Annotated in this window: 48 protein-coding genes (2 of these 48 cut by a window edge); 21 read left to right on the forward strand and 27 right to left on the reverse strand. The window is 73.0% G+C overall.

Annotated features, from left to right (window positions below; all coding sequences use genetic code 11):
* Positions 1 to 596: the 3' portion of a septation protein SepH gene (sepH, locus tag ACSMHG_RS00850; protein ID WP_435741433.1), read on the forward strand. 418 nt of this gene lie to the left of the window's left edge; 596 of the gene's 1,014 nt are visible here — the last part of the coding sequence; its start codon lies off the left edge, out of view; the stop codon is at positions 594 to 596.
* Positions 597 to 616: 20 nt separating this feature from the next.
* Entirely contained in the window at positions 617 to 2,605 is a 1,989-nt protein-coding gene (locus tag ACSMHG_RS00855) for an SDR family oxidoreductase (protein ID WP_435741434.1), read from the forward strand.
* Here the strand turns inward: ACSMHG_RS00855 and ACSMHG_RS00860 are convergent.
* A complete protein-coding gene (locus ACSMHG_RS00860; protein ID WP_435741435.1) occupies positions 2,586 to 3,446 on the reverse strand; it encodes a sulfurtransferase in 861 nt (286 codons plus the stop codon). The two genes, ACSMHG_RS00855 and ACSMHG_RS00860, sit on opposite strands and share 20 nt — an antisense overlap.
* 50 nt (positions 3,447 to 3,496) lie before the next feature.
* Between ACSMHG_RS00860 and ACSMHG_RS00865 the strand changes: the two genes are divergently transcribed.
* Positions 3,497 to 4,150, forward strand: coding sequence for a thymidine kinase (locus tag ACSMHG_RS00865; RefSeq protein WP_435741436.1), 654 nt, complete (start codon positions 3,497 to 3,499; stop codon positions 4,148 to 4,150).
* Between the two features lie 13 nt (positions 4,151 to 4,163).
* Here ACSMHG_RS00865 and ACSMHG_RS00870 read toward each other — a convergent pair whose 3' ends face one another.
* The 3 genes from ACSMHG_RS00870 to ACSMHG_RS00880 are packed head-to-tail and all read right to left on the reverse strand — an operon-like array spanning position 4,164 to position 8,644.
* On the reverse strand, positions 4,164 to 5,294 hold the full coding sequence (locus ACSMHG_RS00870) for an alkaline phosphatase family protein (protein ID WP_435741437.1): 1,131 nt from the start codon (positions 5,292 to 5,294) through the stop codon (positions 4,164 to 4,166).
* Between the two features lie 5 nt (positions 5,295 to 5,299).
* Positions 5,300 to 5,887: a DUF5998 family protein gene (locus tag ACSMHG_RS00875; RefSeq protein ID WP_435741438.1), complete on the reverse strand. Its 588-nt coding sequence runs from the start codon at positions 5,885 to 5,887 to the stop codon at positions 5,300 to 5,302.
* 60 nt (positions 5,888 to 5,947) lie between these two features.
* Positions 5,948 to 8,644, reverse strand: coding sequence for a bifunctional acetate--CoA ligase family protein/GNAT family N-acetyltransferase (locus ACSMHG_RS00880; RefSeq protein ID WP_435741440.1), 2,697 nt, complete (start codon positions 8,642 to 8,644; stop codon positions 5,948 to 5,950).
* Positions 8,645 to 8,717: 73 nt separating this feature from the next.
* On the opposite strand from ACSMHG_RS00880, the gene ACSMHG_RS00885 reads away from it, so the two are divergent.
* The 4 genes from ACSMHG_RS00885 to ACSMHG_RS00900 are packed head-to-tail and all read left to right on the forward strand — an operon-like array spanning position 8,718 to position 14,276.
* Positions 8,718 to 11,246: a DNA gyrase/topoisomerase IV subunit A gene (locus tag ACSMHG_RS00885; RefSeq protein WP_435741441.1), complete on the forward strand. Its 2,529-nt coding sequence runs from the start codon at positions 8,718 to 8,720 to the stop codon at positions 11,244 to 11,246.
* A 4-nt stretch (positions 11,247 to 11,250) separates the two neighbouring features.
* Positions 11,251 to 11,946, forward strand: a complete 696-nt coding sequence (locus tag ACSMHG_RS00890; RefSeq protein ID WP_435741443.1) for an LppX_LprAFG lipoprotein — start codon at positions 11,251 to 11,253, stop codon at positions 11,944 to 11,946.
* A 19-nt stretch (positions 11,947 to 11,965) separates the two neighbouring features.
* Positions 11,966 to 13,738, forward strand: coding sequence for an MFS transporter (locus tag ACSMHG_RS00895; RefSeq protein ID WP_435741444.1), 1,773 nt, complete (start codon positions 11,966 to 11,968; stop codon positions 13,736 to 13,738).
* A gap of 22 nt (positions 13,739 to 13,760) precedes the next feature.
* On the forward strand, positions 13,761 to 14,276 hold the full coding sequence (locus ACSMHG_RS00900; protein ID WP_435741445.1) for a beta-class carbonic anhydrase: 516 nt from the start codon (positions 13,761 to 13,763) through the stop codon (positions 14,274 to 14,276).
* Between the two features lie 912 nt (positions 14,277 to 15,188).
* Here the strand turns inward: ACSMHG_RS00900 and ACSMHG_RS00905 are convergent.
* A complete protein-coding gene (locus ACSMHG_RS00905; RefSeq protein WP_435741446.1) occupies positions 15,189 to 15,434 on the reverse strand; it encodes a hypothetical protein in 246 nt (81 codons plus the stop codon).
* An 81-nt stretch (positions 15,435 to 15,515) separates the two neighbouring features.
* On the reverse strand, positions 15,516 to 17,579 hold the full coding sequence (locus ACSMHG_RS00910; RefSeq protein ID WP_494338339.1) for a DNA gyrase/topoisomerase IV subunit B: 2,064 nt from the start codon (positions 17,577 to 17,579) through the stop codon (positions 15,516 to 15,518).
* 391 nt (positions 17,580 to 17,970) lie between these two features.
* On the opposite strand from ACSMHG_RS00910, the gene ACSMHG_RS00915 reads away from it, so the two are divergent.
* The gene (locus tag ACSMHG_RS00915; RefSeq protein WP_435741447.1) at positions 17,971 to 18,198 is read left to right on the forward strand and encodes a DUF7455 domain-containing protein; all 228 of its coding nucleotides are present in this window, start codon (positions 17,971 to 17,973) and stop codon (positions 18,196 to 18,198) included.
* Between the two features lie 104 nt (positions 18,199 to 18,302).
* Positions 18,303 to 18,779: a DUF456 domain-containing protein gene (locus ACSMHG_RS00920; RefSeq protein ID WP_435741448.1), complete on the forward strand. Its 477-nt coding sequence runs from the start codon at positions 18,303 to 18,305 to the stop codon at positions 18,777 to 18,779.
* Positions 18,780 to 18,789: 10 nt separating this feature from the next.
* Here the strand turns inward: ACSMHG_RS00920 and ACSMHG_RS00925 are convergent, their stop codons facing one another.
* The 4 genes from ACSMHG_RS00925 to ACSMHG_RS00940 all read right to left on the reverse strand — a co-directional run bounded on the left by ACSMHG_RS00925 (position 18,790) and on the right by ACSMHG_RS00940 (position 21,744).
* Positions 18,790 to 20,247: an RNA polymerase sigma factor gene (locus ACSMHG_RS00925; RefSeq protein WP_435741449.1), complete on the reverse strand. Its 1,458-nt coding sequence runs from the start codon at positions 20,245 to 20,247 to the stop codon at positions 18,790 to 18,792.
* A 534-nt stretch (positions 20,248 to 20,781) separates the two neighbouring features.
* Positions 20,782 to 20,985 (reverse strand): helix-turn-helix domain-containing protein, encoded by a 204-nt coding sequence (locus ACSMHG_RS00930; RefSeq protein WP_435741451.1) that lies wholly within the window; start codon positions 20,983 to 20,985, stop codon positions 20,782 to 20,784.
* An 85-nt stretch (positions 20,986 to 21,070) separates the two neighbouring features.
* Positions 21,071 to 21,460 carry a VOC family protein gene (locus ACSMHG_RS00935; protein WP_435741452.1) on the reverse strand — a complete coding sequence of 130 codons (390 nt, stop codon included), beginning with the start codon at positions 21,458 to 21,460 and terminating at the stop codon, positions 21,071 to 21,073.
* Positions 21,461 to 21,462: 2 nt separating this feature from the next.
* On the reverse strand, positions 21,463 to 21,744 hold the full coding sequence (locus ACSMHG_RS00940; RefSeq protein ID WP_435741453.1) for an ArsR/SmtB family transcription factor: 282 nt from the start codon (positions 21,742 to 21,744) through the stop codon (positions 21,463 to 21,465).
* A gap of 162 nt (positions 21,745 to 21,906) precedes the next feature.
* Here ACSMHG_RS00940 and ACSMHG_RS00945 point away from each other — a divergent pair, with 162 nt between their 5' ends.
* Positions 21,907 to 22,743, forward strand: a complete 837-nt coding sequence (locus tag ACSMHG_RS00945) for a hypothetical protein (RefSeq protein ID WP_435741454.1) — start codon at positions 21,907 to 21,909, stop codon at positions 22,741 to 22,743.
* Between the two features lie 434 nt (positions 22,744 to 23,177).
* Here ACSMHG_RS00945 and ACSMHG_RS00950 read toward each other — a convergent pair whose 3' ends face one another.
* Entirely contained in the window at positions 23,178 to 23,753 is a 576-nt protein-coding gene (locus tag ACSMHG_RS00950; RefSeq protein ID WP_435741455.1) for an HhH-GPD-type base excision DNA repair protein, read from the reverse strand.
* Positions 23,754 to 23,823: 70 nt separating this feature from the next.
* Entirely contained in the window at positions 23,824 to 24,225 is a 402-nt protein-coding gene (locus ACSMHG_RS00955; RefSeq protein ID WP_435741456.1) for a universal stress protein, read from the reverse strand.
* Between the two features lie 124 nt (positions 24,226 to 24,349).
* On the opposite strand from ACSMHG_RS00955, the gene ACSMHG_RS00960 reads away from it, so the two are divergent.
* Positions 24,350 to 24,790 carry a hypothetical protein gene (locus tag ACSMHG_RS00960; protein ID WP_435741458.1) on the forward strand — a complete coding sequence of 147 codons (441 nt, stop codon included), beginning with the start codon at positions 24,350 to 24,352 and terminating at the stop codon, positions 24,788 to 24,790.
* A gap of 33 nt (positions 24,791 to 24,823) precedes the next feature.
* On the opposite strand, the gene ACSMHG_RS00965 is transcribed toward ACSMHG_RS00960, so the two are convergent.
* The 3 genes from ACSMHG_RS00965 to ACSMHG_RS00975 are packed head-to-tail and all read right to left on the reverse strand — an operon-like array spanning position 24,824 to position 28,543.
* Complete coding sequence (locus ACSMHG_RS00965; protein ID WP_435741459.1) at positions 24,824 to 26,287, reverse strand: glutamate-cysteine ligase family protein; 1,464 nt, start codon at positions 26,285 to 26,287, stop codon at positions 24,824 to 24,826.
* A 29-nt stretch (positions 26,288 to 26,316) separates the two neighbouring features.
* Complete coding sequence (locus ACSMHG_RS00970; RefSeq protein ID WP_435741460.1) at positions 26,317 to 27,507, reverse strand: carboxylate-amine ligase; 1,191 nt, start codon at positions 27,505 to 27,507, stop codon at positions 26,317 to 26,319.
* A gap of 52 nt (positions 27,508 to 27,559) precedes the next feature.
* The gene (locus tag ACSMHG_RS00975) at positions 27,560 to 28,543 is read right to left on the reverse strand and encodes a DUF4192 domain-containing protein (RefSeq protein WP_435741461.1); all 984 of its coding nucleotides are present in this window, start codon (positions 28,541 to 28,543) and stop codon (positions 27,560 to 27,562) included.
* A gap of 153 nt (positions 28,544 to 28,696) precedes the next feature.
* On the opposite strand from ACSMHG_RS00975, the gene ACSMHG_RS00980 reads away from it, so the two are divergent.
* Positions 28,697 to 30,007, forward strand: coding sequence for a DNA polymerase IV (locus ACSMHG_RS00980; RefSeq protein ID WP_435741462.1), 1,311 nt, complete (start codon positions 28,697 to 28,699; stop codon positions 30,005 to 30,007).
* Here the strand turns inward: ACSMHG_RS00980 and ACSMHG_RS00985 are convergent.
* The 3 genes from ACSMHG_RS00985 to ACSMHG_RS00995 are packed head-to-tail and all read right to left on the reverse strand — an operon-like array spanning position 29,973 to position 32,103.
* Positions 29,973 to 30,818 carry a 5-oxoprolinase subunit C family protein gene (locus ACSMHG_RS00985; RefSeq protein ID WP_435741463.1) on the reverse strand — a complete coding sequence of 282 codons (846 nt, stop codon included), beginning with the start codon at positions 30,816 to 30,818 and terminating at the stop codon, positions 29,973 to 29,975. The two genes, ACSMHG_RS00980 and ACSMHG_RS00985, sit on opposite strands and share 35 nt — an antisense overlap.
* Positions 30,815 to 31,405 carry a 5-oxoprolinase subunit B family protein gene (locus tag ACSMHG_RS00990; RefSeq protein WP_435741541.1) on the reverse strand — a complete coding sequence of 197 codons (591 nt, stop codon included), beginning with the start codon at positions 31,403 to 31,405 and terminating at the stop codon, positions 30,815 to 30,817. Before ACSMHG_RS00990 ends, ACSMHG_RS00985 begins: the two co-directional genes overlap by 4 nt.
* Before the next feature lie 14 nt (positions 31,406 to 31,419).
* Positions 31,420 to 32,103, reverse strand: coding sequence for a LamB/YcsF family protein (locus tag ACSMHG_RS00995; RefSeq protein ID WP_435741464.1), 684 nt, complete (start codon positions 32,101 to 32,103; stop codon positions 31,420 to 31,422).
* A gap of 24 nt (positions 32,104 to 32,127) precedes the next feature.
* Here ACSMHG_RS00995 and ACSMHG_RS01000 point away from each other — a divergent pair, with 24 nt between their 5' ends.
* Together ACSMHG_RS01000 and ACSMHG_RS01005 are read left to right on the forward strand one after the other, a co-directional pair.
* Positions 32,128 to 34,338 carry a S9 family peptidase gene (locus ACSMHG_RS01000; protein WP_435741465.1) on the forward strand — a complete coding sequence of 737 codons (2,211 nt, stop codon included), beginning with the start codon at positions 32,128 to 32,130 and terminating at the stop codon, positions 34,336 to 34,338.
* Positions 34,339 to 34,560: 222 nt separating this feature from the next.
* Positions 34,561 to 35,517 carry a sigma-70 family RNA polymerase sigma factor gene (locus ACSMHG_RS01005; RefSeq protein WP_435741466.1) on the forward strand — a complete coding sequence of 319 codons (957 nt, stop codon included), beginning with the start codon at positions 34,561 to 34,563 and terminating at the stop codon, positions 35,515 to 35,517.
* A 39-nt stretch (positions 35,518 to 35,556) separates the two neighbouring features.
* On the opposite strand, the gene ACSMHG_RS01010 is transcribed toward ACSMHG_RS01005, so the two are convergent.
* The 3 genes from ACSMHG_RS01010 to ACSMHG_RS01020 all read right to left on the reverse strand — a co-directional run bounded on the left by ACSMHG_RS01010 (position 35,557) and on the right by ACSMHG_RS01020 (position 38,950).
* Complete coding sequence (locus ACSMHG_RS01010; RefSeq protein WP_435741467.1) at positions 35,557 to 36,861, reverse strand: glycoside hydrolase family 3 N-terminal domain-containing protein; 1,305 nt, start codon at positions 36,859 to 36,861, stop codon at positions 35,557 to 35,559.
* On the reverse strand, positions 36,861 to 37,451 hold the full coding sequence (coaE, locus tag ACSMHG_RS01015; RefSeq protein WP_435741468.1) for a dephospho-CoA kinase: 591 nt from the start codon (positions 37,449 to 37,451) through the stop codon (positions 36,861 to 36,863). The genes ACSMHG_RS01010 and coaE overlap by 1 nt, the downstream gene beginning before the upstream one ends.
* A 554-nt stretch (positions 37,452 to 38,005) precedes the next feature.
* Entirely contained in the window at positions 38,006 to 38,950 is a 945-nt protein-coding gene (locus tag ACSMHG_RS01020; protein ID WP_435741469.1) for a GlxA family transcriptional regulator, read from the reverse strand.
* A gap of 93 nt (positions 38,951 to 39,043) precedes the next feature.
* Between ACSMHG_RS01020 and ACSMHG_RS01025 the strand changes: the two genes are divergently transcribed.
* Entirely contained in the window at positions 39,044 to 39,193 is a 150-nt protein-coding gene (locus tag ACSMHG_RS01025; protein ID WP_435741471.1) for a hypothetical protein, read from the forward strand.
* Positions 39,194 to 39,375: 182 nt separating this feature from the next.
* Here ACSMHG_RS01025 and rpsA read toward each other — a convergent pair whose 3' ends face one another.
* Positions 39,376 to 40,869 (reverse strand): 30S ribosomal protein S1, encoded by a 1,494-nt coding sequence (gene rpsA, locus ACSMHG_RS01030; RefSeq protein ID WP_435741472.1) that lies wholly within the window; start codon positions 40,867 to 40,869, stop codon positions 39,376 to 39,378.
* Positions 40,870 to 41,215: 346 nt separating this feature from the next.
* Between rpsA and ACSMHG_RS01035 the strand changes: the two genes are divergently transcribed.
* The 3 genes from ACSMHG_RS01035 to ACSMHG_RS01045 all read left to right on the forward strand — a co-directional run bounded on the left by ACSMHG_RS01035 (position 41,216) and on the right by ACSMHG_RS01045 (position 45,820).
* Positions 41,216 to 44,110, forward strand: a complete 2,895-nt coding sequence (locus ACSMHG_RS01035) for a hypothetical protein (protein WP_435741473.1) — start codon at positions 41,216 to 41,218, stop codon at positions 44,108 to 44,110.
* Between the two features lie 118 nt (positions 44,111 to 44,228).
* Positions 44,229 to 44,978, forward strand: coding sequence for a hypothetical protein (locus ACSMHG_RS01040; protein ID WP_435741474.1), 750 nt, complete (start codon positions 44,229 to 44,231; stop codon positions 44,976 to 44,978).
* Positions 44,975 to 45,820 carry a class I SAM-dependent methyltransferase gene (locus ACSMHG_RS01045; RefSeq protein ID WP_435741475.1) on the forward strand — a complete coding sequence of 282 codons (846 nt, stop codon included), beginning with the start codon at positions 44,975 to 44,977 and terminating at the stop codon, positions 45,818 to 45,820. Before ACSMHG_RS01040 ends, ACSMHG_RS01045 begins: the two co-directional genes overlap by 4 nt.
* Positions 45,821 to 45,854: 34 nt before the next feature.
* Here the strand turns inward: ACSMHG_RS01045 and pgfA are convergent, their stop codons facing one another.
* Positions 45,855 to 46,757 carry a cell envelope lipid trafficking protein PgfA gene (gene pgfA / locus ACSMHG_RS01050; RefSeq protein WP_435741476.1) on the reverse strand — a complete coding sequence of 301 codons (903 nt, stop codon included), beginning with the start codon at positions 46,755 to 46,757 and terminating at the stop codon, positions 45,855 to 45,857.
* Positions 46,758 to 46,857: 100 nt separating this feature from the next.
* Between pgfA and ACSMHG_RS01055 the strand changes: the two genes are divergently transcribed.
* Together ACSMHG_RS01055 and ACSMHG_RS01060 are read left to right on the forward strand one after the other, a co-directional pair.
* Positions 46,858 to 48,681 (forward strand): hypothetical protein, encoded by a 1,824-nt coding sequence (locus ACSMHG_RS01055; RefSeq protein ID WP_435741477.1) that lies wholly within the window; start codon positions 46,858 to 46,860, stop codon positions 48,679 to 48,681.
* Positions 48,678 to 49,919 carry an acyltransferase family protein gene (locus ACSMHG_RS01060; protein ID WP_435741478.1) on the forward strand — a complete coding sequence of 414 codons (1,242 nt, stop codon included), beginning with the start codon at positions 48,678 to 48,680 and terminating at the stop codon, positions 49,917 to 49,919. The genes ACSMHG_RS01055 and ACSMHG_RS01060 overlap by 4 nt, the downstream gene beginning before the upstream one ends.
* Here the strand turns inward: ACSMHG_RS01060 and ACSMHG_RS01065 are convergent.
* Both ACSMHG_RS01065 and ACSMHG_RS01070 read right to left on the reverse strand, forming a co-directional pair.
* A complete protein-coding gene (locus ACSMHG_RS01065) occupies positions 49,814 to 53,941 on the reverse strand; it encodes an alpha-(1->3)-arabinofuranosyltransferase domain-containing protein (protein ID WP_435741479.1) in 4,128 nt (1,375 codons plus the stop codon). The two genes, ACSMHG_RS01060 and ACSMHG_RS01065, sit on opposite strands and share 106 nt — an antisense overlap.
* Before the next feature lie 62 nt (positions 53,942 to 54,003).
* Positions 54,004 to 54,684: a class I SAM-dependent methyltransferase gene (locus tag ACSMHG_RS01070; RefSeq protein WP_435741480.1), complete on the reverse strand. Its 681-nt coding sequence runs from the start codon at positions 54,682 to 54,684 to the stop codon at positions 54,004 to 54,006.
* 124 nt (positions 54,685 to 54,808) lie between these two features.
* Here ACSMHG_RS01070 and ACSMHG_RS01075 point away from each other — a divergent pair, with 124 nt between their 5' ends.
* Positions 54,809 to 56,044, forward strand: a complete 1,236-nt coding sequence (locus ACSMHG_RS01075) for a glycosyltransferase family 4 protein (protein ID WP_435741481.1) — start codon at positions 54,809 to 54,811, stop codon at positions 56,042 to 56,044.
* A gap of 14 nt (positions 56,045 to 56,058) precedes the next feature.
* Here ACSMHG_RS01075 and ACSMHG_RS01080 read toward each other — a convergent pair whose 3' ends face one another.
* A complete protein-coding gene (locus ACSMHG_RS01080) occupies positions 56,059 to 56,214 on the reverse strand; it encodes a hypothetical protein (RefSeq protein ID WP_435741482.1) in 156 nt (51 codons plus the stop codon).
* A gap of 76 nt (positions 56,215 to 56,290) precedes the next feature.
* Positions 56,291 to 57,098 carry the end of an MmpA family trehalose lipid delivery protein gene (locus ACSMHG_RS01085; protein ID WP_435741483.1) on the reverse strand. It continues 887 nt past the right edge of the window, so the window shows 808 of its 1,695 coding nt (coding positions 888-1,695); the start codon falls outside the window, past its right edge; it ends in the stop codon at positions 56,291 to 56,293.

The raw sequence follows: 57,098 nt of genomic DNA on the forward strand, positions 1-57,098 counted from the left end.
CGCTCAACGTCGTCCCCGACGTCGTCGAGTGGGACTCCTGGCGGCGCGAGGACGGCCGGTGGACGCTCGTCGCCGACTACGAGACCCGTGAGCGGCAGGGCCGGGCGGAGCTGGCCTTCGACGTGCCCGGCAACTTCGTGGTGCCCGAGAACGACGACGCCCGGTGGCTGGTCGGCGAGCCGCTCGCCGAGGCGGTCGACATCGCGCCGACGTCCGAGCCCGCTGCCCAGGCCCGTGACGACCTGCGCCAGGCGCGCGAGCGCCGGAGGACGACGGTCGACCCCGTCGACCAGGAGCTGCCGTACGACCAGCCCGCGGACGAGCTCGGCGTCGATGCCATCCAACTGGTGCGCGACCGCTCGGCCGAGCCCGAGCCCGGGCCCCACCACGAGGTCGAGGTCGAGGTCGACCCGGAGGCACCGACGGCCGAGCAGCCCGCCGTGCCGGCGGGAGACGAGCCCGCGCCCGACGACGCGGTCCAGCCGCAGCCGGCCGCCGAGGAGCCGCCGGCCCGCCGGCCGGTGCGCAAGAGCCGGGGCCGCGCCTCGGTGCCGAGCTGGGACGAGATCATGTTCGGCGGCGGCAAGCCGGACTGAGGGCGCAGTAGCCTCCGGTCATGTACTTCGTGACCGGGGCCACAGGCTTCATCGGACGGCGACTCGTCGAGGAGCTGCTGGACCACCGCGAGGACGAGGTGCACGTCCTCTGCCGGGCCGGGTCGCTGCCCCGGCTCGAGGTGCTCCAGCGCCGGTGGGGCTCGGACCGCGTGGTCCCCGTCGTGGGCGACCTGACCGAGCCCGGGCTCGGTGTCGACGCCGCGTGGGTCGAGGAGCACGCCGGCGACGTCGAGCACTTCTTCCACCTCGCCGCGGTCTACGACATGACCGCCGACGACGCCGCGAACCAGGCGATGAACGTCGACGGCACCCGCCACGCGCTGGAGCTCGCCTCGGCCGTCGGCGCCGGCTGCTTCCACCACGTCTCCTCGGTGGCGGTCGCCGGCGACTTCCGGGGCCGCTTCGACGAGACGATGTTCGCCGAGGGCCAGGGGCTCCCCTCGCCGTACCACCGGACGAAGTTCGAGTCCGAGCGGATCGTGCGCACCGAGGCCGCCGTCCCCTGGCGGGTCTACCGGCCCGCCATCGTCGTCGGCGACTCCGCGACCGGGGAGATGGACAAGGTCGACGGGCCGTACTACTTCTTCCCGCTCCTCAAGGCGCTGCGGGACCGCCTGCCCGCGTGGCTGCCGATGGTCGGCGTCGACCTCGGCGCCACGAACCTGGTGCCGGTCGACTACGTCGCCTCGGCGATGGACCACCTGGCCCACCTGCCCGGTCACGACGGCGAGACGTTCCACCTGGTCGACCCGGACCCGCAGCCGGTGGTCGAGGCGGTCAACGTGCTCTGCACCGCTGCCGGGGCGCCGCGCTTCACCACCGCCCTCGACGGCGCCGGCCTGCTGCCGCGGATGCTCAGGCCGGCGTCCCTGCTCTCGGGGATCGTCGGCAACGCCGGCGTGCAGCGGGTGATCGACCCGGTCACGAGCAGGCTCGGCATCCCGGCCGAGGTGCTGGCCCACACGTCGTTCCCCGCCGTCTTCGACTCCCGCCGGACCGAGGGGGCCCTCGCCGGCTCCGGCATCGGTGTGCCGGACCTCGAGGGGTACGCCGAGCGGCTGTGGACCTACTGGGAGGAGCACCTCGACACCTCCACCGGAGCGGACACCCGCACCCGCGCCGCCCTCGAGGGCAGGCACGTCGTGATCACCGGCGCCTCCTCGGGCATCGGGCGGGTGACCGCCCTCAAGGTCGCCCAGGCCGGTGGCGTGCCTGTCCTCGTCGCGCGCGGCAGGGAGAAGCTCGAGGAGACCAGGGACCTCATCGAGCTGCACGGCGGGACCGCCCACGTCCGGCCGTGCGACCTGTCGGACCTCGAGGCGATCGACGCCCTCTGCGCCGACCTCGTCGCGACGCTGCCGTCGGTCGACCACGTCGTCAACAACGCGGGGAGGTCGATCCGGCGCTCGCTGAAGCTCTCCCACGACCGCTTCCACGACTTCGAGCGCACGATGCAGCTCAACTACTTCGGAGCCGTCCGCCTGGTCATGGGCCTGGTCCCCGCCATGCGCGAGCAGCGCCGCGGCCACGTGGTCAACGTCAGCTCCATCGGCGTGCAGACCAACCCGCCGCGGTTCTCCGCCTACGTCGCCTCGAAGTCGGCGCTCGACTCGTGGAGCAACGTGGTCTCCAGCGAGCTGGTGGGCGACGGCGTCACCTTCACCAACATCCACATGCCGCTCGTGCGGACGCCGATGATCGCCCCGACCAAGCTCTACGACAAGTTTCCCACCATCTCACCGGCCCAGGCCGCGGACCTCGTCGTCCGGGCGATGGTCGAGAAGCCCCACGAGATCAACACCCTGCTCGGCAACGCCGGCGCGGTCGCGCACACCCTGGCACCGCGGCTCTCGTTCCGCGTCCTGAACCTGGCCTACCAGGTGTTCCCGGACTCCGCGGCCGCCCAGGGCGACGCCGCGGCCGGTGCCGCGCGGCGGGAGTCCGAGCAGCTGCTGCTGGCCCGCGTGCTCAAGGGCGTGCACTGGTAGGGCCGATCTCCACCGGCCGGGACCGGTCCGCCACCCACTCGCTCCAGCTCCCCGGCCACAGGGCCGCCGACACCCCGGCGACCTCGAGGGCGAGCACGTCGTGCGCGGCGGTCACCCCCGACCCGCAGTACGCCGCGACCTCGACGTCCTCGCGCACCCCGGCGGCCGCGTAGAGCGCCCGCAGCGTCGCCGCGTCCCGGAACCGGCCGTCGGCACCCAGGTTCGTGCTGGTCGGCACGTTGACCGCGCCGGGCACGTGGCCGGCCACCGGGTCGATCGGCTCGACCTCGCCCCGGAACCGCTCGGGAGCACGGGCGTCGACGAGCACCCCGCGGCCCGCGACCGCAGCCACCTCGTCCACCTCCACGACCGGCATGGCGCCGGGCGTCGCGGTGAAGTCGCCGGGCGCCGGCTGCTCCTCCCCCGTCGCCACCGCACCGCCGGCGGCGAGCCAGGCCGGCCAGGCCCCGTCGAGCACCCGCACGTCCCGGTGGCCGTGGTGGCGCAGCAGCCACCACGCCCGCGCCGCGGCGTGGCCGGCCCAGTCGTCGTACACGACCACCGGCCGCCCGGCGGAGACGCCGACGGCGCGCATGGCGTCCTGGAACGCCTCGGGAGCCGGCAGCGGGTGGCGGCCCCGCTCGCCGGGCGGCCCGGCCAGGGCGGAGTCCAGGTCGACGTACGCCGCGCCTGGCACGTGGCCGCGCCGGTGCTCCTCCCGGCCCGGCGGCCCGCCCGTGCGGTAGCGGACGTCGAGCACGGTCACCTCGCCGGGCCGCCCGTCCAGCAGGCGGCGCAGCTCCTCGGCGCTGATCAGCGGTCCGGTCATGGCTCCGGTCATGGGCACCATCCTGCCGCGCGCGCACGACCGGCGCATGGGAGGATCCGCCGGTGGCGGAACTGCACTTCTTCACCGGGACGATGGACTCCGGCAAGTCGACCCTCGCGCTCCAGACCAACCACAACCACGCCGCCCGGGGCCGCGCCGGCCGGATCTTCACCGCGCACGACCGGGCGGGCCAGGCGCTGATCTCCAGCCGTCTCGGCCTCACCCACGAGGCGATCGAGGTCGGCGCGGACTTCGACTTCTGGCGCTACGTCGTGGACTCGCTGACCCACGGCGGCCGGATCGACTACCTGGTCTGCGACGAGGCGCAGTTCTACACCCGGGAGCAGGTCGACCAGCTCGCCAAGGTCGTCGACGAGCTCCAGGTCGACGTCTTCGCGTTCGGCATCCTCACCGACTTCCGCACCGCCCTGTTCCCCGGCTCCCAACGGCTCGTCGAGCTGGCCGACCGGATGAACGTCCTGCAGGTCGAGGCCCTGTGCTGGTGCGGCAAGCGCGCCACCCACAACGCGCGCACCGAGAACGGCGCCATGGTGGTCGAGGGCGACGTGATCGTGGTCGGGGACGTCGACGACGCCGGTGCGGCGCCGACCGACGTGGCCTACGAGGTGCTGTGCCGCCAGCACCACCGGCGCCGGCTCACCGCCGCCCGGGCCAAGGCGGTCTCGCTCGCCCCGGAGCCGCTGCCGTTCGGCTGAGCCTCCGGACGGCTCAGTCGACGAGGACGGGGATGAGCATCTCGTCGGCGGTCAGCGACCCGTGCAGCCCCACGAGGGTCTTCTCGTAGGGGAAGTCGGTGGTGGAGAAGACGGCGTGGTCGCCCGTCGAGGCGACGAGCACGTCGCCGAGCCGGGGCAGCACCGCCGCGTCGACCGGGCCGAACCAGCCCCGCCGCACGGCCTGCTCGCGGGTCAGCACCTCGGCCCGGTCGCCCAGCACCGCCGACCAGGCGGCCGCGACGTCCTCGACAGCCCCGGCGTGGCAGTACAGGTGGCGGAAGCGGGCCTCGCCACCGAGCAGGACGACCCCGTCGCGCAGCTCGGCGTGGTCGTCGACGTCGAGCCGGTGCTCGGGCGGGCAGTCGACCATGCCGTGGTCGGCGACCACGACCAGCCGTACGTCGCCGGGTAGCGCCTCGCGCAGCTGCTCGGCCTCGGAGTCGATGCTGGAGAGCTGCTGCAGCCACTGGCTGGACGCGACGCCGTACCGGTGGCCGGTCCAGTCGAGGTCACCGTCGTAGAGGTAGGTCAGCGAGGGCCGCTCCACCGACGCGGCGACGGCCGCGGCGATCCGCTCGCCGACCTTGTCGGCCGCGACGTAGTCGGCGCCGCGCGAGCCGGCCAGCGTCAGACCGCTCGACGCGAACTCCCGCTTGTTGACCACCGTGACGGTCACGCCCGACCCGCGGAGCCGGGCGAAGGCGGTCGGGTGCGGCTGCCACTCGACCGGGTCGACGTCCTTGGGCCAGAGCAGGGCGTTGAGCAACCGGTCGGTCCCCGGCATCCGCGAGGTGAAGCCGACCAGGCCGTGCACGCCCGGCGCGAGGCCGGTGCCGAGGGAGGTCAGGCTGGTGGCGGTCGTCGACGGGACGCCGGCCGTCAGCGGTGCCCGACCCAGCAGCGAGGAGAGGTACGGCGCGGCGTGCGCGTGGCGCTCCAGCACCCGCAGGCCGAGGCCGTCGACCAGGAACACGACGTACGACGACGCCGGGGGCAGCTCCAGCCCGGTCGGCGCCGGGCCCAGCCCCACGCCGAGCGCCTGCGCGACCGCGGGCACGACGTCGGAGAGCGCCCGCTCGCCGTACGCCGGCTCGAGGAAGCCGCTCGCCGGCTCGCCGCCCACGCCGGTCAGCCTCCGTGGGTCGCGGCGGAGAGGGACTCCGCGAAGGAGAGCAGCCCGGCGACCGCATCGGCGCCGTCGGCGGCCGCCGAGACCCTCAGCGAGAAGTCGTCGGAGGAGAGCACGCCGGTGTAGCCGTGGTCGGCCTCGCAGCTGGCGTCGGAGCAGCCCGCCGGCTCCAGGTCGATCCGCGCGACGCCGCCCCACCCGATCGTCATCACGACCTCCGCCGGCCGCGAGGGGCCCGAGGTCGGGTTGGCGATGTTGCGGGTGACGACCACCGACTTCACCGCCGAGAGGCTCACCGCCTCGGTCGAGGTCGAGGTGTAGGGCTCGGGGAGCAGGTCGTCGCCCGGGTGCTCGTCGGTGTGGGCGAGCACCAGCCGGGACGGGGTGAGCACCACGACGCTCAGGTGCCGCCGGACCTCGTCGCGCTCGAAGGTGGGCTCGTGGTGGACGAAGAAGGAGACGACCTCCTCGCCCGCGACCGCGGACGCCACCCCGTCGGCCACGACCTCGGGGTAGTAGCCCGTGCGGTCGATGGCCCGGCGGAGCTCGGTGGCCCGGTCACGGTCGTCGGTCGTGCGGCTGCGCATGGGCCGAAGTGTGTCACGGGCGACGCCCCGGCCCGCGCGCCGGGAGAGCCGGCGGCGCACTCAGCTCGGCAGGGTGTCGCCCGGCAGGGACGGCAGCCGCCGCACGAACCAGTCCGAGCGGGGGTCGGTGACCGGCTCCACCCGCGCGGACGCGGTCAGCACCGTCGCGCCGTGCGCTCCCGCGAGCACGAGGGAGAGCTCCAGCGAGCGCACCTGCGGCAGGTCGTTCTGCAGCCGCGAGACCCGCAGGATCAGGCGTTCCACCTCCGCGACGTCGACCACCTCGCTGCCGCGGTAGCCGAAGAGCATCGGCGCGGCCTTGATCTCGCGGACCATCGCCGCGGCGTCGCGCTCGTTGAGCGGCGGGATCCGGAACGAGCGGTCGGCGAGGAGCTCGTTGATCGGCCCCGAGATGCCGAAGGAGACCACCGGCCCGAACAGCGGGTCCTCGATCGAGCGGATGGTGATCGGGACGCCGGGCTGGGCGACCTTCTGGACGACGAACCCAGCGTTGGCCGGGTCGGTGACGATGGCGCTCAGCGTCTCCCACGCGTCGGCCATCTCGGCCTCGTCGTCGATGTTGCGCCAGACGTGGGCCAGGTCCGGGCGCTCCCGGAGGTGGTCGGCGGTGGCCTTGAGGACCACGTTCCAGCCGAGCTCGGCGCCGACGCGCTGGGCGCTGGCCAGGTCCGCGACCGGCCGGGAGCTCCACAGCTCGATCCCGTAGCAGGCGAGCAGCTCGCGCAGCGTGTCCTGGCTGAGGTCGACGCCCCCGGGGTGGTCGATGAGCGCCCGGTTGACCACCGCCCGGGCGGTGCCGGGGTCGAGCTCGTCGCCGACCCGCGGCGGGGAGTCGGGAGTGCGCAGCCACACGGCGTACTCCACGACGCGGGCGAGCGCGCGGACGGCGTACTCCACGGCGGGGTACGACGGCACCGAGCCGCGGCCGGCGGTGGAGCCGGCGACGTCGGGCACCCGCAGCAGCTCCGGGACGCCCTCGGCGCCGAGGAACGACGACACCAGCGGCTTGTCGGACTGCTCCCCCACCGCGGCGAGCACGTTGGCGACGTCCTCCCCGGAGACGTTGAGGGGCGGGATGTAGACGGCGACGACCGAGTCGACGTCCGGGTCGTCGATCGCGGCGTCGAGGGCGTCCTCGAAGTCCTCCGCGGTCGCGTCCGCGCCGAGCGCGACGGACTTGTTGACCACCAGGCCGACCTCGGCGGCGGCGTCGGCCGCGAGCAGCCCGAGGGCGTCGGAGTTGCCGACGATGGCCACCCGGCGCCCCCGCGGCAGCGGCTGGTGCGCGAGCAGCTGGGCGACGTCGAACATCTCCTCCAGGGTGTTCACCTGGATCACCCCCGCCTGGCGGAACATCGCGTCGACGGCCTGCGGCGGCGCGGCGATGCGGCGCACGGTGTGGCCCATCGGCACGCCCTGGGTCGTCCGGCCCGAGCGGACCGCGATGATCGGCTTGCGCAGCGAGACCCGGCGCGCGATGCGGGAGAACTTGCGCGGGTTGCCGATGCTCTCGAGGTAGAGCAGGACCACCTCGGTCGAGTCGTCCTCCTCCCAGTACTGCAGGAGGTCGTTGCCAGAGACGTCGGCGCGGTTGCCCGCGCTCACGAACGTCGACAGGCCCAGGCCGCGGTTCTGCACCTTCTCCAGGATCGCGGAGCCGAGCGCGCCGGACTGGCAGAAGAAGCCGGCCCGGCCGCGGGGCGGCATCACCGACGACAGCGAGGCGTTGATCGAGACCGACGGGTCGGTGTTGATGATGCCCAGGCAGTTGGGTCCGATCAGGCGCAGGCCGTAGGAGCGGGAGAGCCCGACCAGCCGGCGCTGGCGCTGGCGGCCCTCCTCACCGGTCTCGGCGAAGCCCGAGGAGATCACCACCAGGCCGTGCACGCCCTTGGCTGCGCAGTCGAGGACCACGTCCTGCACCGCGTCGGCCGGCACCGCCACGATCGCCACGTCGACGTCGTCGGGGATGTCCTGCACGGTCTTGTACGCCGGCATGCCGGACACCGCGGCGGCGGTCGGGTTCACGACGTAGACCCGGCCGGTGAAGTCGCCGGTCACGAGGTGGCGCACGAGTGCCTGGCCGATGGTGTCCTGCCGGCGCGAGGCGCCGATGACGGCGACCGAGCGCGGGTTGAAGAACTTCTCGATCGACGCGGCCTCGGCCTTGTGCTCGCGGCCCTGCATCAGCCCGATCGCGGTGTCGGTGGGCGTGATCGGGAACTCGAGCATGAGGACGCCGTCCTCGTACTCGCTCGCCACGTGGTAGCCGGCGTCTCGGAAGGTCTGGATCATCCGGGTGTTGTCCGGCAGCACCTCGGCGACGAACCGGTCGACCCCCCGCTCGCGGCCCGCCTGGGCGAGGTGCTCCAGCAGCACCTGGGCGATGCCCCGGCCCTGGTGCTGGTCCTCGACGAGGAACGCGACCTCCGCCTCCCCCGGCCGCACCACGTCGTAGCGGCCCACCGCGATCATCAGCCCGCTGAGGGTGAGGACGAACGCCACCCGGTTGACGTGGTCCACCTCGGTGAACCGCTTGACGTCCCGCTCGGAGAGCCGTGGCATCGGCGAGAAGAACCGGTAGTACTTCGACTGGTCGGAGACCCGGGCGTAGAACTCGACCAGGAGCGCCGCGTCGGCCGGCCCGATCGGGCGGATGTGGGCGGTCCGGCCGTCCTTCAGGAGGACGTCGGCCTCCCAGTGCCGGGGGGCGGTCGGGGCGTCCTGCGCGGTCACGGCTCCACGCTACCGGCCGGGCCGTCGGCGTGCCCCCGGTGGATCGGGTCGGTCCGCCGGGGAGAATGGCCCCATGGCACGCCGTACTCCCGCTCCGCCCCCCGAGGACTTCGAGGAGCACATCCTCGACACCGACATCAAGCAGGAGATGGAGTCGTCGTTCCTGGAGTACGCCTACTCGGTCATCTACTCCCGGGCCCTGCCGGACGCCCGTGACGGGTTGAAGCCGGTGCAGCGCCGGATCCTCTACACGATGGACGAGATGGGGCTGCGCCCCGACCGCGGCCACGTCAAGAGCGCGCGCGTCGTGGGTGACGTGATGGGCAAGCTCCACCCGCACGGCGACGGAGCGATCTACGACGCCATGGTGCGGATGGCCCAGCCCTGGTCGATGCGGCTGCCGTTCATCGACGGGCACGGCAACTTCGGCTCGCCCGACGACTCGCCCGCGGCCATGCGGTACACCGAGGCGCGGATGGCGCCCGCCGCGGTGGCGATGACGGCCTCGATCGACGAGGACACCGTCGACTTCCGGCCCAACTACGACAGCCGGGAGATGGAGCCGTCGGTGCTTCCCGCCGCGATCCCCAACCTGGTGGTCAACGGCACCACCGGCATCGCGGTCGGCATGGCCACCAACTGCGCGCCCCACAACCTGGTCGAGGTGGTCCAGGCCCTGCGGCACCTCATCAAGCACCCGTCGGCCGGGGTCGACGACCTGATGCGCTTCATCCCGGGGCCGGACCTGCCCACCGGCGGCAAGATCGTCGGCCTCGACGGCATCCGCGACGCCTACGAGACCGGTCGCGGCACCTTCCGGATGCGCGCGAGCGCCCGCGTGGAGAGCGTGACCGCCCGCCGCAAGGGCATCGTCGTGACCGAGCTGCCCTACGGCGTCGGGACGGAGAAGGTCGTCGAGCGGATCAAGACCCTGGTGCAGGCCAAGAAGCTGCAGGGCATCTCCGACATCAAGGACCTCACCGACCGCGAGCACGGCCTGCGGCTGGTCATCGAGGTCAAGAACGGCTTCGTCCCGGAGGCCCTGCTCGAGCAGCTCTACCGCCTCACGCCGATGGAGGACACCTTCGGCATCAACAACGTCGCTCTCGTGGAGGGCCAGCCCCGGACCCTGGGGCTCAAGGAGATGCTCGAGGTCTTCCTGGCGCACCGGTACGACGTGGTCCGCCGCCGCACGACGTTCCGCCGGGGCAAGGCCGCCGACCGACTGCACCTCGTGGAGGGCCTGCTGATCGCGATCCTCGACATCGACGAGGTCATCCAGCTGATCCGCTCCAGCGACAACGCCGAGCAGGCACGGACCCGGCTGATCGACGTCTTCGAGCTGAGCGAGGCCCAGGCCAGCTACATCCTGGAGATGCAGCTGCGCCGGCTGACCCGGTTCTCGAAGATCGAGCTGGAGAAGGAGGCCGACGAGCTGCGCCGGACGATCGAGGAGCTCGACGCGATCCTCGCCGACGAGTCGCTGCTGCGCACCGTGGTCTCCGACGAGCTCGCCGAGGTGGCCAAGACCTACGGCACCCCACGCCGCACCGTGCTGCTGGAGTCTGCCGGCGCGCCGGTGGCCACGACCGTGTCGCTCGAGGTCGCCGACGACCCGTGCCTGGTCTACCTGTCCTCCAGCGGGCTGCTCGCCCGCACCGCCACCGCCGAGGCGCCGGGCCGGGGCGGCGACCGGACCAACCACGACGTGGTCGTCTCGGCGGTCCCGGCCACCGCGCGCGGCGAGGTGGGCGGCCTGACGAGCACCGGCCGGCTGGTCCGGATCGGCGTCCTCGAGCTCCCGCAGCTGCCCGGCACCGCCAACGACCCGCACCTCGCCGGCGGCCTGCCGGTCAGCGAGATCCTCGCGCTCGAGGCCGGGGAGCGCCTGCTGGGCCTGTGCACGCTGGCGACCGACGGCCCCGGCCTCGCGCTCGGCACCCGGCTCGGCGTGGTCAAGCGGGTCAACCCCGAGGTGCTCGGCCGCGACGACTGGGAGGTCATCCGGCTCGCCGAGGGCGACGAGGTCGTCGGGGCGGTCGAGCTGGCCACGGGTGACGAGGAGCTGTGCTTCATCACCACCGACGCCCAGCTGCTGCACTTCGGCGCCGACGGCGTCCGGCCCCAGGGCCGCTCGGGCGGCGGCATCGCGGGCGTCCGGCTCGCGGCCGGCGCCACGGTGCTGTGGTTCGGCGCCGTCGACGCCGACGCCGCGGACGGCTCGGTGGTGGTGACGTCGTCCGGCTCCTCCACCGCCCTGCCGGGCACCGAGCCCGGCGCGGTGAAGGTCACGCCCTTCAGCGAGTACCCGCCCAAGGGGCGCGCGACCGGCGGCGTGCGCTGCCACCGCTTCCTCAAGGGCGAGGACGCGCTGGTCTTCGCCTGGGCGGGCACGGCGCCCGCCCGTGCCGCCGCCGACAGCGGCGCACCCGTCGAGCTCCCACCCGCCACCGGACGCCGCGACGGGTCCGGCCTGCCCGGCACCCAGCCCATCGCCGCCTGTGCCGGGCCGGTCGCCGCCCGCGTCGGACTCACCGACCCCACGACCGGCGCCGCGAGCGACACGGCGAGCGACACGGCAACCGGACCTGTGGAAGGCTGACGACATGCTGCGCCGCGCCCTCGCACCGCTCCTCCTCCCGCTGCTCCTGGTCGCCGGCTGCTCCGGCGACGACGCCGATCCGGGAGCAGAGGACCGGAGCCCCGAGGAGCTCCTCACGGAGGCGGCGACGACGCTCGACGAGACGAGCGGGGTCTTCATCTCCCTCGCGACCGACGACCTCCCCGACGGGGTCACCGGCATCGTCGACGCCGCCGGCGTCGCGACCCGGGCCCCGGCGTTCGAGGGGTCGATCACGGTGAACCTCCTCGGCCAGCAGGTCGAGGTCCCGGTCGTCGCGGTGGACGACACGGTCTACGCCCAGGTGCCGCTCACGCCCGGGTGGCAGGAGATCGAGCCTGGCGAGTACGGCGCACCGGACCCCGCCGACCTGGTGGACCCGGAGACCGGCTTCTCCTCGCTCCTCGGCGCGACGACCGACGTCGAGGAGGGCGAGACCGTGCGCGGCGGGGAGAACAACGAGGAGGTCCTCACCGAGGTCACCGGGACGGTCCCCGACACCGCCGTCAAGAACGTCATCCCGAGCGCCTCGGGCGACTTCGACGCGACCTACACGGTCACCTCCGACGGCGAGCTGCGCTCGGCGGAGCTCACCGGCACCTTCTACGCCGACTCGCCGTCGATGACCTACACCATCGACTTCGACCAGTACGGCACCGAGCAGGAGATCACCGCGCCGTGACCCGCGCCCTGAGCCGCCCGTGACCCGCTCGCCGCGCCTGCTCCTGGCGCTGGCGTCGGTCGCGGTGGCCTTCGCGGCCGCCGACACCTACGTCGTCGTGCTGGCGCTGCCGGACATGATGGCCGGCGCCGGCATCTCGGTCGAGCAGCTCCAACGCGCGGCCCCGATCATCTCGGGGTTCCTCCTGGGCTACGTCGCGATGCTGCCGCTCATCGGCCGGATCGCCGACCTGCGCGGCCGCACCCCGGTGCTCGTCGCCGCGCTGGTCGTCTTCGCCCTCGGCTCGCTCATCACCGCCGCGGCGTACGACCTGCCGAGCATGGTGACCGGCCGCTTCCTGCAGGGCGTCGGCGGCGGCGGCCTGGTGCCCGCGACCTTGGCGCTCGTGGCCGACCTCTACCCGACCGAGCGCCGGGGCGTCCCGCTGGGGATCGTCTCCGCCGTCCAGGAGCTCGGCAGCGTGGTGGGTCCGCTGCTCGGCGCCGTGGTGCTCGCCGTCGCCGACTGGCGGGCGATCTTCCTGCTCAACCTCGCCGTCGGCCTCGTCCTCGCCGCAGCGATCCGTCTCGCCTCGCTCGAACCACCGTCGATGGCCGAGCCGCTCCGGCCCAGGCTCGCCCGCCGCCGGGTCCCGGACCTGCTCGGCGCCGCCCTCGCGGTGCTGGCCCTGGTCGCCGGCGGACTCGTGTTCCTGCGCCCCAGCCAGCTGCTGCGCGACCTCACCTGGGGCCAGCTCTTCATCCCCTACGCCGGCGACGGCCGCTGGCTCACGCCGGTGGGGCTGGTCGCCATCGGGGCCGCGGCGCTCTTCGTGCTCCGCTGCGCGACGGCCCGCCGCCCGCTCGTGGACCTCCGCGGCTGGTGGCGCAGCAGCCGGGACGCCGACCTCGTCGGCGCGCTCCTGCTCGCCGTGGCGCTCGGCGGCGTGATCCTGGCCTTCGCGACCGCCGACCCCAAGGTGCAGGTCTTCTCCGACCAGGGGCTGTGGTACCTCCTGGGCGCGGCCGTGGCCACCGTCGCGTTCGTCGTCCACGTACGCCGCAGCCCGGCGCCGCTGCTGCCGGCCGGCGCCCTGCGCCGGATGCCCGCCTGGGGCGCGGTGCTGGTCAGCTTCTTCGTCGGCGCCGCGCTGATCGCCGCCCTCATCGACATCCCGCTCTTCGCCCGCACGACGGTCCACCGCGACTCCCAGCTGATGGCGGCCCTGGTGCTGCTGCGGTTCCTCGTCGCCCTGCCGATCGGCGCGGTCGTGGGCGGCTGGCTCACCCGCCGGGTCAGCTCCGGGCTGATCACCGCCGGCGGCATGCTGCTGGCCGCCCTGGGCTTCGCCCTCATGACCCAGTGGGGCGTCGACAGCCTCGAACAGCTCTCCGCAGACCTCACGCTGGTCGTGTGCGGCTTCGGCTTCGGCCTCGCGCTGGCACCGGTCAACGCAGCCGTGCTCGCGAGCACCGAGCCGGCGGTCCACGGGGTGGCCAGCGCGATGGTGGTGGTGTCCCGGATGGTCGGGATGCTCGTCGGCATCTCCGCGCTCACCGCGATCGGCCTGCGGCGCTACTACGCCGGCCTGGAGGAGAACCCGCTGCCCACCGCCCGGGAGGTCTGTGGCGACCGCACCCGCTGCCCGGCGTACTCCGACCTCATCGCCGCCGCCGGCATCCCCCAGGAGCACGCCGTCTTCGCGGGGGCCGCGGTCTGCGCGGTGATCGCGGCAGGGCTGGCGCTGCTGCTGTTCCGGGGTGCGCCCACCAAGGCCGTCTCGCCGACGGAGGCCCTGCGCAGCGTGGGTTGAGCGCTCCGCTAGGTTCCGGTCCATGGCTGACCACGACGACTCCCAGGGAGACTTCGGCGACCTCCTGGCCGCCAACGAGCGCTTCGCGCAGGACTTCGACCTCGCCGGCTTCGACGGCGTCGCCCATGCCGGCGTCGCCATCGTGACCTGCATGGACTCCAGGATCGACCCGCTCGGCATGCTCGGCCTCAAGCCGGGCGACGCCAAGATCTTCCGCAACCCCGGCGGCCGCGTCACGCCGCAGGCGCTCGAGGCCCTCGTCCTGGGCGCGCACCTGCTCAACGTCGACCGGATCCTGGTCGTCCCGCACACCCGCTGCGCGGTGGCGTCCAACACCGAGGAGCAGCTGCGCGAGCGCGTGGCGGCCTCGGCGGGTCAGGACGCGACGTGGCAGACCTTCCACGTCGTCGCCGACCAGCAGGCCGCCCTCGCCGAGGACGTGCACAAGGTCACCTCGCACCCGCTGATCCCCGAGACCGTCAAGGTCGGCGGGTTCCTCTACGACGTCGACTCCGGACGCCTCACCCAGCTCGTCTGAGGCGGGGCGGTCGCCGCGTCCGCCTCCCCGCTGGGCCACCCGAATCGTTCAGTTGCGCGGTTGTGGTGGCGACACGCCGTGTTACCGGTGCCAAGGGCCACCCCGATCGTTCAATCGAACGAGCGTCGTGGCGGTGACGGCCGTCGACGTACCGGTCGCGGACAGACTCGGACCACGGTCCGGCTTGCCCATCTGTCATCCGATGGAACCAAATCGCACCTGCGCCCCTCTAACCCATGTGAGCACGTTGAGGGCCGTCAGACGGTGAACCATGACAGCGACTTCGATGAGCACGTTGCCGCCCGCTGGGTCCCTCTGGTTCGCGCCGCCTACCCGCTGGGGGCGTCCCACCGCCGGGGCCGAGGACGTCGTGCAGCAGCATCGACGCGGCTCGGCCCCCTCCGGGTGCCGCTCCTGGCGTTCGACGATGATGATCCTGCCTGGGCGGCAGGGATGAGCGACGTGGTTGAGGACCGACGGGTCAACGAGGCGATGATGTCGTTCCCCGCGGGCCCCGCCCCCACGGCGGCACTCTTGGCCCGGCGCCAGCATCGAGCGCGGCGCATCTGGAGCGCAACCGGCGTGACGCTGGTCGCTGCGGCCGCGTGGCCCCTCTGGCTCACAGCCGGCGGGGACTCCGAGACCGGACAGGATCCTGCAACAGCGAACGGGTCTCCTGCACCCGTCCGGATCGGCGAGCTCAGGTGCCCTGACGGCGTGTCGACCATCAGACGGATACCGGAGCACTTCACGGAGCCTCCGGCGCATGCCACGGCGGTGTCTCTGGCAGCGACATATCCCGCGGCAGGAGAGACTGCCCGGGCCCTCGAGGCGAGCAGCGCAGAAGCGACCTACGCGATCCTCCGAGAGGACGGAACCACACGGGCGCTGGTGGAGCTCGAGTTCCATCTCTCATGGAACAGCTGGGTCGAGAAAGGTTCTCAATGGTGTTCGGGAGAAACGCTCGACACGCCCTGGGGTGGGAAGTGAACTGACCAGCTGGTCTGAGACGCCGCGCGGCCCCGACGTCCGCTCGAGCCGGCGCTGCGCGTCGACGTACCCGTCGCGGACGGCGAACCGGACGACGGTGTAGAGCACGCTCAGCGCGACGATCGTGGCGACAGCCGCGCCGGCGACGGTGCCCAGCTGCTCAGGCATCCAGCGCCTTGTCCTCTGCTGAGGACGCGTTCTCCAAGACCACGAGAGCCGACCCGATCTCGCGGTAGGGGTCGGCCCGGTTCATGCGTCGATGTCCTCGAGGGAGAGCTGGCCTCCGTTGGCCACGATGAACTCCTTGCGGGGCGCGACCTCCGAGCCCATCAGCAGCTCGAAGATCCGCGAGGCGGCGTCGGCGTCGTCGACGGTGATCCGGCGCAGCGTGCGGTGGCGCGGGTCCATCGTGGTCTCGGCCAGCTGGTCGGCGTCCATCTCGCCCAGGCCCTTGTAGCGCTGGACCGGGTCCTTCCACTTCACGTTCTTCTTCTTCAGCTCCGCGAGCTTCCGCTGCAGCTCGTCGTCGGAGTAGGTGTAGACGTACTTCTCCTGCCCCTTGCGCGGGTTGGAGATCTCGATCCGGTGCAGCGGCGGCACCGCGGAGAAGACCCGGCCCTCGCGGATCAGGTCCGGCATGTACTTGAAGAAGAGCGTGGCCAGCAGGCACCGGATGTGCGCGCCGTCGGAGTCCGCGTCGGCCATGAAGATGATCCGGCCGTAGCGCGCGGCGTCGAGGTCGAAGGTCCGGCCCGAGCCGGCGCCGACGACCTGGATGATCGAGGCGCACTCGGTGTTCTTCAACATGTCCCCGACCGACGCCTTCTGGACGTTGAGGATCTTCCCGCGGATGGGCAGCAGCGCCTGGAACTCCGAGTTCCGCGCCAGCTTCGCCGTGCCGAGGGCCGAGTCACCCTCCACGATGAAGAGCTCGGTGCGCTCGTTGTCCGCGGCCCGGCAGTCGGCGAGCTTCGAGGGCAGGGCAGAGGACTCCAGCGCGTTCTTCCGGCGCTGGGTCTCCTTGTGCTGGCGGGCCGCGATGCGCGTCTTGGAGGCGCCGACGACCTTCTCCATGACGAGCTTGGCCTGGGCCTTCTCGTCGCGCTTGGTGGAGGTCAGGAACCTCTTCAGCTCCGCGGCGACCACCCGGCGTACGACGGTGCGCGCGGCGGGCGTGCCGAGGATCTCCTTGGTCTGCCCCTCGAACTGCGGCTCGGCCAACCGGACGGTGACGACCGCCGTCATGCCCTCGAGCACGTCCTCCTTGACGACGTCGGCGTCGTTGACCTTCAGCGCCTTGGTCGCACGCATGACGTCGTTGAAGGTCTTGGTGAGCGCCTGCTCGAACCCGCTGACGTGGGTGCCGCCCTTGGGCGTGGCGATCACGTTGACGAACGAGCGCACCTCGGTGTCGTAGCCGGTCCCCCACCGGACCGCGATGTCGACGGTCAGCTCGCGCTCGACCTCCTGCGGGGTCATGTGCCCCTTGTCGTCGAGCAGCGGCACCGTCTCGGTGAAGGTGTCCGCCCCCTGGAGCCGCAGCACGCTCGTGACCGGCTCGTCGGAGGCGAGGAAGTCGGCGAACTCGGCGATGCCGCCGTCGTGGCGGAAGCTCTCCTCGACCGGCTCGTCGCCCCGCAGGTCGCGGATCGCCAGCTCAAGCCCGGGGACGATGAACGAGGTCTGCCGCGCACGAGTGACCAGCTCGTCGTAGACGAAGCCGGCGTCCTTGGTGAAGATCTGGCGGTCCGGCCAGAACCGGATCCGGGTGCCGCTACGGCCCTTGGCGACGCGGCCGCCCTTGCGCGTCAGCCCGGAGCGCGGCTCGAAGTCGGCGTCCGGGGCCTCGCTCGCGAAGACCCCGGGCACGCCCCGGCGGAACGAGAGCCCTTGGGCCGCGGGCGCGCGCTCGACGTCGATGTCCATGCGCGTGGACAGCGCGTTGACGACCGAGAGGCCGACGCCGTGGAGGCCGCCGGTGGCGACGTAGGACCCGCCGCCGAACTTCCCGCCGGCGTGCAGCTTGGTGGCCACGACCTCGACTCCGGGGAGCCCGGTCTTGGGCTCCTTGTCCGTCGGGATCCCGCGGCCGTCGTCGTGCACCTCCGCGGAGCCGTCGGGGTGCAGGACCACCTCGACCCGACGGGCGTGGCCACCGAGCGCCTCGTCGACGCCGTTGTCGATGATCTCCCACAGGCAGTGCATGAGGCCACGGGTGTCGGTCGAGCCGATGTACATCCCGGGTCGCTTGCGGACCGCCTCGAGGCCCTCGAGGACCAGGAGATGAGCGGCGTTGTAGGTGTTGTCGGCGATGGTGGGGCTCCTGCGCGGCGGTGTGGACCAGACGTCCCGACGGGGCCGGGTCGCACCGCCGAATCTACCCGCGACGGACCGCGGTCCCGCGCAGGCACGCCCCTGACGGCGCCTGCGCCCACGGACGACGACCTCACGATGCGGGAACGATCCACCGACACCCCGCCGATTCACGACCGTTCCAACCAGGCAGGCGTCACACTTGGGAGGACCAGTCGTTACCCAGATGGGTGAACGTGCGACGGGACCGCCGGTCCAGAGCATGGAAACCCCGTGAACGGGCAACACTGTCCGTGATGGGATCGACGTGTCAGGCACCACGCGGGTACGGGAATCCTGAAGCCGGTACCTACGTTGAGCAGGACACCGAGACAGAAGAAATGAGGCCGATGTGACCACTGCCGTTGCCCCCAGCGCCCCGCTGACCGCCGCGGACCGCTGTGACCGCTGCGGAGCCCAGGCCTACCTCCGTGTGGAGCTCCAGACGGGTGGAGAACTGCTGTTCTGCGCCCACCACGCACGCGAGCACGGCGAGAAGCTCAAGGAGATCGCGGCGAACGTCGTCGACGAGACCCACAAGCTCTCCGGCACCTCCGCGATCGCCACCGACGAGTCCTGACCACCCCTTGACTTACTGACACCGACACCACACACCCGTCGCCGACGGCCCCGGACGCCTGTCCGGGGCCGTCGGCCATTTCGGCACGTGGCAGGGTCCTCACCGTGAGCCTGCTGGAGGTCCTGGTCGGGGTGGCGATCGTCGTCGGCATCATCGGCGTGGTCGTGCCGCTGCTGCCGGGCACGGCCCTCGTCGGTGGCGCCGTGCTCGTCTGGGCCTTCGACGTGGGCACCGCGAGGTCGTGGACGGTGCTCGCCCTCGTCGTGGCCGTGCTCGCCCTCGGCACGGTGGTCAAGTACGCCGTCCCCGGTCGGCGCCTGCAGAACGCCGGGATCCCCGCGAGCACCACGTGGGCCGGAGCGGGCCTGGGGGTGATCGGGTTCTTCGTCGTACCCGTGGTGGGGCTGTTCCTCGGCTTCGTGCTCGGCGTCTACCTGGCCGAGCACCGACGGGTCGGCGCAGCGGCCGCCTGGCCCTCGAGCCGGCATGCCCTGCGGGCGGTCGGGCTGAGCATCCTGATCGAGCTGGTCGCGGTGCTGCTCGCCGCCGGCCTCTGGCTGGCGGGCGTGGCGGCCACCTGAGCCGGCTCGCTCAGTCCAGGTAGTCGCGCAGGACCTGCGAGCGCGACGGGTGCCGCAGCTTCGACATCGTCTTCGACTCGATCTGCCGGATCCGCTCGCGCGTGACGCCGTAGACCTTGCCGATCTCGTCCAGGGTCTTGGGCTGGCCGTCGGTGAGCCCGAACCGCATGCTCACCACGCCCGCCTCGCGCTCCGAGAGCGTGTCCAGGACGGCGTGCAGCTGCTCCTGCAGCAGGGTGAACGACACCGCGTCGGCGGGCACGATCGCCTCGGAGTCCTCGATGAGGTCACCGAACTCGCTGTCGCCGTCCTCGCCGAGGGGCGTGTGGAGCGAGATGGGCTCGCGGCCGTACTTCTGGACCTCGATGACCTTCTCGGGGGTCATGTCGAGCTCCTTGGCCAGCTCCTCCGGCGTGGGCTCGCGGCCCAGGTCCTGGAGCATCTGGCGCTGGACGCGGGCGAGCTTGTTGATGACCTCGACCATGTGCACCGGGATGCGGATGGTGCGCGCCTGGTCGGCCATCGCGCGGGTGATCGCCTGGCGGATCCACCACGTGGCGTACGTCGAGAACTTGTAGCCCTTGGTGTAGTCGAACTTCTCGACCGCACGGATCAGGCCCAGGTTGCCCTCCTGGATGAGGTCCAGGAAGAGCATGCCGCGACCGGTGTAGCGCTTGGCCAGCGAGACGACGAGGCGCAGGTTGGCCTCGAGGAGGTGGTTCTTGGCGCGGCGGCCGTCCTCGGCGATCCACTCCAGCTCCTCCTGGAGCTTGGGCGTGATCTTCCCGCCCTTGGCCAGCTTCTCCTCCGAGAAGAGGCCCGCCTCGATCCGCTTGGCGAGCTCGACCTCCATCTCGGCGTTGAGGAGGGGCACCTTGCCGATCTGCTTCAGGTAGTCCTTGACCGGGTCCGCGGTGGCGCCGGCGACCATGACCTGCTGGGCCGGCTCGTCGGTGTCGTCGGCCGAGGAGACCACGAAGGTCGAGGTGGCCGTGGCCTCCTCCTCGTCGGCCTTGATCGTGGGGTCCTGCGCGACGTCCTTCTCGAACTGCTCGTCCGGCAGGTCCGGGAGGATCTTCTTGCCGTCGGGGCCGAGCGTGGGAGCCGCGGCGGCCGGGTCGTCGGCGGCGGGCGCCTCCGCGGCGGCCTTCTTCGCCGGCGCCTTCTTGGCGGCCGCCTTCTTCGCGGGCGCCTTCTTGGCCGTCTTCGCGGTGGTGGTCTTGCGGGCCGTCGTCGCCGCCACAGCACGCGCGGCGCCGGTGCTGACATCGACGGAGATCCCGAGCGAGCTCAGGTGGGCGAGCAGCGACTTGAGGTGCCGCGGCTCGACGGCCGCGTCCTCACTCGCCTGACGGACGTCGTCCGGGCTCAGGCTGCCCGACGGCTTACCCCGCTCGATGAGGGCCGTGACGGCTGGGTGCGAGAGCACCTCGGCAGGGATCTTGCGCGCGGTCGAGGACACGTACACCTCTCGTCGAACTGGCTGTGGAGCAATGTCGGGCCGACTCTGGGGCGCGGCAAGGCCCGCACACGTCAAGAGCCGCGGGTTCATTCTGCCACGGCGCCCCTGAGCACGTCGCATCCGTGCCCGGCGGCGGGTCGGGGGTCTAGCCCGATGCCCGCGCTGCGGCCTTCTGCGCCTTCGTGGCCTTCGTGTGGGCCCGTGCGTTGGCGAACGGGAACTGTCGGAGCCCTCCCCCGATCTACCTGGGGAAACGCTGATCCGACCGGTTGAGCGCGTTGAACGTCCGCGACCGTCTTGCGGACTGTCCGCGGACCAGAGCCGACCCTTCTCACGGGCCCAGCGGTCGATGTCTGCATCGCACCACACAGATCATCGCCACCCACATCGTCTCCACCGCACCGAGCGGAGACGCCCATGCTTCCCGGCAAGCGCCCCGCTTGGCCCCAAGGGAACGAGGGCAGGCATACCCGGTCAGACCGAAGGCAGCGCGCGCTACTGGGAGAACAGACGGGGATGAAAGGAGCGCCCCCGCATCGGTCAGCCTCGCGCCGAGGACCCGGTCGGCAGCGACCGGATCCACTCGTCCAGGTCGACCGCGCGGAAGATCGGCTTGTCGCCGACGTAGTGCGCAGTCAGCTCGGAGGACTTCACCGCCGCGTCGAGCGTGGTGACGCCGAGCCCGCATGCCTCGGCCGCCCGAGTGCGGTCCGCCGCGATGAAGGGAAACGACGGGCCAGTCATCATTCGTCCGGCAACCGGCACGCGATGCTCACCCCCGTGAGAGTTGCCAAGGATCGGAGTCCGGCTCAGTAATTGCAGCAGCCCCTCAACCGGTGCCGCTCTGGATCTGGACGAGGTTGCCGCACGTGTCGTCGAGCACCGCGGTGGTGACCGGCCCCATCTCGGTGGGCTCTTGCGTGAACCGCACACCGAGACCGCGCAGTCGTCCGAACTCGGCCGCAACGTCATCGACGACGAAAGCCGTGAAGGGGATGCCATCGGCCACGAGAGCGTCTTTGAACGGTTTGGCGGCTGGATGTCCGTCGGGTTCGAGCACCAGCTCGGTGCCCTCTAGATCCTGCGGTGACACCACGGTGATCCACCGGGCCTCACTCATCGGTATGTCGTGCTTGAGCGTGAAGCCGAGGGTGTCGGTGTAGAACCGCAGGGCCTTGTCCTGGTCGTCGACGAGCATGCTTGCGTAGGTGATCCTCATGTTCACTCCTCACTCGCAGGCTTGAGCCACCGCTCGCCGATCTCGGCCAGCGGGGTGGTGCTGATGTAGTGGAACTTGTAACGACCCTCGCGGCGGGTTTCGATCAGTCCCGCAGCCTCCAGCACGTCGAGGTGCTGCGACGTCGCCTGCCGGGACGAGCCGATCCCGTGGTTGGTGGTCAGGCGCCCGCAGAGCTCGAAGAGGGTCTGACCGTCGCGCGTACTGAGCTCATCGAGGATCGTGCGCCGGGTGGGATCCGCCAACGCCTTGTAAACGTCTCCCATGGGTCACCAAACTAGGCAAGTTGTCACTTGCATGTCAACGATCGCGCAGCGGGTGGTTTAAAGTCCGCCACGTCGTCGAGTGACCGCTGTGAAAACCCGGTGGAGCCTGAAGGTCGACCGTGGCGAGAGGCCAAGCTGCTTGTTCGACCTGCGGTCCTCGCGGTGCTCGTGGCGGATGGTCGCCTCAACGCGCTCCAGTCGTCGGCTTGCGCCGACGAGGTCGCGCACCTCGCGAGCGCGCTCGGCGCCGAACGCGGCGGCGACTGCGGCGGCGCCTGCGTTGCTCGCCACCGACATGCGAATGTTGAACGTGCATTCGTACTGGGCGAGCTGGGCGCGCGGGAGAGCTTCAGCGAACGCGGCGAGGGTTTTGAACCGTGTTCGGGCGGGGAGGTGGGCAACGTCAACGTAAATTGGAACTCACTCTCGGGACCCACCATGCTGATTCGCCGAAGCGCCGTCGCGCTCGTTCTGGCAGCGCTCGTCGCCGCCCTGCTGGCAATCCCGGCCGGCGCAACGACCTCGTACCGTGATGCCTCGCCAGCCGCTGCGAAGGAGGAGGTCGATGACGTTTCCACTCGATGCGTCATGGCGGACGGCCGCCCCTGCCCAACCGCCAAGAAACTGCGGAAGCTGTTCAAAGCCGGAAAGCTCGGCAGGACCGTCAAGAAGGCCGGGTTCCCCAAGGCCACTAAAAGGATGATCCTCGCCAAAGCGAGAAAGAAGGGCTACACCGGCAAGCAGTCAGGAAGCACCGCGAGGGTCAGCGCCGATGGTTGGTGGGACGGTTTCATCAACGCGCTCGACTGCGTAGCGCCCGGCGCGGAGGCCTCGTGCAAGAGAGACTTGTCGAAGGTCAAGGCACTGAAGGAGCCGACGCGGGTGGCGCTTGCCTGCGGTGGGACAGCAGTCATTGCGTTCTACTCTGGCGGGGCCGCGACTGCGGTCGGCTCCGCAGGACTGGGTTGCTTCTGGCTCAGGGCGCTCGACGTATGGTGACGTTGATGGAAGCTCGCCGCCGACTCGGACCAGTGGCGAGCGGCGTGCTCGTCACCGCCGTTGTGTTTCTGTTCCCTCTTCTGGTGAGCGCCGTCTTCGGCGAGCTCGACCGCTTCAAACCAGCTGGCGCATTGGCCGTTGCGGTTGCCTCAGGCGCCGCCGCAGCCGGGGGGACGTACTGGGCGGAGCGCCGCCGGTCGCGTTGAGCTGGCGAGCCCGCTTCGCTGGCTTCAGGCCCTCCCGATGACCCGGTGACGGCTTCGTCGCACCGCTGACAACGCTGGCCTGAGGTGACGCCAACCTGCCGGCCGCAGGCGGCGCCGCGGTATCCCTGGTGACCACCGACGTCGGCGTTGCGTTCACTTCTGCTCGCCCGGGCTGCAGCTGATCTTGGCGCTGTAGTCGCATCCGTGCCCGGCGGTGGGTTCGGGGGTCTAGCCCGATGCCCGCGCAGCGGCCTTCTCGGCCTTCGCCGCCTTCTTGAAGTCGCGGACCTTCTGCAGCGAGTCGGCGTCGACGACGTCGGCGACGGAGCGGTGCCCGGGCTTGCTGTAGTCGCCGACCGCGGCCTCCCAGCCGTCCGGGCGCACGTCGAGCTGCTTGGCCAGCAGGGCCACGAAGATCTGCGCCTTCTGCTTGCCGAAGCCCGGCAGCGCCTGGACCCGCCGGAGCAGCTCCTTGCCCGTCTGCGCCTCGGTCCACAGACGCGAGGCGTCGCCGCCGCACTCCTCCTCGACCAGGGCCGCCAGCGCCTGCAGCCGGGCGGCCATGGAGCCGGGGAACCGGTGGATGGCGGGCGGAGTGGCGCACAGCGCGGCGAACTGCTCCGGGTCCGCTGCTGCGATCCGCGCCGGCTCGAGGGTCCCGAACCGGTCGAGCACCTTCGCCGGCCCACGGAACGCGTGCTCCATCGGGTACTGCTGGTCGAGCATCATCCCCGCCAAGAGGGCGAACGGTGACTCGTCGAGCACCTTGTCCGCAGCCGGATCACCGGTGATGTTGAGACCCATGAAGCCCATCCTGCCGCAGCCGGGGTGGCTCGGTCTCGCCCCCGTCGGTCGGCGGGGTCGGTCGGCCGGCTCAGTCGGCCTTGACGGCCAGCACCGGGCAGGGGGCGTCGAGGAGCAGGCGCTGGGCGTTGCTGCCGAGGACCAGCTTGCCCACCGGCGAGCGCCGGCGGAGCCCGATGACGATCAGGTCCGCGGCGATCTCCTCGGCGACACCGACCACGTCCTCGGCGGGTGCGAGCCCGCGGACCAGCTGACGCACCTCGTACGACACGCCCGTGCCCGCCAGGCGGGTCTCCACCGCCGCGAGATCGGCATCGGCCTTGTCGGCGGCGGAACGGTCGTAGCCCTGCCCGCCACGGTGCGAGCTGACGATCACCAGGGTGCTGTCCCGCAGCCGGGCCTCGTCGATGGCCCGCGCCAGCGCGGCTTCGCCCTCGGGCGTCGGCACGTAGCCCACCACCACGGTTCCCATGCTGCTTCCTCGCTCCCTGTCGCTCCGTCTGCCCTGCTTCGCTCTGCACGCTAGCCGATGGCTCGTCAGCGGCTCCTGTGGAGGAGCGGGAACCGGTCGGCGCCGCCCGCGAGAGGGTGGCGGCATGCACGCCGCCGGACCGGGGCTCACCGAGCCCCTCCCCCGCGAGCTCGCCCGCCTGCTGCGGCGGGCGGTGCTCGAGCACGCGCTCGCCGAGCGGCGACGGGTGCACCCACCGGTGCTGCACGTGGGCGTGCCCGGTGGCCCCGAACGGCTCCTCGCCGTGCGGCCCGAGGACCGCACCGACCACGGGCTTCGCACCGACGTGGTCGCCGCCCTGCTCGCCGCCGTACGGCGTGCCGAGCCCGCCCGAGCGCCGCTGGTGTGGCTCACCCGGCCCGGCCCCCTGGACCTCCAGGACGTCGACGTGCAGTGGGCCGCCGCTGCGCGCGCGGCCTTCGCCGAGGCGGGGGTGCCGCTGGTGCTCGTCGTGGCGAACCGGAAGGGGTGGCGGGATCCGTTGACCGGCACGGAACGCACGTGGCAGCGGCTGCGGCGCCGGTGAGCACCGGGTGGCCACCCGCGGCACGCCGGAAGGTCAGTCCCAGGTGTGGACCGGCTCGTTGGTGTGCATCCGCTCGCGGTACTCCAGCAAGGTGGCGCGCAGGGCGTCCCACCGGTCCTCGTCGCCGCGGTCGTGCATGCGACGCGCGAACCACTCGGCACCGTTGACGTGCTGCAGGCACCGCTGCTCGATGATCCCGAGCAACCGGTCGGACTCCTCCGCCGCCACGCCCCACTCCTCGAGCCCGGCCCGCGCCATCGGCAGCAGCCGGCGCAGGACGAGCTCGGTCGCCCGGACCTCGCCGACGCCCGGCCAGTAGACCTGGGCATCGATGCCGTGCCGGGCCGCCGCGTGGAAGTTCTCCTCCGCCGCGCTGAACGACATCTGCGACCACAGCGGCCGTTCGCTCTCCGCGAGGTGGCGCACCAGCCCGAAGTAGAACGCGGCGTTGGCCATCGTGTCGGCGACCGTGGGCCCGGCCGCGAGGACGCGGTTCTCCACCCGCAGGTGCGGCACTCCCCCGGCGATGTCGTAGACCGGGCGGTTCCAGCGGTAGACCGTGCCGTTGTGCAGCCGGAGCTCGGCGAGGTTCGGGGTCCCGCCGCCCTCGAGGACCGCGAGCGGGTCCTCCTCGTCGGTCACCGGGAGCAGCGCGGGGAAGTACCGGACGTTCTCCTCGAACAAGTCGAAGACGGAGGTGATCCACCGCTCGCCGAACCAGACCCGCGGCCGCACGCCCTGGACCTTGAGCTCCTCGCTGCGGGTGTCGGTGGCCTGCTCGAACAGGGGGATCCGGGTCTCCCGCCACAGCTCCTTGCCCAGGAGGTAGGGCGAGTTGGCGCCCAGGGCCAGCTGGACCCCCGAGATGGCCTGGGAGGCGTTCCAGTACGCGGCGAACTGGGCGGGCGAGGTCTGCACGTGGAGCTGGGTGCTGGTGCAGGCCGCCTCGGGGACAATCGAGTCCGCCGTGGTCCGGAGCTGGTCGCGGCCCGCGATGTCGATGGTGATGGCCTCGCCCCGGGCGGCGAGGATCTGCTCGCTGAGCAGGCGGTACCGGGGGTTCGGGCTCAGGCTGGCGTCGTCGAGGTGGCCGTCGACGAGGGTCGGCAGGATGCCGATCATCACCATGTGCGCCCCGACCGCCGCCGACCTCTCCTCGGCGTCGTTGAGGCTGCGGCGCAGGTTGCGCTCGAAGGTGGCGAGCCCGTCCCCGTGCAGGTGCGCCGGGGGGATGTTGATCTCGACGTTGAACTGGCCCAGCTCGGTTTGGAAGTCCGGGTCGGCGATCGCCTCGAGTGCCTCGGCGTTGCGCAGCGCCGGGTCACCGTGCTCGTCGACGAGGTTGAGCTCGACCTCGAGACCCGTCATCGGGTCGTCGGTGTCGAACCGGGCGTCGCGGAGCATGCGGGCGAAGACGTCCAGGCACCGCCGGACCTTCTCCCGGTACTCCGTCCGGTCTCCCCGCGAGAACTCCTGGGCCTCGACCTCTTCACCCATGCCGGACTCCTTCCCTGCTCACGACGCCCTCATGCTCCATCGGGGCGCACCGCGCTCCAGACACCCTCGCTCCGGGCGACCAGGTCGTCGACCACAGCCCGGACTGCGTCGTCGACCGATGACCGGCCGTCGGGCGCTCCACAGGCGCGTTCGAAGGCGGCGCGCTGGCGCGTCGCTCCCCCGGACCGGAGCACCCGGGGGACGCCGTCGGTCACGAGGTCGACGTCCCCGGCCTGCTCCAGCCACGGTCGGGTCAGCTCGACCAGGCCGCCCAGGACCTCGGCTGCCGGTCGGAGCTCAGGCGCCCGCGGGTCGACGAGCCGCTCGGTCAGTCCGTAGCGCGCCGCTCGCCACTTGGCGGCTCGCAGCAGCTCCGCGCGGGGGCGGTCCACCGGCGCACCGGCCCGGTGTCGCTCGGCCGCCCAGGACACCAGCCCCCGGACGAGGGCGGCGACGAGGACGGCGTCGGCCGGGTCGGTGCAGACGTCGAAGACCCGCACCTCGACCGTCGGCTGTCCCGTGGAGAGGCGGGCGTCGAAGTACAGCATCCCCTCGTCCCGGGCAGCGCCCGTCGCCACGAGGTCGCGGCAGGCGCGCTCGTAGCCCTCCGGCGAGCCGAACTCCTCGGTCACCCCGGCGCTCGGCCAGCGGCCCCAGACCTCGCTGCGCCAGGAGGCGTAGCCCGTGTCGCGGCCACCGGCGAACGGAGAGTTCGCCGTGGCCGCGAGGAGGACCGGCAGCCACGGCCCGATCCGGTCGAGGACGCCCACGCCCTCCTCGGCCGAGTCGATGCCCACGTGCACGTGCATGCCGCAGGTGCCTCCGGAGCGGGCGATGTCGCCGTACACGTCGAGCATCGCGCGGTAGCGCTCGTCCGGGCTCACCCGGGGCGCCAGGTCGCCGTAGGGGACGACCCCGCAGGCGACGGCCGCGACGCCGGCGGCCCGCGCCGCCTCACCGGCCGTGCGACGCGCGGCGCGCAGCTGGTCGTGGGCGTCGGCCAGGTCGGTCACGGGGTCGGTGCGGGTCTCCAGCTGGTGGCGGAAGAGCTCCTGGTCGAGATCGTCGGCGGCGGTGGTCGGCTCGTCCTCGGTGCCCCGCCGGTCCTGGTGCGCCTTGAGGGCGGCCTGCGAGCGCGGGGACGTCGTGCGGCTCTCGGAGTCGACGAGGAGCAGCTCCTCCTCGATGCCGACCGTCCGGACGTTCCCCGTCGTGACCATGGCGGCGCGGTACCCACGTACGTCGGCGGGCACCGACACCCCCGGGGGTGACTCATGCCGCACCGTCCCCGTCCCACACCGACGGCGGGACGGCGTGGGTCAGGGCGTGGGCGAGGTAGCCGGCGAGCCGGTAGCCCGGCGCCGCTTCCTCGCAGCGATCGAGGGCGCACCACGCGAGCGCGCCGTGGCCGGCGAGCCAGGCCGCGAACGCCAGCAGGGCGGCCGGCGCCGCCAGCAGGGGCGGCGGGCACCGCCGGACCACGTCGGTCCAGAACCGCACGTGCCGGTCGGCTTCCCCCCGGCTCATCGTCTCCCATGCCGCGTCCCGCACCGGCACGTCGAGCATCCCCACCAGGAGCCGCGCGACCTCCTCCTCACTCGGCACCGTGCCGGCAGCGACGTGGCGGCGGACGGTCTCGCGGGCCCAGCGGAGCTCGTCCTCGGAGGCCGGCTCGCCCCCGGGGAGGACCCCGAGGGCCTCGACGGTCGCCGCGACTGCCGTCGGGTCCTCCGCCAGGGTGGCGCGCAGCTCCTCGCGCGACCCGTGGGTGACCCGACCCTCGAGCACCGCCTGGGCGGCGAACGGGTGCGCCGAGACGTCGTAGGGGACGCCGTGGCCCGGCACGCCGTGGCGCGGACCGGTCGCGACGTACCACCGCCCGTCGTGGGCCCGGAGCGTGTCCACCACGTCGATGCCTGCCGCGGTGAACGCCCGCACCGTCGCCCGGGCGACCTGGGCGGCGAGCTGGGCGTCCTCGGTGTAGAGCACCAGGACCGCCCGGCGCACGGCATGGCGCCGGCAGGGCGCGAGGAGCGTCGCGGCGAGTGCGTCGACCTCGGCGTCGAGGGACGGCGCACCGCGCCGGGGCAGGTCCACCCGCGCGTGGAAGGGCGGGCTGGCACCGGTCGTGACCAGCACGACGGAGTCCGCGGGCCGGAACCCGAGCACGACCGGGACGGCGGCGAGCAGGTCCTCGGGGGTGCGGGCGGTGAACGTGGTGGCGGCCGGACGAGGGGCCGGGGGCGAGGTGGTCATGGGGTGACGCTCCCCCCGGTCGCCGACCCGTCCGGGCCTTCCGAGCGGGGCCTGTGGAGGACCCCTTCGGCTCGGCGGGCTGTGGAGGAACGCCGGCCCGTCGGCGCCCGGGGGTAGGTTCCGGTCCGTGGGCGGCGGCGAGGAGGACCTGGCGTGCGTGCCCACGCATCGGTGATGCACCTCGACCTCGACGCCTTCTTCGCCGCGGTCGAGCAGCGCGACAAGCCGTCGCTGCGCGGCAAGCCGGTCGTCGTGGGCGGGGTCGGTGGTCGTGGGGTGGTCGCCACGGCCTCCTACGAGGCCCGTCGGTACGGCGTCCGCTCGGCCATGTCGACCCGCGAGGCCCGCTCCCGTTGCCCGCACGCCGCGTTCCTCAGCGGTCGCTTCCACGCCTACCGCGACGCCTCCCACGCCGTGATGTCCCTCCTGCGCTCGGTCTCGCCGCTCGTCGAGCCGCTGTCGCTGGACGAGGCCTTCGTCGACCTCGCCTGCGCCGGCCTGGCCGACCTGGAGGTCCCGACCGTCAGCGCGTTCGCCGAGGAGCTGCGCGGCCGGGTCAGCGAGGCGACCGGGGGGCTGACCGCCTCGGTCGGGATCGGGACGAGCAAGTTCATCGCGAAGGTCGCCAGCGACCTGGACAAGCCCGACGGCCTGGTGGTGGTGCCGCCCGGAACCGAGCGGGAGCTGCTGCGACCCATGCACGTGAGCGTCATCCCCGGCGTCGGTCCGGCGACGGCCGAGCGGCTGCGGCGGGCGGGGATCCACACCGTGGCCGACCTGGAGGCGGTCGGCCTCGACGAGCTGGTCCGGCTCGTGGGCAGGTCCCACGGCTCCGGCCTCTACCGGCTCGCCCGCGCGGACGACGACCGACCGGTGGTCGCGGAGCGCGAGGCGAAGTCGGTCAGTGTCGAGGGCACCTACGACACCGACCTCACCGACCGGAGGCTCATGGAGGGCCTGCTGACCCGGCAGGCGAAGGAGGTCGCCGCCCGGCTCGGCAAGCACGGGCTCTCGGGGCGGACGGTGTCGATCAAGGTCCGGCTCCACGACTTCACGACCCTGAGCCGCTCCAGCACGCTGCCCTCCCCCACCGACAGCCCCGCCACCGTCGGGCGGGTGGCGCGGGCGCTCCTCGCCGACCTGGACACCTCCGGCGGCGTCCGCCTGCTCGGCGTCGGCGTCTCCGGGCTGGCCGACTGGGTGCAGGAGGACCTCTTCGGCGAGACCGCTGAGGAGGACGAGGAGGTGCCGGAGGTCGAGGTGCCGTCCCACTCCCGGCGCACCTGGGCGCCCGGCATGGACGTCGTCCACACCGAGCTGGGCCGCGGCTGGGTGTGGGGGTCGGGGAGGGGCGTCGTGACGGTCCGGTTCGAGACCGCCGAGACGCCGGCCGGTCCGGTGCGCTCCTACGCCGCCGACGACCCCGCCCTCAGCGCCTGGCTGCCACCCCCCGCTCCCGAGTAGCGGCGGTGAAGCACACCGCGTCGCCGGGCCGCAGCTGCGCGCACCGCCACAGGTCCGCAGGCTCCACCACGGCGACGACCGGGTAGCCGCCCGTCGGCGGGTGGTCGGCGAGGAAGACGACCGGCTGCCCGCTCGGCGGCACCTGGACCGCCCCCAGCACCATGCCTTCGCTGGCCAGCTCGCCCGGCCGCACCCGCTCCACGACCGGCCCGTCCAGCCGCAGGCCGATCCGGTTCGAGGCGTCCGCCACCCGGTACGCCGCCACGCACAGCCGCTCGAGCGCGTCGCCGGCGAACCAGTCCAGCCGCGGGCCCGGGTGCAGCCGCAGCGGTCCGGCCGCGCCCGGCCGAGGCGTGTCGTGGGCGGCCGGCGGCCCGGCCGGCTCCCCGACGGGGAGGACGGCGCCGTCGGCCACCCGCGGCGGTCCCACCCAGGCCAGCGTGTCGGTCGACCGCGAGCCGAGCACCGGCTCCACGGCCACCCCGCCGGCGACCGCGAGGTAGCTGCGCACCCCGCGCCGCGGCGTACCGACCTCGAGCGTGGTGCCGGCGGCGAGCCACTCGGCCCTGGGGTGCGGCCGGTCGGCGCCGGTGACGGCGACCCACCGGCCGACGTCGGCGCGGACGACCAGCCCGCCGAGGGTCGACTCCAGGACGGCCGCGCCGGGCGGGTTGCCGACCAGCCGGTTGGCGAGCGCGTACGCCGGCTGGTCGAGGGCACCGGCACGGGGCACGCCGAGGTGGGCGTGGCCGGGGCGCCCCTCGTCCTGCACGGTGGTGAGGTGGCCGGCGCGCAGCACGGTGAGCGTCATGCGCGCACGAACCTGACCCGGGTGCCCGGCGCCAGGAGGGCGGGCGGGTCGCGCCGCTCGTCCCAGAGCGGGGCGTCGGTGTGGCCGACGATCCGCCAGCCCCCGGGTGACGCGGTGGGGTAGACCCCGCACCAGGTGTCGGCGATCGCGACCGACCCGGCGGCGATCCGCGGGCGGGGCGAGTCGAGCCGGGGCACGGCGAGCTCGGCCGGGAGGCCGGCGAGGTAGGCGAAGCCGGGCGCGAACCCGCAGAACGCGGACGTCAGCTCCAGCGACGTGTGCCGTGCGACGACCTCCTCGACGTCGGTGCCCCACCGCTCGGCGACGAAGGACAGGTCCTCGCCGTCGTAGGTGACCGGGACCTCGACCACCCCGCCCGCGGGCACCTCGGTCGAGGGCGACCAGCCGGCCAGCCACTGCTCCGCCACAGCGGGGTCCACGCCGTCGAGCAGCACGGTCTCCGCGGCCGGCACGACGTCGACCACCGGCAGGTCTCGGGCGCGGACCCAGGTGGCCAGCGCGAGCGCGCTGGTGGCGTCGGTGACTTCCACGAGCACCGCGCGGGGCCCGGCCGGTCGCGTCCTCAGCGGCACCCGCTCGCTCACAGGCCGACCAACGTCCACCCGTCGGCCTCCAGCGCCTCCCGCACGGCGACCGCGTGCGCCACGGCGCCGGGGCTGTCTCCGTGCAGGCACAAGGAGTCGACCCCGCCCGCCAGGCGCAGCGCCGCGCTGACGATCGCGTCGGTCTCCTCGAGCACCGCCCCGGGCTTCCCGCGGGGCAGCAGCCGCCCGTCCGCGGCGTACCCGCGGTCGGGGAAGCCCTCGCACCACGTGCGCCGGCCGGCCTCGGTGGCCAGGCGCCACAGCTCGCCCGGCATCCCGAGGACGGGGAGCCGGCCCGACCCGTCCAGGACCGCGCGCGCCTGCTCCGGGTCGTCGAGCACGCGGTGGTAGAGCGCCCCGTGCGGCTTGATGTAGCGGACCGTGGTGCCGGCTGCTGCGGCGATCTCCGACAGGGTGCCCACCTGGTCGGCCACCTGCTCGCGGAGCACGTCCCCGGCGACGTCGCGGGCCACCCGGCCGAAGTTCTCGCGGTCGTCGTAGGAGACCTGCGCCCCCACCGAGACCCCCCGCAGCACCGCCTCGTCGCACACGGCGCGCATGATCGCCGGGGTGCCGGCGTGGTAGCCGCAGGCGACGTTGGCGCTGGTCACCACGGCGAGCAGCGCTGCGTCGTCGGTCACCTCCTCGCCGAGGTCGGCGTTGAGGTCGATGGTCGCCACGGGCCCGACGCTATCGTCGCGACCATGCAGCCGCCCGCCGACCAAGCCCCGGTCGCCCAGCCCCCGGTCGCCCAGCCCCCGGTAGCCCAGCCCCCGATAGCCCAGCGCCGACCCACCAGCCGGAAGGTCCACGGGCACGACCGCACCGACGACTACGAGTGGCTGCGGGAGAAGGACGCCCCCGAGGTCCTGGCCCACCTGGAGGCGGAGAACGCCTGGACCCAGGCGCGGACCGCCCACCTGGCCGGGCTGCGGCAGACGATCTTCGAGGAGATCAAGGGCCGCACCCGCGAGACCGACCTGTCGGTGCCGACCCGCAACCGCAGGCACTGGTACTACGGCCGGACCTTCGCCGGCAAGGAGTACGGCGCCACCTGCCGGGTCCCCGTCGCCGGACCCGACGACTGGACTCCCCCGACGCCCGCCGAGGACTGCCCGGCCGACCAGCCGGCCCTGCCCGGCGAGGAGGTGATCCTCGACCTGGACGCCCTCGCGGAGGGTCACGAGTACTTCTCCCTGGGCGGCTCGGCGGTGAGCCCCGACGGGCACCTGCTCGCCTACTCCACCGACACCGTCGGCGACGAGCGCTACACCGTCCGCGTCCGTGACCTGCGGACCGGCGACCTGCTCGACGACGAGATCACCGGCGTCATCGGCGGCGCCACGTGGGACCGCGAGGGGCTCGACCTCTACTACACGACCGTCGACGACTCCTGGCGCGCCGACAAGATCTGGCGGCACCGGCTGGGCACGGCGCAGGCCGAGGACCAGCTCGTGCACCACGAGACCGACGGCCGGTTCTGGGTCGGGGTGGGCCGCACGCGCAGCGACCGCTTCATCATGGTCGCGGCCGGCTCCAAGGTCACCTCCGAGTACCGCTACCTCGACGCCGACGCCCCCGAGCTGGGCCTCCAGGTCTTCGCCGAGCGGCGCGAGGGGATCGAGTACTCCCTCGACCACGCGGTCATCGCCGGCGAGGACCGGTTCCTCGTCCTCCACAACGCCTCGGGCCCCGACTTCGAGATCGGCACCGCCCCGGTGGCGCCCACGCCCGTCGCGGACCTCGTGCCGCTGGTCCCCCACGACCCGGCCGTCCGGCTCGAGGACGTCGACGCCTTCGCCGGGCACCTCGTCGTGCACCAGCGCAGCAACGGCCTCACCCAGCTGCGGATCATCGAGCTCGCGCCCCCGGGAGAGAGTAGTGACGGCCTCGGCGAGGACTACCTGGTCGAGTTCGACAAGCCCCTCTACACCGTCGGCTCCGGCGGCAACCCCGGCTTCGCGCAGCCGACGGTGCGGATCGGCTGGACCACGATGGCGGTGCCGTCCTCGGTCTACGACTACGACGTGCGCACCCGCGAGCTGACCCTGCTCAAGCAGGCACCGGTGCTCGGCGGGTACGACCCGGCCGACTACCAGGAGCACCGGCTCTGGGCGACCGCCGACGACGGCGAGCGGATTCCCATCTCGATCGTGTGCCGCCGCGACGCCCGCGAGGACGAGACGATGGGGTCGCGGCCGGTCCCCACCCTGCTCTACGGGTACGGCGCCTACGAGGCGTCGATGGACCCCTACTTCTCGGTCGCGCGGCTCTCGCTGCTCGACCGCGGTGCGGCGTTCGCGATCGCCCACGTGCGTGGCGGCGGTGAGATGGGCCGCCGCTGGTACGACGACGGCAAGCTCATGCGCAAGCAGAACACCTTCTCCGACTTCATCGCCTGCGCCCGCCACCTCGTCGACACCGGCTGGTCCCAGCCGGAGACGCTCCTCGCCGAGGGCGCGAGCGCCGGCGGCCTCCTCATGGGTGCGGTGGCCAACCAGGCGCCCGAGCTCTTCGGCGGCGTCGTGGCCGGCGTGCCGTTCGTCGACGCGCTCACGACGATGCTCGACTCGACGCTGCCGCTGACTGTCACCGAGTACGACGAGTGGGGCAACCCCGAGGCCGACCCCGAGGTCTACGAGTACATGGCCTCGTACGCGCCGTACGACAACGTCGCGGAGCGCCCCTACCCGCCGATCCTGGCCGAGACCTCCCTGAACGACACCAGGGTGCTCTACGTCGAGCCGGCCAAGTGGGTCGCGCGCATCCGCGCGACGAACCCGGACGCCGACGTCCTGCTCCGCACCGAGATGGCCGCCGGGCACGGTGGCGTCTCCGGGCGCTACAAGTCCTGGCACGACCGCGCCTTCACCCTCGCCTGGATGCTGGACCGGATGGGCCTGGCCGACCGCTGAGACCCCCGATCCCATCCACCGCGGCGCCGGCCCCGAACCACTGGCGGAGGACGGCGGGACTGAGAAGACCCTGAGAGTCCCGCGGCCGTGCAACTCCGCGGGCTCCCCGCTCGTCGTTCCCCGTGAAGGCACCGAGGTTTGTCGCGGGAATCGCCGGGACACAGGGTGCGTTGTAGACGTCGTGAGGCGCCGGTGGCGCCGCACAGTGAGGAGGGGGTCGGCATGGCAACACGCACCGCACCGGTCGGGGCGCGCGAGATCGAGGGGCGCGACAGCGTCGGCCTGTACCTCGACGAGATCGCCCGCAACCCCCTGCTCGACGCGGCCGCCGAGGTCGAGCTGTCCAAGACCATCGAGGCCGGCCTCTACGCCGAGCACCTCCTGGCGCAGGGCCGGGTCGGCCGCCGCAAGGGCGGCGCGCCGATGTCGGCCAACCAGGAGGAGCTGGAGTGGCTGGCCGAGGAAGGCCGCAAGGCCGTCGACCAGTTCATCACCGCCAACCTGCGGCTGGTCGTCTCGATCGCCCGGAAGTACGGCCGGGCGCAGATGCCGATGCTCGACCTCATCCAGGAGGGCAACACCGGCCTGATCCGCGCGGTCGAGAAGTTCGACTACACCAAGGGCTACAAGTTCTCGACGTACGCCACCTGGTGGGTGCGCCAGGCGATCACGCGTGGCATCGCCCAGCAGGCCCGCGTCGTCCGGCTGCCCGTCCACGTGGTCGAGGAGCTCAACCAGGTCGGCGGTGCGCGCCGGACGTTGGAGCGTCAGCTCGGTCGCGACCCCGAGCCGCAGGAGATCGCCACGGAGCTGGGCATGGACCTCGAGCGGGTGCTGGACCTGATGTCGTGGGGCCGTGAGCACGTCAGCCTCGACTCTCCCGTCGACGAGGACGGCGACACCTCCCTCGGCGACCTGATGGCGCAGGAGACCGCCCCGGGCCCGGACCTCACCGTGCTCGACACCGAGTCGCGGGACCGCCTGAACCACCTGGTCGGCCACCTCGACGACCGTGCCGCCGACATCATCCGCTCCCGCTACGGCCTCACCGACGGTCGCCAGCACAAGCTGGCCGACATCGGCGCCAAGCACGGCATCTCCGCAGAGCGGGTCCGCCAGCTCGAGCGCGAGGCGCTGCAGAAGCTCCGCCGGATCGCCGACCCGGACCTCGCTGCCTGATCTCGGTCGGGAGCCCCGGGTCCCGCTTCGGGGGCTCGCTCAGTACGCCGCGTCGAGCTCGCGGGAGGCCTCTCCCGCGAGCTCGACGACGTTCGGGGGCACGTCGACCTCGGCCGCGACGCGCGCCTGCCACAGCTGCAGCGCCACCACCGCGGCCGCGGCCTCCTCGGCCCGCTCGCGGGTCACCTCGCCCGACTCGATGGCGGCGGTGACGGTCGCGTGCGTGTTGCGCGTGTCCGGCGGCATGAGCAGCAGGTCGGCGCCGGCCTCGAGCGCCCTCACCGCCGGCTTGGGCCGCCCCATGACAGCGCCCATGCCGAGCGAGTCGGTGACGGTGACGCCCTCGAAGCCCAGGTCCTCGCGCAGGAACTCGTAGACGGGCGGCGAGAGGGTGGACGGGACGCCCGGGTCGATCGCCTCGACGTCGAGGTGGCCCACCATGACCGCCGGTGCGCCGGCGTCGACCGCGGCCGCGAACGGCGGGAGGTCGGTCGCCTCGAGCTCGGCCATCGTCCGCGGCAGCAGCGGGAGCGTCTCGTGGCTGTCGGCGCTCACCGAGCCGTGGCCGGGGAAGTGCTTGGTGGTCGACACGACGCCGGCGGCGTTGTAGCCCGCCACCGCTGCCTCGACGGCGGCCGCCGCGAGGGCGGGATCGGTCGAGGGCGACCGCGTGCCGATCGTCGGGTCCGCCGCGCCGACGGTCACGTCGGCGACCGGGGCGAAGACCCAGGTGAAGCCCAGCTCGCGCAGCTCCAGCCCCGTCGTCTCCGCCGCGCGGCGCACCACGGCCTTGCCGCCCCGGCCCTGCTGGACGGCCGCTCCGGCGTGGGCGAAGGACGGGAACTCCGTGGCGATGCCGCGGAGGTGGGAGACCACGCCACCCTCCTGGTCGACACCGAGCACCGCCGGGAAGTCCCGGCCGTCCGCGGCGACCGCGTCGGAGACGGCGGCGTTCAGGGCCTGCACCTGCTCGCCGTCGACGATGTTCCCGGAGGTCACGCTCAAGCCGGAGAGGTGCAGGTCGCGGACCAGCGTCGCCGCCTCCGCCGGGTCGGTCCCTCGGAACCGGCCGACGATCACCTGGCCGGCCAGCTGCGCCGCCGTCCAGTCGGCCACCAGCTCGCGCGCCTGCGCCAGCTCCCCCTCGGTCGGTCCCCAGCCGGTCGGGGCACCCGGATCCGACGGCTCCCCCGACACCGGGGCGCTGGAGGAGTCGGCGCTGTCCGTCCGGTCGGCGCGCGTGGGCTCGACGCCGCCGTTGGCCGAGGGCGCCGGCGTACCGCTCGAGCAGGCGCCGAGCACGAGCACGGCGGCAACGGCCAGGGCGGGGAGGCGACGGACCATCAGGCGGCTCCGGTGAGGTCGGCGTGGACCTCGAGGACCCGGTCCCGCAGCTGTGCGAGCGAGCCGGTGTTCTCGATGACGTGGGTGGCGACGGCGAGGCGCTGCTCGCGGCTGGCCTGGGCGGCGATCCGGGCCTCGGCGTCCTCGCGCGTCATGCCGCGCAGGGACAGCATCCGCTCCAGCTGCAGCTCGGTCGGCACGTCGACCACGACGACCGCGTCGAAGGTGGACGCGCGCCCCGACTCCGCCAGCAGCGGGATGTCGTGGACGACGAGGTCGTCCTCGGAGGCTCCTTCCTCGAGCTCGACGATCCGCTCGAAGACCAACGGGTGGACGATTGCCTCGAGCTCCCGCCGCCGCACCTCGTCACCGAAGACGATCGCACCGAGGGCCGGCCGGTCGAGGTCGCCGTCGGCGGTGAGCACCTCGTCCCCGAAGGTCTCGACCACGCGGGCCAAGCCGGGGGTGCCCCGCTCGACGACCTCCCGTGCCAGGAGGTCGCCGTCGATGACGACCGCGCCGAGCTCGGCGAGGATCGCCGAGACGGTGCTCTTCCCCGAGGCGATCCCTCCGGTCAGTCCCACGCGCATGGCGCCCGAGGCTACCGGCACGGCAGCGGGGCCGGGCATCCGCGTCCGGCGCGGGCACGCCGTGGCCAACCGTCCTCGCCGACCGCAACCCCGGCTCGGGTCGACGCGTCACAGTGACAGCTGCGTCTCGTCCGGAAGGGGTTGTCGCATGGGAGGTCTCCGCCACGTGGTGGCTGCCCTCGCCCTGACGGCGGCGACGGGCTGCGGCGCGAGCGACCCGCGTGCGGACTCGACGGAGCGTGGCGTCGCGCCCGCCACGACCCCGCCACCGGCGGACCGCGGGACACGACTGTCATCGAGGTCGCCGACCCCGAAGGCGCCCTCGACACCGGGCTGTCGTGTGAGGAGTGGCTGACCACCACGACACTCGCATGCGCCCGCAGCAGTGGAGCTCCGGTCGCGATAGCCGATGACGGCTCCTTCCGCGAGCTGGTCGGCCCGTCAGGCGCGATCCCGTCCGTGGTCCGAGCACGGTGACCGGCACAGGAGCCGCGTCCAGCACCTCTGCCGTCAGCGACGTCGCGCATGCCCGTCCCGGCGCCGTACGCCCGAGCTCAGCAGGCGAACTGCCGGCGGTACTGCTGCGGGCTGACCCCGCGCAGCCGGGTGAAGTGGTGCCGCAGCGTCGCGGAGTTGGCGAACCCGACCTCCCGGGCGATCCACTCCACCGGTCGGTCGGTGCGCTCGAGCAGCTCCTCGGCGCAGAGCACCCGCTGGCGGGTCACCCAGGCGTGTGGCGTGGCGCCCGTCTCCGCGCGGAAGCGGCGCGCGAACGTCCGTGGGGACATCAGCGCTCGGCGCGCGAGCGAGTCGACGTCGAGGTCCTCGTCGAGGTGCTCCAGGATCCAGCCCAGCAGCGGGCCGAGGGTCTCGGCATCGCAGTCGGGGACGGCGCGGGCGATGAACTGGGCCTGGCCCCCGTCCCGGTGCGGCGGCACCACCATCCGGCGGGCGGCGGCCGCAGCGGTCCGCGCCCCGAACTCCTGGCGGAGCAGGTGCAGCGCGGCGTCGAGGCCGGCGGCCGAGCCGGCCCCGGTGACGACGTTCCCGTCCTGCACGTACAGCACGTCGGCGTCCACCTCCGCCTCGGGGTGCCGGGCGGTCAAGGCGTCGACGTGGCGCCAGTGGGTGGTGCACCGACGCCCGTCGAGCAGTCCCGCCTCGCCGAGCACGAACGCCGCTGTGCAGTGCGCGAAGACGGTCGCGCCACGGTCGTGGGCCGCCCGCAGCGCCTCCGCCACCTCGGGTGAGGGGTCGAGGTACCCGCGCTTGGGACACACGCAGACGAGATCGGCGTGTGCCAACGTGTCGAGCCCGTGCTCGACGTACAGGTCGAAGCCCGCCGGCCCCCGCACCCGACCGGGTCGCGGCGTCGCCACGGTGAAGTCGAAGACGGGGTTGTCGTCCTCCGGGTGGTACGGCTCGGCCCAGACCTCGCACATCGCTCCGAGTCCGAAGGGCTCGACGCCGTCCTGGACCACCACCACCACGTTCTGCACGGGAGCACTCTCACCGACGGCTGGCAGGAAATCAATGGGAGGCGACGTTCCTGCCACTCGTGGCAGGATCACGACAGGAGCATCGTTCCTGCCATGATCCTGCTGCTGCTCCTCGCTGCTGTCGCCGCCGCCATGGCCGCCGCGACCACCCTCCGCACCTTCCACGACGGGCGCGGCCCGTCCCGTCCCCCTGCCTCCCACCACGACGACGACCCTCGGTTCCGTCCCACCATCATCCGGTGACCCTGCCCCGGGTCCCCGGTCTGTCGGAACGGCCCGCCCCCACCGGTGGAGACGCACGAGGGCCCGGTCACCTCACGGTGACCGGACCCTCGTTGGTACTGCTCAGCAGCAGTGTGTGATCACTGCTTCGACAGGCTCAGGAACCGCCCTTCGACAGGCTCAGGAACCGCCCTTCGACAGGCTCAGGAACCGCCGCCGGTGAGCTTCTCGCGGAGCGCCTGCAGCGCCTCGTCGGAGGCGAGCGACCCGCCGCCGCCGCCACCGCTCTCGGGGGCGGCCGTCTCGTCGGAGCCACCGCTGGAGTACGAGGTGGCCTCGCCGGCCTCGACCTCGGCCTTGGCGGCCTCCTGCTGCTGCTTGACGTGAGCCTCCCAGCGGGCGTGCGCCTTGGCGTACTGGTCCTCCCAGACCGCACGCTGCTCCTCGTAGCCCTCGAGCCACTCGCCGGTCTCCGGGTCGAAGCCCTCGGGGTAGACGTAGTTGCCCTGCTCGTCGTACGTCGCGGTCATGCCGTAGAGCGTCGGGTCGAAGTCCTCGACGTCGGCAGCGGTGGCCGTCTCGTTGGCCTGCTTGAGCGACAGCGAGATCCGGCGACGCTCGAGGTCGATGTCGATGATCTTGACCATGACGTCGTCGTTGACCTGGACGACCTGCTCGGGGATCTCCACGTGGCGCTCGGCCAGCTCGGAGATGTGCACCAGGCCCTCGATGCCCTCCTCGACGCGGACGAACGAGCCGAAGGGCACCAGCTTGGTGACCTTGCCCGGCACGATCTGGCCGATCTGGTGGGTCCGGGCGAAGTGCTGCCACGGGTCCTCCTGGGTCGCCTTCAGCGACAGGGAGACACGCTCGCGGTCCATGTCCACGTCGAGGACCTCGACGGTGACCTCGTCGCCCACGGCGACGACCTCGGACGGGTGGTCGATGTGCTTCCAGGACAGCTCGGAGACGTGGACCAGGCCGTCGACGCCGCCGAGGTCCACGAACGCACCGAAGTTGACGATCGAGGAGACGACGCCCTTGCGGATCTGACCCTTCTGGAGCTGGGTCAGGAAGCCGTGGCGGACCTCGGACTGGGTCTGCTCGAGCCAGGCACGGCGGGACAGGACCACGTTGTTGCGGTTCTTGTCGAGCTCGATGATCTTCGCCTCGAGCGTCTGGCCGACGTAGGGCTGGAGGTCGCGCACGCGGCGCATCTCCACCAGCGAGGCCGGCAGGAAGCCGCGCAGGCCGATGTCGAGGATGAGGCCGCCCTTGACGACCTCGATGACGGTGCCCTCGACGACGCCGTCCTCCTCCTTGACCTGCTCGATCGTGCCCCAGGCGCGCTCGTACTGGGCGCGCTTCTTGGACAGGATCAGGCGACCCTCCTTGTCCTCCTTCTGGAGGACCAGGGCCTCGACCTTGTCACCGACCTCGACGACCTCGGACGGGTCGACGTCGTGCTTGATCGACAGCTCGCGCGAGGGGATGACGCCCTCGGTCTTGTAGCCGATGTCGAGCAGGACCTCGTCACGGTCCACCTTGACGATGGTGCCGTCGACGATGTCGCCGTCGTTGAAGTACTTGATGGTCGCGTCGATCGCCGCGAGGAAATCCTCCTCGGACCCGATGTCGTTGACCGCCACCTGGGGCGCGTCGTAGTCGGGAAGAGGAGTGGAGAGGGTGCTCGTCATGGAGAAGGTCAGATCCTTGGGTGGGCAGAAGTCGTGCGGGCGCGCACGCGAGGTCGGTTTCACTACCGGTGGTGTCGTGCCCGCTCCCACAGCGGGGAGATCGGGCTGATAGCGAGCGAGGGTCCACTCCGTCCGGGACGCAGGCAGACCTCTGGCGCGGACCCCAGCCTACGCCTCGCCGGCGCGCCGAGTCCAACCCGGGAAAGTTGTGCGGGAAGCAGCCCTGAGAGGTAGTTTCAACCCTGCTCTTGCCACACCCCCGCAGCACGGCTCGGCACGGCGCCCCGGTCCTTGAGCACACTCGAGTCGTCGGCGGGCCGCACCCGTCTCTCCCCATGAGGAAACCATGAAGACCAAGCGTGCCCTGGGCGCTGCCGTCGGCCTCTCGACCGCCGCCCTCCCTCTCTCCCTCGTCGTGGCGCCGGCATCGGCGGAGCCGCTGCCTGTGCCCACCTCCGTCACCTCCTCGGTCTCCACCGAGGTCCTCCACGCCAAGGCGCTCGACGCCGGCGGCCTGCTCACCGCGGTCGAGCTCGGCCTCGGTCGCGCCACCGGCGCGGTCTCCGCGACCGCTCCCCGGGCCACGGCCGCGGCGTCCAACGTCGACGCCGCGCTCCTCGGCGTCGACCTGCCGGGCCTGCTGGCCTCGGCCTCCCAGACCGCGCCGCCCGACCACGCCAGCCCGGCGACCGCGTCGATCGTGCCGACCAGTTCGCTGCCCGGCGTCCTCACGCTCGGGGTGTCCAACGCCGAGGCGCACGCCCGCTTCGCGCCGACCGGCAGCTGCCAGCCCGGCGTTCCCGTCGTCTCCCGCTCCTCCGTCTCCACCGCGGACGCGGCCGTGCTCGACATCCCCGGCCTCGGCGCGCTGGTCGAGGTGCCCGGCGCCGTGTCCTCGCGCCAGGAGACGCGGTTCGTCGACAACGACGAGCCCGACGGTGGTCGCGACGTCGTCGCCGAGGCCACCGGTTCCGCGGTGGACCTGCGCCTGCTCGCCGGCAACCTGGTCGTCAAGGTGGCCTCGCCGCCCCGGCTGACCGCGACCGTCACCGGTGACGCCGGCCAGTCCAAGGTCGAGTACGTCCGGCCGGTCGTCACCGTGGGTGGCGCCGGCATGGAGGTGGAGCCGCTGGCACCGGGCGTGCCGCAGGACTTCGCCGTCCCGGGCAACCCCCTGCTGAACCTGGAGCTCTCGCTGGGCACCGCGACCCAGGCGGTCCCCGCCGCGGGCACCTCGGCACAGGCAGCCGCGAGCCTGCTCCACCTCGAGCTCTCGCTGCTGCCGATCCTCGGTGGCGGGCTGACCGTCGCCGAGGTCGACCTGTTCCCGATGTCGGTGGCCGCGACCGCCCCCGTCGGCGGCCTGGTCTGCGGCACCACGACCGACACGACCGACACCGACAAGGACGGCCTGACCGACGCCGAGGAGACGTCGGGGTCGAAGAACCCCTACGGCCCGGGCACCGGGGCGACGGACCCCAAGGACGCCGACTCCGACGACGACGGCGTGAACGACGGCCGTGAGGTCCAGGTCGGGACCGACCCCAACAGCCGCGACACCGACCGCGACGGGCGGACCGACGGCCAGGAGCTGGCCGGGACCGGCAACTCCTTCCCCTCGCCCGCGACCGACCCCCTCGACGCCGACTCCGACAACGACGACCTCTCGGACGGCGAGGAGATCACCGGCTCGCGCAACGGTGGCGTCCCCACCGACCCCAACGACCCGGACACCGACAACGGCGGCGTCACCGACGGCGCCGAGCGCGACCGCACCCCGCCGACCGACCCGCGCAACGGCGCGGACGACGACCGGACGACCGACACCGACCGCGACGGCCTGACCGACACGCAGGAGACGAGCGGGTCGGCCAACTCCGCCTTCGGCAACCGGCCCACCAACCCAACGGTGGCCGACACCGACGGGGACGGCCTCGGCGACGGTCGCGAGGTCGCGATCGGGACCGACCCCAACGACACCGACACCGATGACGACGGCCTCACCGACGGCGCCGAGGTCACCACCCACCGCACCGACCCCCGCGATGTCGACACCGACAACGGCGGCGTCAGCGACGGCCGCGAGGTCGCCCAGGGCACCAACCCGGTCAACGTGCCGGCCGACGACCGGCCGAGCGCGCCGACGCCCTCGCCGTCCCCCGCACCGTCGGACCGCGACGGTGACGGCCTCACCGACGTCCAGGAGGGCAGCGGGTCGGCCAACACCGCCTTCGGCAACCGGCCGACCGACCCCGACGACGCCGACACCGACAACGACGGCCTCGGCGACGGGCAGGAGGTGAGCGGCTCGGCCAACAGCGCCTTCGGCAAGCGGCCGACCGACCCCCAGGACCCCGACACCGACGACGGCGGCGTCATCGACGGCGTCGAGGTCCGCAACGGGACCGACCCCCGCGTCGCCAGCGACGACCGCGCCGGCCAGGACACCGACGGTGACGGTCTCACCGACACCGAGGAGACCTCCGGCTCGGAGAACGACGCGTTCGGCAACGAGCCCACCGACCCGCGTGACGCCGACTCCGACGACGACGGCCGCAAGGACGGCGCGGAGACCGACGCCGGCACCGACCCGAACAGCGCCGACACCGACGGTGGCGGCGTGGACGACGGCGACGAGGTCGACGCGGGAACCGACCCGCTCGACCCGGACGACGACCGCGCGGCCGACGAGGACGTCGACCGCGACGGGCTGAAGACCGACGAGGAGCGCGCGGCCGGCACCGACCCGAACGACCCCGACAGCGACAACGACGGCCTCAAGGACGGTCGCGAGGTCAACGGCACCAAGACCGACCCGCTGGACAAGGACACCGACAACGACGGCCTCAAGGACGGCCGCGAGGTCAAGGGCACCAAGACCAACCCGCTCCGCAAGGACACCGACAACGACGGCCTCAAGGACGGCCGCGAGGTCAAGGGCACCAAGACCAACCCGCTCCGCAAGGACACCGACCGCGACGGGCTGAAGGACAAGCAGGAGATCAAGGGCTCGGCCAACAAGCGGTACGACCGCTGCCCGACCAACCCGCGCAAGGCCGACAGCGACCGGGACGGCCTCAAGGACGGGGCGGAGGTGCGCAAGCACAAGACCAACCCGTGCGACCGCGACACCGACAACGGTGGTCAGAACGACGGCAAGGAGGTCCGCGCTGGCAGCGACCCGCTGGACAAGAACTCCTGGCCGAAGAACCCTCGCAGCAAGGCCCGGACCGAGGGCTGAGCACCACCGACCGCACGTGGGCGGACGCGGGCCCGACGGCCCGCGTCCGCCCCTCGCTTCTCCGCCGGGCCCCGGTCGGGCGTGCAACCTGCGGACCCGAGGGAATACCGTCTGCGCCATGGCCCTCCTGCCCGCCGTGATCGACGTCGTGTCGCTGCCGATGCGCCTCGCGGCCGCGGCCACCCGGACGACGCTGCAGCTCGGCGAGCTGGCAGCGCCCCGGGGTCCGCTGCGCCGGCCCGGTGGGTACGCGGACCTGCTGCTGCGGGTCATCGGTGACGGCGGCTACGCCCAGCAGCTGACCCAGCTGCTCACCGACGAGGACGGGCCCGTCCGACTGGCGGGCACCGTCGCCGACCTCCTCGACGGCGACCGCCCGCTCGGGAGGCTGCTCGCCCGGGACGGGGTGCTCGACCGGTTGCTGGCCGACGACGGGCCCGTCGTCCGCCTGCTGGCCGACGGCGGCGCGCTCGAGCGCCTGCTCGCACCCGGCGGAGCACTCGACCAGCTCGCCGCCGAGGGCGGGGTCCTCGACCGGCTGCTCGCGGCCGGTGGAGCGCTGGACCGGCTGACGGTCGAGGACGGCGTGCTCGACCGGGTGCTGGCCCCCGGCGGCCTGGCCGACCGGGTGCTCACCGAGGACGGCTTCGTCGAGAAGCTCGTGGCCGAGGGCGGCACCCTCGACCAGCTGGTCGCCCTGGGCGAGACGCTGGAGTCGATCCAGCCGCGGCTGCAGCAGCTGGCCGAGCTCGTGCCGTCGCTCTCGCAGTCCGCCGAGTCCCTGGGGCGCGCCGTCGGACCGCTCGGCGAGCTGGCGGGCCGGTTCCCCATCAGCCGGCGTCGACCGCTGGGACCCGCGACGTCGTGAGCGGCCAGCCGAACGCACCCGACTCCCGCCACCACCCGCCGCTGCCACCCGTGCGCGTCGAGCGCCGGTCGGTGGACGAGGCCGAGTCCCGGCGGGCCAACGGCCCCGACTGGGACCGCTACGCCGACGAGTACCAGGCCACCCACGGCGAGTTCCTCGGCGACGTCGGCTTCGTCTGGGGCCCCGAGGGACTCACGGAGGACGAGGCCGGGATCCTCGGGGAGGTCGCCGGGCGCGACGTCCTGGAGGTCGGCTCGGGAGCCGGCCAGTGCTCGCGCTGGGTGCGCTCCCGTGGAGGCCGGGCCGTCGGGCTCGACCTCTCCATGCGCCAACTGCAGCACTCCCGCCGCATCGACGAGCACACCGGCTGCGCCGTCCCGTCGGTGCGGGCGACCGCCACGCAGCTGCCCTTCCGCGACGGGTCCTTCGACGTCGTCTTCTCCTCCTTCGGCGCGCTCCAGTTCGTCCGGGACCTCGACCACGCGATCGCCGAGACCGCGCGCGTGCTGCGCCCGGGCGGGCGGTACGCCTTCTCGATCACCCACCCGACGCGATGGATGTTCGCCGACGACCCGGGCGAGGAGGGGCTGGTCGCCAGCCAGTCCTACTGGGACCGCCGGCCCTACGTCGAGGTCGACGAGGCGACCGGCGAGGTGTCCTACGTCGAGCACCACCGCACGCTCGGCGACTGGGTCGCGCTCCTGGCGAGGTGCGGCTTCGTCCTCACGGACCTCCTCGAGCCACGCTGGCCCGAGGGCCACGACCGGGTCTGGGGCGGCTGGTCGGAGGTCCGGGGACGACTCACCCCCGGGACCGCCGTCTTCGGCGCGACCCGGGGGTGAGCGAGGCCTGTCGGTGGCTGGTCCTCCCGTGGGCTCAGACCGGCACGGCCTCCCGGTGGGCGGCCTCGTGCGTCGACGTCTTGCGACGGCCGGTCACGAGGAGCAGCACGCCGGCGACCAGGGCGACCGCGCCGCCCAGGAAACCGACGAGCGGGAGCGTGCTGGTGATAAGCGCGAGGCTGGCCTTGTTGTCCTTGGCGTCCGCGATGCTGGTCTCGAGCTGCTCGTCGGTGAAGGCGACGTTGAGGTCGAGGACCTGCGTGCCGTCCTCGAGGTAGCGCTGCTGCGACTGCTGCTGGTTGACGACGGCGCCGGTGTCCGGCTCGACGAAGATGTCGACGGTCTGGCTGTAGCTGCCCGGCGTGTCCTCGGCGACCTCGATGTCCTCGTCGAGGACCTCGACCCGGTAGTGGTGCACGTCGAGCCCGTCGATCTCCGTGGTCTCGACGAACTCCGCGGGCACGGCCCGGCCGATGGTGCCGTCCCAGTACGGGTAGTCACGCGCCTCCGCGTCGAACGGGAACTTGTTCACGATGCCCTCGTACGGGGTGGTGCCCGGCGGCAGGTTCTCGTGGTCGGTGGCCAGGGCGGTCTCGCGGTCGGTGGCGAAGGTGCCGATCGACGCGGAGACCAGCCGGGGGTCGTCCCCGTCGACGCAGTCCGGCGCGTCTCCCTCGCTGTTGTCGACCACGCAGGAGGTGTTCACCCAGATCGCCGTCTCGTCGGTGGACGCCTCGGTGTCGGAGCGGGTCACGCTCGTCACCTGCACCGGGAAGGTCTCGCCCAGCTTCGTCGCCACACCGTCCAGCCGCGTCGTCGTGTCGACGTCGATCGGGGTCTTCTTCACCACCCCGGGCGCCCACACGGTCGCCAGCACTCCAGCGATCAACAGAAAACCACCGACGGCAAGCAGGAGCCGCCCAAGAATCTTTCGCACCGCATTCCCTCCCCAGGAAACTGATCACGCAACCGTAACCCCGGTCATAGGAATGTGCACGATTTCACACGAACCGATCTCAGCCGGGCACACTTCGACCGTGGCTGGAGCGAGCGTGCAGCGGGACCACCGGGGGCTGGTCCTCGGAGCGGCTGCGGCGATGGTCCTCGCCCACCTGGCGGTCCGTGCGTGGGCCGTCTACCCGGCGTGGTTCTACAGCGACGACTTCCGGCTCGTCCACGAGTCCGCTCGTGAGCCGCTGACGCTGGACCTGCTGCTGGCGCCGTACGACGCGCAGCTCATGCCCTGGGGACGGTTCGTCGCCTGGATCGGCGCAGCCCCCGACCACCTGAGCTGGCCCCTCCTGGCGAGCACCTCACTGGCGATGCAGGCGGTTGCCGCCGTGGCGTGCACGTGGATGCTCATGACCCTGTTCGGCTGCAGGTGGCGGGTGCTGGTCCCGCTCGCGTTCTACCTCTCGACCGCGATGACGATGCCGGCCTTCCTCTGGTGGGCGGCTGCGCTCAACCAGCTCCCCCTCCAGGCGGTGTTCTTCGCCTCCGTCGCGACCTGGGTGAAGCACCTGCGCACCCGGCAGCTGCGCTGGCTCACCGTCACCCTGGTGCTGCTGGCGACAGGGCTCGCGGCCTACGTGAAGGTGCTCCTCGTCTTCCCCGTGCTCGCCTTCCTCGCCCTGGGCTGGTTCGCCCAGGGCGGTCCGGCACGACGGGTGGTCACCGTGATGCGACGACACTGGCCAGCCGTCCTCGCCGGCGTCGCCGGCGGTGCGGCGTTCCTCGCCTCCTACGCCGTCCACGTCCCGCAGCTGGCGTCCGGCGAGACGCCGGACGGCGCCGCAGCCCTGGCCGAGGAGATGGTGGGGACGTCGTTCGTGACCGCACTCCTGGGCGGTCCCTGGCGGTGGGACGACTGGGTCGCGCCGGCCGGTCAGGCCGACCCGCCGGCCTGGAGCGTGCACCTGTCGTGGGTCGTCGTGGCGCTCGTGGTGGCATACCTCGCCCTGCGGCGGGAACGGACGCTGCGGGCGTGGGTGCTCCTCGGCGGCTACCTCGCGGCGGACTACCTGCTGCTGCTGACCACGCGTGCCCAGGTGTTCGGCTCGGTGAGCGGCACGGAGTACCGCTACCTCACCGACGCGGCGTGCGCCACGGTCCTCGCCCTGGGCCTGGCCTCGATGGAGCTGCGTGGCGCCGAGCAGACCAGTCGGGTGCGGGCGGAGCCGCTGTTGACCCGGCCGGTGAGCGCCCGCGCGGTGGCAGCGGCGACGATCGTCGTGGCGGCCTCGGGCCTGTGGAGCTCGGTGACCTACGCGCGGCTCTGGCACACCGAGCACCCGACCGAGGAGTACCTGTCCGCCGCCGTGGACAGCGCCGAGGACCTCGAGCGCGTCGACCTCGCCAACCAGACCGTCCCCGCGGACGTGATGGCGCCCCTCAGCGCGCCGTACAACACCACCGAGGCGCTCCTGCCCATGCTCACCCCTGCGGCGGAGTTCCCCGTCGCGACCGACCGGCTGCACGTGCTCGACGCCACCGGCCACGTCGTAGAGGCCGAGCTCCGCGGCGGCACCTCGTCGCTGCCCGGGCCCGTCCCAGGGTGCGGCTGGAAGGTCCAGGAGTCGACCCGCACCATCCCGCTGCGTGGCCCGACGCTGGACCTGCCGTGGTGGCTCCGCATGGACTACCTGGCGTCCGGCGACACGGCGGTGCGGGTCCAGGCGGGCGAGACCGACCGGGTCGTGGACCTGCAGCGCGGGCTGAACACCGTCTACGTCCAGGCCGACGGGGCCTTCCCGGCGATCAGCCTCGGCGGGCTGGACCCTGGTGTCACGGTGTGCGTCGACGAGATCACCGCCGGCCTCATCGAGGCAGGCGGGGGCCCACGACGGGAGGACCAACCATGACCACGACCATGAGCCAGCCGGTCGAGCCGGTCGACGCCGTCGACGAGGCCGTCGTGACTCCCCGGTTCCCCGTGCTCGACGCGCTTCGCGCTGTCGGTGCCCTCGCCGTCCTCACCACGCACGTGGCGTTCCACGCCGGCGCCTACGGCCGCGGGGGCACCGTCGGCGTGCTCCTCGCACGGTTGGACGTCGGCGTGGCGCTGTTCTTCGTCCTCTCGGGCTTCCTGCTCTCCCGGCCGTACCTGGCTCGCGCGGCCCTCGGCCGGCCGCGACCGGCCACCGGCCGCTACCTGGCCAAGCGGCTGCTGCGGATCTACCCGGTCTACCTCGTCGCCGCGGTCGTCGCGCTCACGGCCCTCCCTGCGAACCACGACCTCGGGCTCCGCGATTGGGTGGTCACCCTCACGCTCGCCACCATCTTCGTCGATCCGCTGGCACCCGCCGGCCTGGGACAGATGTGGAGCCTCGGGGTGGAAGCGACCTTCTACCTGGCCCTGCCGGCCTTCATGCTCCTCGCCACCGGACGGCGCAGGCTCTCCCCCGCGCGGGTCGCCGCCGTGCTCGCCCTCGGTGTGGCCACCACCATCTGGTGGCACCTCGACGGCGCCGCCCGGGCGCAGGGCGCCACGCCGGGACCGGCGCTGCTGTGGCTGCCCGGCTTCCTGAGCTGGTTCGCGGTGGGGATCGGCCTGGCGTTGCTCCACGTCCAGCACGCTCGTGGACGAGGCAACCGGGTCAGTGCGGCCGTCCTCGCCCTCGGGCGGCAACCCGGGGTCTGCTGGGCGCTGGCCCTGGGCCTCCTGCTCGCTGCCGCCACTCCCCTCGCTGGACCGACGTCGTTGACCGTGCTCCCGACCGACGCGGAGTCCCTGACCAAGAACCTCCTCTACGCGCTGGTGGGCGGCCTGACCGTGCTCGCCGGCATCGCGGCGGATCCGGGCGGCCGGTTCGGCAGGGCGCTCGGGAGCTCACCCGCACGACGGCTCGGAGTCGTCTCCTACAGCGTGTTCTGCCTCCACCTGATCCTGCTCGAGCTGATCGCCGAGGCGATGGACTACCCGCTCTTCGGTGGGAACGGCGTACAGCTGTGGGTGCTCACCGTCGCCTCGACCCTGGTGGCGGCAGAGGTCGCCTACCGTCTGGTCGAACGCCCGGCCATGCGGCTGTTCCGCCTGGCGCCGGAACGCCGGTCGCCCGCTGCGGCAGCCACCGCGGCCACGGGCACGACGAGCAGGTAGCCGACCCAGGCCTGCTCCCCCGCCCACCCGGCTGCGCTGCCCCACGGCTGGACTGCATAGGCGAGGGACGCCACGACGACCGGCAGCGCCATCACCCAGGGCGCGACCTCCGGTGCTCGCTTCGCCAGCACCCACCACAGTGCCACCGCGCCCAGGGCGAGGATCGAGCCGACGGCCCCGGCCACCAGCCCTCCGGCGACGACGCCCGCGGCCCCGGCCGCCGGCAGCGGCAGCCGCCGGTCGGTCAGTGCGGCGCGGGGTGGCCCACTCCAACGTCGACGGGTCAGCCAGACCACCGCCAGCAGGCCGAGGACCGCGACGCCGCCGGCCACGAGACCGAGGCGGTAGATCCGGTCCGGGGCGAACCGCACGGTCACCGGCTCCGCACCGTCCACGACGAAGCCCTGCTGCCACCCGTCGAGGACGACCGGCTCGAGCTCGTCCCCGTCCTGGCTCGCGACCCAGCCGGCGTTGGCGTTCTCCCGCATGGTCACGACCGCGTCGTTCCCGGCCGGCAGGAGCGTCCGCTCGACGGGTCCGGTGACGTCGAGACCGGCGGGCACCGGAGCAGGTCGCGGCCCTGGGTCCGTCTCGGACGTGAGGACCACGGAGGCGACGTCGGCGGCCTCCGACCGCGCGGCGACCACCTCCACCGTCCCGCTCGCCAGGGCCACGCCGCCGGAGCCGCAGGCCTCGGCCGGGACCGTCTCTCCTCGCAGGAGCTGCAGCGGCGAGGCCAGCAGAGCGGTACGGAGCAGTCGGGTCCCGACCCGGACGTCGGGTCCGGACCCGCACGGGTGCTCCACGACCTCGGCCGGGAGCCGGAGCGGGAGGAACGGGACACCCGCCACCGTCAGCTCGCCGATCCCCACGGGCACGGCCCGCTCGGAGCCGTCGAACGCCAGGTCCGAGACCGTCTCCGAGGTGAGGACCCGCAGGCTCAAGCCGTCGGCGCGGACCGCCGGGAAGGTCGCCCGTCCGTCGCGGCCCAGGTCGACCAGCTCCTCCACGACGCGTCTCCCCTGACGAAGACGGACGAGCACCCGGTCCGGCAGGCGCGCGGCCACATCGGCGTCCACGTCGAGGTCGATGCCGGACACCGACCTGCGTCCGAGCCAGGACAGGTCGAGCTCCGGCTGGTCCTCCCCGGTCGCGGCCAGCCACGTGGTGGTCGGGTCCCCGTCCACGGCGGCGACAGCACCGGCACGCGGGTCGGCGAGCGACCTCGAGGAGACCCGCACCGACGTCGGCTGCCCGGCCAGGACGAGGTCGTCCAGGGCCGGCCCGCTGCGAGGCCTCGCGCGCACCGCGACGGCGTACTCCTCGGCGTCGGTGAGCTCGAAGACCCGGCGCAGCACCGGGCCCTCCTCGGAGGTGCGACCCCGGCCGGCGGCGCACCGGTCCTCGAAGCCGATCTCGACGCAGCCGGTACGGGCGTCGAGGTCGGCCCGCAGCACGACCGCGTCGGGCGCACCCCAGGTCTCGGGCAACGTCGGGAGGACCAGCGCCCGGCCGACGGACACCCCTGGGATGGCGACCTCCGCCAGGGCCAGGCCTCCGCCCAGGTCCTCCTCGGCGTCCTCCACCCGGAGCCAACCGATCTCACCGGGCTCGCCCGTGTCCGCCGCCGCGGGCAGCGGCACCGTGCGGGTGCCGCCGGGGCTGATCAGCACCGGTTCGGAGGAGCCGTGCTCGGTGACCACGCGGAGCGTCTGGCGGCCTTCGTCCGCTCCCGCCGTGATCGTCACCGTGTCGACCGCGAGCGGCTCCTCGAGGTCGACGCGCCACCACGGCCGCTCGTCCCGGGAGAAGCCGACGAACCCGGAGGTCCACACCGTGTCCACGACGCCGTCGAGGGCGGCATAGGGCAGCGCACCACGACGGCTCCCGCCGATGGTCCCCGCGTCCGACGCGGAGGTCGAGGCCGAGACCGAGGAGGCGCCGTCGAGCCGGGCGGTCGTGGCCCAGCGGTCGCCGCCCTCGAGGGGGTAGTCGCGCGCGGGACTGCCCGTGCGACGCACGTCGCCCGGGGTGAGGACCGGCGAGTCCGCGTCGTGGACCCGGCCGAAGGCGCGCTCCCGCGCGCGGAGGCCGTCGGTGAGGACCACGCGCCCCGGCCGCGCCTCGTCCTCTGCGCCGGCGTCGACAGCCAGCCTGACGGGTGCGCTGTCGATCACGTCGAGGTCGAGCAGGTCAGGGAGGTCCTCCGGGCCTGCCGCCACCACGGCAGGCTCGTCGGCCGACACCGCCGGGGCGGGCGCCGGCTGCACGGCGTAGACCTCGACCGCCGGGTACCTCGCCTGGCGTCCGCCGTCGACGAGCACCCGGTCGGGGCCGTTGCGGAGATGACCCTCCGCCCCGAGGACCGGCCCGAAGGCGGCCACCCGCTCGAGACCCGGCGACGTCGCGAGCGCCTGGTGGACGAGGACCGGGTCGGGCACGTCGTCGGAGCGCTGGAGGTCGTTGCGGACGACGAGGTGCTCCACCCCGGCTCGCCGCAGTGCCTCGGTGAGGCCCTCGGAGCCCTCGCCCGCCGCGAACCGGCGCTCGAGACCGTCGAGCATCCGGATGGTGCCCGGCCGCGTGAGCGGGATGATGTTCCGGACCGCCCACGGGGAGGAGGCCAGCCACTGGAAGGGTTCGTCGGCGGTGTCGCCCCAGACGTACTGGGCGAACGGGGAGCCCGGCACCAGCAGCGCCGTGCCACCCGTCGTCCGCTCACCCACGAAGTCCGCGGCCTGTCGCCAGTAGTCGGGCGCGCCGAGGGTCGCGCCGGCCGGCTGCAGGCGGCCCTGCAACGCCGGCAGGGCGGTGACCGCCACCGCGATCACCGCAGCCACCGCCAGGACGCCCTGGTTGAACCGCTCGGCGCGCGGCAGGTCCGCCTCCTGCCGTGCCCGGACCGCTCGGTCGACGACGTGGGCCAGGCCCAGGACCAGCGGCAACCGCACGAGGGGGTCGAACTTGTGCACGTTGCGTAGCGGGGCGAGCGCACCGTCGAGCAGCTCCGCCACCGGGGCCGCCCACCAGCCCTCGACGACCCCGCGGTGGCCTGCCGTCACCATGAGCACGCCGACGAGCAACGACAGGGCCAGGAACGGGCGGTGCGGCGTGCGCCGGTCCAGCAGGCCGGCCAGGCCCAGGAGGAGCAGGACTCCGCTGATCGGCGCCAGCCAGGCGGTCCGCAGCAGGTCGTTCCCGGCCCGCGAGCCGACGTCGACGTAGGGCACCCAGTTCGAGGTGCCTCGCAGCGTGTCGAACAGCGTGGTCGGGAACGTGGTGACCGAGGCCGTCTCGATGAAGTCGAGGAAGGGCGGGCTGTAGGCGCCCATCACGAACAGCGGCACCAGCCACCACAGGGTGCCCAGCGCCGTGCACAGCGGCCACCAGAGCATCAGCGCGCGGCGGCGCGGACCGCTCGTCCGGGTGAGCAGCCAGATGATGCCCATCGGGAGGACCGCGAACGTGGCCGCGGCGTTGACGCCACCCACCATCGCCACGGCCAGCCCGGAGAGCGCCGCTGCTCGGCGCGGCGAGCCGACCCTGGAGCCGCGGATCAAGGGGAGGAGCACCCACGGCGCGAGCGCGCCGGGCCAGGCCTCGATGGAGATCGGTCCGAGGACGGTCAGCACCCGCGGCGACAGCGCGAAGGCGAAGCCGGCGAGGAGGCACGCGAGGTCGGACCGCACTCCGAGGGCGCGGGCGACCCGGGCCGTGCCCACCAGCGCGACCGACATCACCAGGCCTTGCCACAGCCGCTGCACCACCCACGCGGGCACGTCGAGCAGCCAGCCGAGGAGGAAGAAGGGCCCCATCGGCCAGAGGTAGCCGTAGGCCTGGTTCTGCAGCTGGCCGCACGCCCCCTCGGGGTCCCACAGGTGCAGGGCCCGCGCGAGCCAGTCGGCAGGCGCGAGCGCGAGGTCCACCTTGGTGTCGGCGGTCAGCAGCCCCGGATCCTGCACCAGGGCCAGGCCCACGAGCAGTGCGCACGACGCGAGCAGCCGCAAGCGGAAGGCCGCCACGGGGGCCGGCGCCGGCAGCGCGTCGGTCGCCGACGTGGCTTCCGGCGCTGTCCTCCGAGCGCTCACCTCTTCCGCAGGACGACGACGAGGTTCCACGTCACCACCTCGCGGACGACCGGAACCCGCAGCAGCCACCGCGACCACCACGGGTGGTAGCGGGGCGTGAGGTCCACGACCTCGGCGACACCGAGGTCCCGCTGGGCCCGCGCCCACCGCAGGCCCTCGCCGGCGGTCACCTTGAACAGGGACTCGCCGTAGCGGTTCTTCGGCTCGCGGCCGTTCTTGCGGACGTACCTGCGTCGCGCGCGCTGCCCGCCGAGGTAGTGCCACGGCGCGGACTCGTGGCCGCCCCACGGGCCCCACCACAAGGTCCACGAGAGGAACACCGTGCCGCCGGGCCGCGTGACCCGGAGCATCTCCTCGGCCATCCGCCACGGGTCGGGGACGTGCTCGAGCACGTTCGAGGAGTAGCACACGTCGAGGCTGCCGGTCCGGAAGGGCAGCTGCATCCCGCTGCCGACGACCGTCCCCGAGGCGATGCTCCCCAGCCGGGCCATCTCACCGACATCCGCGTCGAGGGCCCAGTAGGTCGCCCCTGCGGCGCGGAAGGCGTCGCGGAAGTACCCGGGTCCCCCGCCCACGTCGAGCACCGTCGCCCCCGCCAGCGGGACGTAGGTCGACAGCTGGTTCACGGAGTCCTCGGCCAGCGCGGCGTAGAAGCGCCCCGGGTCCGTCTGCTCCACGCGGAACTCCCGCAGCAGGCGCACAGACCTTCCCCAGGTGGCCCTCCACGGAGGCCGGCCAGGGCTCTCGCCGGAAGCTGCGTGGGGCACGCCGGGCACCCTACCCACTGGTACGTTGCCCCGGGTGCGAGAAGGACAGACGGAGGACCCGGGCGGGCCGCTCGAGCCGCTCGCAGGCAAGCACGTGGCGTTCCTGAGCTGGCGGGACACCCGCAACCCGGAGGGCGGCGGCGCCGAGCGGTACCTCGAGAAGATGGCTGCCGGGCTGGTGGCCCGCGGCTGCCGCGTCACCATCTTCTGCGCCGCCCACGCCGCAGCACCTCCGGAGGAGGTGGTGGACGGCATCACCTTCGTCCGGCGTGGCTCGAAGATGTCGGTCTACCCGGCCGGTCTCCGAGCGCTCGCCAGCGGGCGGCTCGGCGAGGTGGACCTGGTCGTGGACGTGCAGAACGGGATGCCTTTCCTCAGCCGGCTGGTGACCCGCCGACCGGTCGTCGTCCTGGTCCACCACGTGCACCGCGAACAGTGGCCGGTCGTCTACAGCGGTGCCACGGCGAAGGTCGGCTGGTGGGTCGAGCGGCGCTTCGCGCCGTGGCTCTACCGACGCTGCCAGTACGTCGCCGTCTCCCGCGCCACCCGCGCCGAGCTGCGCGAGCTCGGGGTCCGCGGCCCGCGGATCGCCGTCGTCCACAACGGGACCGACCCCGTCGTCCCCGTCGACCCCGGCAAGTCCGCCATCCCGGTCGTCGCGGTCGTGGGCCGACTGGTCCCGCACAAGCAGGTGGAGCACGCCATCGACGCGGTGCTGGCGCTCCGGGACCGTCATCCCGGGCTCCGGCTCCACGTCGTCGGTGGGGGCTGGTGGGAGGCGGAGCTCCACGAGTACGCCCGGAGCCGGGGCGCTGGCGCCTCGGTGGTCTTCGAGGGCCACGTCGACGAGGAGCGCAAGCACGAGGTCTACGAACGTGCCTGGCTGCTCGCGCTGCCGTCCCTCAAGGAGGGATGGGGGCTGGTCATCGGCGAGGCCGGCATGCACGCGACCCCGACGGTCGCCTACCGGTCGGCCGGGGGGACCCGTGAGTCGATCGAGGACGGTCGCTCAGGCGTCCTGGTCGACACGCCCGAGCAGCTCACGGAGACCATCGGTCGCCTTCTCGACGACGACGAGGAGCGCGGTCGTCTGGCCGACGGCGCGCGGAGGATGAGCCACGCCTACACCTGGGACCAAGCACAGCACTCGTTCGCCCTCGTCGTGCAGGCGGCATTGAGCCGGGTGCACGTGGACAGCCAGGATCCGGCGGACCCGCAGGAGCTGGTCAGCAAGCGGCGAGGAACGGGGTGGTGGTGGCGGCGCCGTTGAGACGCCACCACGGCTCAGCCGTTGGTGCCGTACTGGATGACCGGCTGGTTGACGTTGGCGGGGGACTTCCCGCTCGGTTCCGTCTGCGCCGAGACGACCCCGACGATGGTCGCCGAGGCGACGATCCCCCCGACCAGCAGACTGCCGACGATGCCCGCGATGCTTCCCACGATGTAAACCCTCCCTAGGTCCCGGGGGAACGGTAACAGCGGTCACCAGCGACCGGGGCTTTTCCCGAGACCTGAATCACGGGGCCGCGCGGACGCGACGCCGTCCGGCGGCAGCGAGGCACGGTCCCGCGACGAGGCAGGCGATCCAGAGACCCCACGCGAGCACGGCGGCCACCGTCCACACCGCGGGCACGGCCCTCACCCGGACGACCTGCTCGAGCTCGACCACGAGCAGGTCGTCCGTGCGGAGGAGCTCGCGCCCGGCGACCCCGGGTGCCTCCCCCGGCGCGGTGCGGTCGAGCGCCACGAGGCCGATGCCGAGGGCGGCCAGCTGCTCCGCCCGGGCCACCGGCGTGCCGGCGTCGAGCGCTCCCGCGGCCGCGACCACCCTCGGGTCCTCGCCCGCGACGGTCCGGCCGGAGACGACCAGCTCGTCGCTGCTCACGAAGTCCCGGCCCAGGTACCGGCCGAGCGGATCGAGGACCTTCCGGCCGCCGTTCCAGGCGGGCTGCCGGTAGCTCGACAGCGGCAGGACGAGGACGTCCCCCGGGCCCGCCGATGCGACCACCTCACGCGCCGCGGCGTACGACTCGGGGTAGCCGGTCGGCTCGAGGCGACCGCCGAGGCCGAGCGCGGCATCCGGGAGCAGCGTCACGGGCAGCACGACCGCCACCGCGCCGAGGGCCGCTCGCGGGACCACACCGCGGACCCGGCGCAGGGTCACCGCAGCCCCGTGGCCGACCACCGCAGCCACCAGCGGTGCGCACAGCAGCAGCAGTCGCGCGCCGTCGCGGAGCAGCCCCCCGCCCGGCGCGTGCGTCGCCAGCCAGCCGACCAGCGCCGGGGCGGCCCAGGTGGCGAGGGCGACGAGGAACCCGACCGCC

The sequence above is a fragment of the Nocardioides ureilyticus genome, from assembly GCF_051280745.1.
GTDB lineage: Bacteria > Actinomycetota > Actinomycetes > Propionibacteriales > Nocardioidaceae > Nocardioides.

Excerpts from the sequence above, each read along its gene's own strand:
- ACSMHG_RS00855 (WP_435741434.1), top strand. The coding sequence starts at position 617 with ATGTACTTCGTGACCGGGGCCACAGGCTTCATCGGACGGCGACTCGTC.
- ACSMHG_RS00860 (WP_435741435.1), bottom strand. The coding sequence starts at position 3,446 with ATGACCGGAGCCATGACCGGACCGCTGATCAGCGCCGAGGAGCTGCGC.
- ACSMHG_RS00875 (WP_435741438.1), bottom strand. The coding sequence starts at position 5,887 with ATGCGCAGCCGCACGACCGACGACCGTGACCGGGCCACCGAGCTCCGC.
- ACSMHG_RS00885 (WP_435741441.1), top strand. The coding sequence starts at position 8,718 with ATGGCACGCCGTACTCCCGCTCCGCCCCCCGAGGACTTCGAGGAGCAC.
- ACSMHG_RS00890 (WP_435741443.1), top strand. The coding sequence starts at position 11,251 with ATGCTGCGCCGCGCCCTCGCACCGCTCCTCCTCCCGCTGCTCCTGGTC.
- ACSMHG_RS00900 (WP_435741445.1), top strand. The coding sequence starts at position 13,761 with ATGGCTGACCACGACGACTCCCAGGGAGACTTCGGCGACCTCCTGGCC.
- ACSMHG_RS00905 (WP_435741446.1), bottom strand. The coding sequence starts at position 15,434 with ATGCCTGAGCAGCTGGGCACCGTCGCCGGCGCGGCTGTCGCCACGATC.
- ACSMHG_RS00930 (WP_435741451.1), bottom strand. The coding sequence starts at position 20,985 with ATGACTGGCCCGTCGTTTCCCTTCATCGCGGCGGACCGCACTCGGGCG.
- ACSMHG_RS00935 (WP_435741452.1), bottom strand. The coding sequence starts at position 21,460 with ATGAGGATCACCTACGCAAGCATGCTCGTCGACGACCAGGACAAGGCC.
- ACSMHG_RS00940 (WP_435741453.1), bottom strand. The coding sequence starts at position 21,744 with ATGGGAGACGTTTACAAGGCGTTGGCGGATCCCACCCGGCGCACGATC.
- ACSMHG_RS00950 (WP_435741455.1), bottom strand. The coding sequence starts at position 23,753 with ATGGGTCTCAACATCACCGGTGATCCGGCTGCGGACAAGGTGCTCGAC.
- ACSMHG_RS00955 (WP_435741456.1), bottom strand. The coding sequence starts at position 24,225 with ATGGGAACCGTGGTGGTGGGCTACGTGCCGACGCCCGAGGGCGAAGCC.
- ACSMHG_RS00960 (WP_435741458.1), top strand. The coding sequence starts at position 24,350 with ATGCACGCCGCCGGACCGGGGCTCACCGAGCCCCTCCCCCGCGAGCTC.
- ACSMHG_RS00965 (WP_435741459.1), bottom strand. The coding sequence starts at position 26,287 with ATGGGTGAAGAGGTCGAGGCCCAGGAGTTCTCGCGGGGAGACCGGACG.
- ACSMHG_RS00970 (WP_435741460.1), bottom strand. The coding sequence starts at position 27,507 with ATGGTCACGACGGGGAACGTCCGGACGGTCGGCATCGAGGAGGAGCTG.
- ACSMHG_RS00975 (WP_435741461.1), bottom strand. The coding sequence starts at position 28,543 with ATGACCACCTCGCCCCCGGCCCCTCGTCCGGCCGCCACCACGTTCACC.
- ACSMHG_RS00985 (WP_435741463.1), bottom strand. The coding sequence starts at position 30,818 with ATGACGCTCACCGTGCTGCGCGCCGGCCACCTCACCACCGTGCAGGAC.
- ACSMHG_RS01000 (WP_435741465.1), top strand. The coding sequence starts at position 32,128 with ATGCAGCCGCCCGCCGACCAAGCCCCGGTCGCCCAGCCCCCGGTCGCC.
- ACSMHG_RS01005 (WP_435741466.1), top strand. The coding sequence starts at position 34,561 with ATGGCAACACGCACCGCACCGGTCGGGGCGCGCGAGATCGAGGGGCGC.
- ACSMHG_RS01010 (WP_435741467.1), bottom strand. The coding sequence starts at position 36,861 with ATGGTCCGTCGCCTCCCCGCCCTGGCCGTTGCCGCCGTGCTCGTGCTC.
- coaE (WP_435741468.1), bottom strand. The coding sequence starts at position 37,451 with ATGCGCGTGGGACTGACCGGAGGGATCGCCTCGGGGAAGAGCACCGTC.
- ACSMHG_RS01025 (WP_435741471.1), top strand. The coding sequence starts at position 39,044 with ATGATCCTGCTGCTGCTCCTCGCTGCTGTCGCCGCCGCCATGGCCGCC.
- rpsA (WP_435741472.1), bottom strand. The coding sequence starts at position 40,869 with ATGACGAGCACCCTCTCCACTCCTCTTCCCGACTACGACGCGCCCCAG.
- ACSMHG_RS01035 (WP_435741473.1), top strand. The coding sequence starts at position 41,216 with ATGAAGACCAAGCGTGCCCTGGGCGCTGCCGTCGGCCTCTCGACCGCC.
- ACSMHG_RS01040 (WP_435741474.1), top strand. The coding sequence starts at position 44,229 with ATGGCCCTCCTGCCCGCCGTGATCGACGTCGTGTCGCTGCCGATGCGC.
- ACSMHG_RS01060 (WP_435741478.1), top strand. The coding sequence starts at position 48,678 with ATGACCACGACCATGAGCCAGCCGGTCGAGCCGGTCGACGCCGTCGAC.